This is a genomic window from Streptomyces sp. NPDC001594 (assembly GCF_042893675.1).
Classification (GTDB): domain Bacteria; phylum Actinomycetota; class Actinomycetes; order Streptomycetales; family Streptomycetaceae; genus Streptomyces.
Map to the genome: position 1 here is coordinate 1 of NZ_JBIAVB010000001.1, position 55,273 is coordinate 55,273.

The 55,273-nt window shown below is 70.6% G+C and carries 48 protein-coding genes and 10 pseudogenes (1 of these 58 cut by a window edge); 29 read left to right on the forward strand and 29 right to left on the reverse strand.

Going from position 1 to position 55,273, the window contains the following annotated elements; genetic code table 11:
• Nucleotides 1-253, reverse strand: a 253-nt coding sequence (locus ACFY0O_RS00005) for a helix-turn-helix domain-containing protein (protein ID WP_388940687.1), incomplete at its 3' end; no start/stop codon positions are given.
• On the opposite strand from ACFY0O_RS00005, the gene ACFY0O_RS00010 reads away from it, so the two are divergent.
• A complete protein-coding gene (locus tag ACFY0O_RS00010) occupies nt 165-593 on the forward strand; it encodes a winged helix-turn-helix domain-containing protein (protein WP_388940690.1) in 429 nt (142 codons plus the stop codon). The two genes, ACFY0O_RS00005 and ACFY0O_RS00010, sit on opposite strands and share 89 nt — an antisense overlap.
• Complete coding sequence (locus tag ACFY0O_RS00015) at nt 590-1,138, forward strand: transposase (RefSeq protein WP_388942190.1); 549 nt, start codon at nt 590-592, stop codon at nt 1,136-1,138. The genes ACFY0O_RS00010 and ACFY0O_RS00015 overlap by 4 nt, the downstream gene beginning before the upstream one ends.
• Nucleotides 1,139-1,467: 329 nt before the next feature.
• On the opposite strand, the gene ACFY0O_RS00020 is transcribed toward ACFY0O_RS00015, so the two are convergent.
• Entirely contained in the window at nt 1,468-1,638 is a 171-nt protein-coding gene (locus tag ACFY0O_RS00020; RefSeq protein ID WP_388940693.1) for a hypothetical protein, read from the reverse strand.
• A 172-nt stretch (nt 1,639-1,810) separates the two neighbouring features.
• Between ACFY0O_RS00020 and ACFY0O_RS00025 the strand changes: the two genes are divergently transcribed.
• Nucleotides 1,811-4,876, forward strand: coding sequence for a hypothetical protein (locus ACFY0O_RS00025; RefSeq protein WP_388940696.1), 3,066 nt, complete (start codon nt 1,811-1,813; stop codon nt 4,874-4,876).
• A 1,318-nt stretch (nt 4,877-6,194) separates the two neighbouring features.
• Here ACFY0O_RS00025 and ACFY0O_RS00030 read toward each other — a convergent pair.
• On the reverse strand, nt 6,195-6,722 hold the full coding sequence (locus ACFY0O_RS00030; RefSeq protein ID WP_388940699.1) for a hypothetical protein: 528 nt from the start codon (nt 6,720-6,722) through the stop codon (nt 6,195-6,197).
• Here ACFY0O_RS00030 and ACFY0O_RS00035 point away from each other — a divergent pair.
• The 3 genes from ACFY0O_RS00035 to ACFY0O_RS00045 all read left to right on the forward strand — a co-directional run bounded on the left by ACFY0O_RS00035 (nt 6,715) and on the right by ACFY0O_RS00045 (nt 8,924).
• Nucleotides 6,715-7,032: a hypothetical protein gene (locus ACFY0O_RS00035; RefSeq protein WP_388940701.1), complete on the forward strand. Its 318-nt coding sequence runs from the start codon at nt 6,715-6,717 to the stop codon at nt 7,030-7,032. The two genes, ACFY0O_RS00030 and ACFY0O_RS00035, sit on opposite strands and share 8 nt — an antisense overlap.
• Before the next feature lie 466 nt (nt 7,033-7,498).
• Nucleotides 7,499-8,275 (forward strand): molybdopterin-dependent oxidoreductase, encoded by a 777-nt coding sequence (locus ACFY0O_RS00040; RefSeq protein WP_388940703.1) that lies wholly within the window; start codon nt 7,499-7,501, stop codon nt 8,273-8,275.
• Nucleotides 8,259-8,924: a cytochrome b/b6 domain-containing protein gene (locus ACFY0O_RS00045; protein ID WP_388940706.1), complete on the forward strand. Its 666-nt coding sequence runs from the start codon at nt 8,259-8,261 to the stop codon at nt 8,922-8,924. Before ACFY0O_RS00040 ends, ACFY0O_RS00045 begins: the two co-directional genes overlap by 17 nt.
• A 42-nt stretch (nt 8,925-8,966) precedes the next feature.
• Here the strand turns inward: ACFY0O_RS00045 and ACFY0O_RS00050 are convergent, their stop codons facing one another.
• The 4 genes from ACFY0O_RS00050 to ACFY0O_RS00065 all read right to left on the reverse strand — a co-directional run bounded on the left by ACFY0O_RS00050 (nt 8,967) and on the right by ACFY0O_RS00065 (nt 12,042).
• A complete protein-coding gene (locus ACFY0O_RS00050; RefSeq protein WP_388942272.1) occupies nt 8,967-9,119 on the reverse strand; it encodes a hypothetical protein in 153 nt (50 codons plus the stop codon).
• A 257-nt stretch (nt 9,120-9,376) separates the two neighbouring features.
• A complete protein-coding gene (locus tag ACFY0O_RS00055) occupies nt 9,377-9,742 on the reverse strand; it encodes a hypothetical protein (protein WP_388940709.1) in 366 nt (121 codons plus the stop codon).
• Between the two features lie 42 nt (nt 9,743-9,784).
• The gene (locus ACFY0O_RS00060) at nt 9,785-10,438 is read right to left on the reverse strand and encodes a hypothetical protein (RefSeq protein ID WP_388940712.1); all 654 of its coding nucleotides are present in this window, start codon (nt 10,436-10,438) and stop codon (nt 9,785-9,787) included.
• Nucleotides 10,439-10,879: 441 nt separating this feature from the next.
• Nucleotides 10,880-12,042 (reverse strand): IS3 family transposase gene (locus ACFY0O_RS00065; protein WP_388940715.1). Its coding sequence is split into 2 segments (ribosomal slippage): nt 10,880-11,755 and nt 11,758-12,042, totalling 1,161 coding nucleotides; the frame shifts between segments, so codons are not numbered across the junction.
• A 56-nt stretch (nt 12,043-12,098) separates the two neighbouring features.
• On the opposite strand from ACFY0O_RS00065, the gene ACFY0O_RS00070 reads away from it, so the two are divergent.
• Both ACFY0O_RS00070 and ACFY0O_RS00075 read left to right on the forward strand, forming a co-directional pair.
• A complete protein-coding gene (locus ACFY0O_RS00070; RefSeq protein WP_388940718.1) occupies nt 12,099-12,239 on the forward strand; it encodes a hypothetical protein in 141 nt (46 codons plus the stop codon).
• A 497-nt stretch (nt 12,240-12,736) separates the two neighbouring features.
• Nucleotides 12,737-13,501: an NAD(P)-binding domain-containing protein gene (locus ACFY0O_RS00075; protein WP_388940721.1), complete on the forward strand. Its 765-nt coding sequence runs from the start codon at nt 12,737-12,739 to the stop codon at nt 13,499-13,501.
• 401 nt (nt 13,502-13,902) lie between these two features.
• Here ACFY0O_RS00075 and ACFY0O_RS00080 read toward each other — a convergent pair.
• The 3 genes and pseudogenes from ACFY0O_RS00080 to ACFY0O_RS00090 all read right to left on the reverse strand — a co-directional run.
• Nucleotides 13,903-14,377 (reverse strand): annotated as a pseudogene (locus tag ACFY0O_RS00080) (transposase); the annotation flags it as partial.
• Nucleotides 14,378-14,516: 139 nt separating this feature from the next.
• Nucleotides 14,517-17,525 (reverse strand): BTAD domain-containing putative transcriptional regulator, encoded by a 3,009-nt coding sequence (locus ACFY0O_RS00085; RefSeq protein WP_388940724.1) that lies wholly within the window; start codon nt 17,523-17,525, stop codon nt 14,517-14,519.
• 435 nt (nt 17,526-17,960) lie between these two features.
• Nucleotides 17,961-18,272, reverse strand: coding sequence for a hypothetical protein (locus ACFY0O_RS00090; protein WP_388940726.1), 312 nt, complete (start codon nt 18,270-18,272; stop codon nt 17,961-17,963).
• Nucleotides 18,273-18,646: 374 nt separating this feature from the next.
• Between ACFY0O_RS00090 and ACFY0O_RS00095 the strand changes: the two are divergent.
• The 4 genes and pseudogenes from ACFY0O_RS00095 to ACFY0O_RS00110 form a co-directional block, all read left to right on the forward strand.
• Nucleotides 18,647-18,844 (forward strand): annotated as a pseudogene (locus ACFY0O_RS00095) (sensor histidine kinase); the annotation flags it as partial.
• Nucleotides 18,845-18,983: 139 nt separating this feature from the next.
• Nucleotides 18,984-19,448: a hypothetical protein gene (locus ACFY0O_RS00100; protein WP_388940729.1), complete on the forward strand. Its 465-nt coding sequence runs from the start codon at nt 18,984-18,986 to the stop codon at nt 19,446-19,448.
• Nucleotides 19,449-19,452: 4 nt separating this feature from the next.
• Nucleotides 19,453-19,803 carry a hypothetical protein gene (locus tag ACFY0O_RS00105; protein ID WP_388940731.1) on the forward strand — a complete coding sequence of 117 codons (351 nt, stop codon included), beginning with the start codon at nt 19,453-19,455 and terminating at the stop codon, nt 19,801-19,803.
• An 8-nt stretch (nt 19,804-19,811) separates the two neighbouring features.
• The gene (locus tag ACFY0O_RS00110) at nt 19,812-20,138 is read left to right on the forward strand and encodes a DUF4288 domain-containing protein (protein ID WP_388940734.1); all 327 of its coding nucleotides are present in this window, start codon (nt 19,812-19,814) and stop codon (nt 20,136-20,138) included.
• A 110-nt stretch (nt 20,139-20,248) separates the two neighbouring features.
• Here ACFY0O_RS00110 and ACFY0O_RS00115 read toward each other — a convergent pair whose 3' ends face one another.
• Nucleotides 20,249-20,746, reverse strand: a complete 498-nt coding sequence (locus ACFY0O_RS00115; RefSeq protein WP_388940736.1) for a cupin domain-containing protein — start codon at nt 20,744-20,746, stop codon at nt 20,249-20,251.
• A 59-nt stretch (nt 20,747-20,805) separates the two neighbouring features.
• Between ACFY0O_RS00115 and ACFY0O_RS00120 the strand changes: the two genes are divergently transcribed.
• Entirely contained in the window at nt 20,806-21,474 is a 669-nt protein-coding gene (locus ACFY0O_RS00120; RefSeq protein ID WP_388940738.1) for a TetR/AcrR family transcriptional regulator, read from the forward strand.
• 154 nt (nt 21,475-21,628) lie between these two features.
• Here the strand turns inward: ACFY0O_RS00120 and ACFY0O_RS00125 are convergent, their stop codons facing one another.
• Together ACFY0O_RS00125 and thrS are read right to left on the reverse strand one after the other, a co-directional pair.
• Nucleotides 21,629-22,657 (reverse strand): DUF1266 domain-containing protein, encoded by a 1,029-nt coding sequence (locus ACFY0O_RS00125; RefSeq protein WP_388940741.1) that lies wholly within the window; start codon nt 22,655-22,657, stop codon nt 21,629-21,631.
• A gap of 509 nt (nt 22,658-23,166) precedes the next feature.
• On the reverse strand, nt 23,167-24,393 hold the full coding sequence (gene thrS, locus ACFY0O_RS00130) for a threonine--tRNA ligase (protein WP_388942193.1): 1,227 nt from the start codon (nt 24,391-24,393) through the stop codon (nt 23,167-23,169).
• A 1,501-nt stretch (nt 24,394-25,894) separates the two neighbouring features.
• On the opposite strand from thrS, the gene ACFY0O_RS00135 reads away from it, so the two are divergent.
• Together ACFY0O_RS00135 and ACFY0O_RS00140 are read left to right on the forward strand one after the other, a co-directional pair.
• Nucleotides 25,895-26,401 carry an EF-hand domain-containing protein gene (locus tag ACFY0O_RS00135; protein ID WP_388940744.1) on the forward strand — a complete coding sequence of 169 codons (507 nt, stop codon included), beginning with the start codon at nt 25,895-25,897 and terminating at the stop codon, nt 26,399-26,401.
• A gap of 299 nt (nt 26,402-26,700) precedes the next feature.
• Nucleotides 26,701-27,012, forward strand: a pseudogene (locus tag ACFY0O_RS00140) (pyridoxamine 5'-phosphate oxidase family protein); the annotation flags it as partial.
• Between the two features lie 96 nt (nt 27,013-27,108).
• Here ACFY0O_RS00140 and ACFY0O_RS00145 read toward each other — a convergent pair.
• The 3 genes from ACFY0O_RS00145 to ACFY0O_RS00155 form a co-directional block, all read right to left on the reverse strand.
• Complete coding sequence (locus ACFY0O_RS00145) at nt 27,109-27,465, reverse strand: hypothetical protein (protein WP_388940747.1); 357 nt, start codon at nt 27,463-27,465, stop codon at nt 27,109-27,111.
• A 226-nt stretch (nt 27,466-27,691) separates the two neighbouring features.
• Nucleotides 27,692-29,164, reverse strand: a complete 1,473-nt coding sequence (locus ACFY0O_RS00150; RefSeq protein WP_388940748.1) for a hypothetical protein — start codon at nt 29,162-29,164, stop codon at nt 27,692-27,694.
• Nucleotides 29,165-29,483: 319 nt separating this feature from the next.
• Nucleotides 29,484-29,927 (reverse strand): hypothetical protein, encoded by a 444-nt coding sequence (locus ACFY0O_RS00155; protein WP_388940750.1) that lies wholly within the window; start codon nt 29,925-29,927, stop codon nt 29,484-29,486.
• 441 nt (nt 29,928-30,368) lie between these two features.
• On the opposite strand from ACFY0O_RS00155, the pseudogene ACFY0O_RS00160 reads away from it, so the two are divergent.
• Nucleotides 30,369-31,369 (forward strand): annotated as a pseudogene (locus ACFY0O_RS00160) (transposase).
• Here the strand turns inward: ACFY0O_RS00160 and ACFY0O_RS00165 are convergent.
• A pseudogene (locus ACFY0O_RS00165) lies at nt 31,323-31,577 on the reverse strand (hypothetical protein); the annotation flags it as partial. The pseudogenes ACFY0O_RS00160 and ACFY0O_RS00165 overlap by 47 nt on opposite strands.
• A gap of 73 nt (nt 31,578-31,650) precedes the next feature.
• Between ACFY0O_RS00165 and ACFY0O_RS00170 the strand changes: the two are divergent.
• Nucleotides 31,651-31,860 (forward strand): annotated as a pseudogene (locus ACFY0O_RS00170) (alkaline phosphatase family protein); the annotation flags it as partial.
• A gap of 54 nt (nt 31,861-31,914) precedes the next feature.
• Here the strand turns inward: ACFY0O_RS00170 and ACFY0O_RS00175 are convergent.
• Both ACFY0O_RS00175 and ACFY0O_RS00180 read right to left on the reverse strand, forming a co-directional pair.
• Nucleotides 31,915-33,498, reverse strand: coding sequence for a serine/threonine-protein kinase (locus tag ACFY0O_RS00175; protein ID WP_388940752.1), 1,584 nt, complete (start codon nt 33,496-33,498; stop codon nt 31,915-31,917).
• The gene (locus ACFY0O_RS00180) at nt 33,495-35,207 is read right to left on the reverse strand and encodes a serine/threonine-protein kinase (protein ID WP_388940754.1); all 1,713 of its coding nucleotides are present in this window, start codon (nt 35,205-35,207) and stop codon (nt 33,495-33,497) included. Before ACFY0O_RS00180 ends, ACFY0O_RS00175 begins: the two co-directional genes overlap by 4 nt.
• A 1,218-nt stretch (nt 35,208-36,425) precedes the next feature.
• On the opposite strand from ACFY0O_RS00180, the gene ACFY0O_RS00185 reads away from it, so the two are divergent.
• A complete protein-coding gene (locus ACFY0O_RS00185) occupies nt 36,426-36,692 on the forward strand; it encodes a GlsB/YeaQ/YmgE family stress response membrane protein (RefSeq protein ID WP_388940757.1) in 267 nt (88 codons plus the stop codon).
• Nucleotides 36,693-36,942: 250 nt separating this feature from the next.
• Nucleotides 36,943-37,116 (forward strand): hypothetical protein, encoded by a 174-nt coding sequence (locus ACFY0O_RS00190; RefSeq protein ID WP_388940760.1) that lies wholly within the window; start codon nt 36,943-36,945, stop codon nt 37,114-37,116.
• A gap of 279 nt (nt 37,117-37,395) precedes the next feature.
• On the opposite strand, the gene ACFY0O_RS00195 is transcribed toward ACFY0O_RS00190, so the two are convergent.
• The 3 genes from ACFY0O_RS00195 to ACFY0O_RS00205 are packed head-to-tail and all read right to left on the reverse strand — an operon-like array spanning nt 37,396 to nt 40,088.
• Nucleotides 37,396-37,962, reverse strand: coding sequence for a putative immunity protein (locus ACFY0O_RS00195; protein ID WP_388940763.1), 567 nt, complete (start codon nt 37,960-37,962; stop codon nt 37,396-37,398).
• Between the two features lie 44 nt (nt 37,963-38,006).
• Nucleotides 38,007-39,227, reverse strand: a complete 1,221-nt coding sequence (locus ACFY0O_RS00200) for an FAD-dependent monooxygenase (protein ID WP_388940765.1) — start codon at nt 39,225-39,227, stop codon at nt 38,007-38,009.
• Nucleotides 39,228-40,088, reverse strand: a complete 861-nt coding sequence (locus tag ACFY0O_RS00205; protein ID WP_388940768.1) for an alpha/beta fold hydrolase — start codon at nt 40,086-40,088, stop codon at nt 39,228-39,230.
• 74 nt (nt 40,089-40,162) lie between these two features.
• On the opposite strand from ACFY0O_RS00205, the gene ACFY0O_RS00210 reads away from it, so the two are divergent.
• The 7 genes and pseudogenes from ACFY0O_RS00210 (at nt 40,163) to ACFY0O_RS00240 (ending at nt 45,775) form a co-directional block, all read left to right on the forward strand.
• On the forward strand, nt 40,163-41,095 hold the full coding sequence (locus tag ACFY0O_RS00210) for a helix-turn-helix domain-containing protein (protein ID WP_388940770.1): 933 nt from the start codon (nt 40,163-40,165) through the stop codon (nt 41,093-41,095).
• 11 nt (nt 41,096-41,106) lie between these two features.
• Nucleotides 41,107-41,301, forward strand: a pseudogene (locus tag ACFY0O_RS00215) (transposase); the annotation flags it as partial.
• 298 nt (nt 41,302-41,599) lie between these two features.
• Nucleotides 41,600-42,268, forward strand: coding sequence for a hypothetical protein (locus ACFY0O_RS00220; protein WP_388940772.1), 669 nt, complete (start codon nt 41,600-41,602; stop codon nt 42,266-42,268).
• A gap of 164 nt (nt 42,269-42,432) precedes the next feature.
• Nucleotides 42,433-43,572: a hypothetical protein gene (locus ACFY0O_RS00225; protein ID WP_388940774.1), complete on the forward strand. Its 1,140-nt coding sequence runs from the start codon at nt 42,433-42,435 to the stop codon at nt 43,570-43,572.
• Nucleotides 43,573-43,612: 40 nt separating this feature from the next.
• Nucleotides 43,613-44,227, forward strand: a pseudogene (locus ACFY0O_RS00230) (AMP-binding protein); the annotation flags it as partial.
• A 115-nt stretch (nt 44,228-44,342) separates the two neighbouring features.
• Nucleotides 44,343-45,434: an AMP-binding protein gene (locus ACFY0O_RS00235; protein ID WP_388940777.1), complete on the forward strand. Its 1,092-nt coding sequence runs from the start codon at nt 44,343-44,345 to the stop codon at nt 45,432-45,434.
• Between the two features lie 17 nt (nt 45,435-45,451).
• Nucleotides 45,452-45,775 (forward strand): hypothetical protein, encoded by a 324-nt coding sequence (locus ACFY0O_RS00240; protein ID WP_388940780.1) that lies wholly within the window; start codon nt 45,452-45,454, stop codon nt 45,773-45,775.
• 471 nt (nt 45,776-46,246) lie between these two features.
• Here the strand turns inward: ACFY0O_RS00240 and ACFY0O_RS00245 are convergent, their stop codons facing one another.
• Complete coding sequence (locus tag ACFY0O_RS00245) at nt 46,247-47,518, reverse strand: MFS transporter (RefSeq protein WP_388940783.1); 1,272 nt, start codon at nt 47,516-47,518, stop codon at nt 46,247-46,249.
• Nucleotides 47,519-47,544: 26 nt separating this feature from the next.
• Between ACFY0O_RS00245 and ACFY0O_RS00250 the strand changes: the two genes are divergently transcribed.
• Nucleotides 47,545-48,069 carry a CGNR zinc finger domain-containing protein gene (locus tag ACFY0O_RS00250; protein WP_388940784.1) on the forward strand — a complete coding sequence of 175 codons (525 nt, stop codon included), beginning with the start codon at nt 47,545-47,547 and terminating at the stop codon, nt 48,067-48,069.
• 78 nt (nt 48,070-48,147) lie between these two features.
• Here ACFY0O_RS00250 and ACFY0O_RS00255 read toward each other — a convergent pair.
• Nucleotides 48,148-48,342 (reverse strand): annotated as a pseudogene (locus tag ACFY0O_RS00255) (hypothetical protein); the annotation flags it as partial.
• An 898-nt stretch (nt 48,343-49,240) separates the two neighbouring features.
• Between ACFY0O_RS00255 and ACFY0O_RS00260 the strand changes: the two are divergent.
• Complete coding sequence (locus ACFY0O_RS00260; protein ID WP_388940786.1) at nt 49,241-49,855, forward strand: hypothetical protein; 615 nt, start codon at nt 49,241-49,243, stop codon at nt 49,853-49,855.
• Here ACFY0O_RS00260 and ACFY0O_RS00265 read toward each other — a convergent pair.
• The 3 genes from ACFY0O_RS00265 to ACFY0O_RS00275 form a co-directional block, all read right to left on the reverse strand.
• Nucleotides 49,848-50,774 (reverse strand): hypothetical protein, encoded by a 927-nt coding sequence (locus tag ACFY0O_RS00265; protein WP_388940789.1) that lies wholly within the window; start codon nt 50,772-50,774, stop codon nt 49,848-49,850. The genes ACFY0O_RS00260 and ACFY0O_RS00265 overlap by 8 nt on opposite strands.
• Nucleotides 50,775-51,222: 448 nt before the next feature.
• Nucleotides 51,223-52,140, reverse strand: a complete 918-nt coding sequence (locus ACFY0O_RS00270) for a DUF5829 family protein (RefSeq protein WP_388942195.1) — start codon at nt 52,138-52,140, stop codon at nt 51,223-51,225.
• A gap of 523 nt (nt 52,141-52,663) precedes the next feature.
• Nucleotides 52,664-53,716 (reverse strand): cytochrome D1 domain-containing protein, encoded by a 1,053-nt coding sequence (locus ACFY0O_RS00275; RefSeq protein ID WP_388940792.1) that lies wholly within the window; start codon nt 53,714-53,716, stop codon nt 52,664-52,666.
• Here ACFY0O_RS00275 and ACFY0O_RS00280 point away from each other — a divergent pair.
• The gene (locus ACFY0O_RS00280; protein ID WP_388940794.1) at nt 53,614-54,198 is read left to right on the forward strand and encodes a YncE family protein; all 585 of its coding nucleotides are present in this window, start codon (nt 53,614-53,616) and stop codon (nt 54,196-54,198) included. The two genes, ACFY0O_RS00275 and ACFY0O_RS00280, sit on opposite strands and share 103 nt — an antisense overlap.
• On the opposite strand, the pseudogene ACFY0O_RS00285 reads toward ACFY0O_RS00280, so the two are convergent.
• Nucleotides 54,179-54,529: pseudogene (locus ACFY0O_RS00285) on the reverse strand (transposase); the annotation flags it as partial. The gene ACFY0O_RS00280 and the pseudogene ACFY0O_RS00285 overlap by 20 nt on opposite strands.
• A gap of 84 nt (nt 54,530-54,613) precedes the next feature.
• Nucleotides 54,614-55,273 carry the 3' portion of an SDR family oxidoreductase gene (locus ACFY0O_RS00290; RefSeq protein ID WP_388940796.1) on the reverse strand. It continues 180 nt past the right edge of the window, so the window shows 660 of its 840 coding nt (coding positions 181-840); the start codon falls outside the window, past its right edge — the gene reads right to left on this strand; the stop codon is at nt 54,614-54,616.

Genomic DNA, 55,273 nt, shown 5'->3' on the forward strand with positions numbered 1-55,273 from the left:
GACGCGGCATGTCACCCAAGCCGGCGATCCGATACTGCACGAACCGTGCCCGCCAGCGGCCCACCGCATGGGCTGTGGACCCGAGCCGGGCAGCCGCGTCCTTGTTCGACGCGCCTTCAGCACAGGCCAGGATGATCCGGCACCGCAAGGCCCACGCCTGCGGCGTGGATCGACGCCGCACCCACCCCTCGAGTGCGGCCCGCTCCTCGTCCGACAACGTCAATTCGGCCTTCGGCCGTCCCGTCCGTACCACAGGGCAAGCTTATACATCTGAACAGAATTCCCGACTCAGAAGACTAGAGGAGGAGCTGGCCAAGGGCCCGGTCGCGCACGGCTGGCCCGATCAACGGTGGACGTTGTCCAGGATCAAAACGCTGATCGGCCGACGGTTCCACAAGAGCATGACGTTGTCGGGCATCTCCCAGATGCTGCGGAGGCACGGCTGGAGTCATCAGGTTCCGGCCCGTCGTGCCGTGGAGCGCGACGAGGTGGCGGTGGCCGGCTGGGTGAAGGAGGTATGGCCGCACCTGGAACCATCGCGGCGGCACTCGGGGCCTGGCTCGTCTTCGAGGACGAGGCCGGATTCTCGATGACGCCGCCGACCTCCCGCACCTGGGGCAAGCGCGGGACCACCCCGGTCATCCGGGTCCGGGGCCGTTCCCAGCGCCGCTTCTCCATCGCAGCCCTGTGCTGCTACAAACCCGGGATGCGATCCCGTCTGATCTACCGGCCCAAGCGGCACGCCGATCACAAGAGCGGCGGCCGCAAGAGCTTCGCCTGGACCGAGTACCGCGACCTCCTCATCGCCGCCCACCAGCAGCTCGGAGGGCCGATCGTCCTCGTCTGGGACAATCTGAACGTCCACAAGGACCGGCGGATGCGCGAGTTCATCGACACCCACGACTGGATCACCGCCTACCATCTGCCGCCCTACGCACCTGATCTCAACCCGGTTGAGGGCATCTGGTCGGTGCTTCGCCGGACCAGCCAGGCCAACACCGCCTTCGCCGACCCCGATCAACTCATCCGCCGACTACGAATCGGTCTCCGCCAGATCCAATACCGAAGCGACGTCATTGACGGCTGCCTCGCCGCGACCGGCCTCACCCTCACTACATCACGCCTACAGCCTCAGTAGCGGCGGTGCGGCCGCGAAATGCCAGTGGGGGCCGCCCCTGTTCGGGGCGGCCCGCACTGGCGTCGGGGGGCTCGGCTACTGGTCGCGCTGGTTCGGGATCTTCTTCTCCGTGGTGGGCTCGGAGGGCTTGCGCTGGCCGCGGATGGGGGGACGGCTCACTGGTTTTCGTGGGTTTTGTCGTGCGCGTTTGAGTCCATGCTGGAGTCCTTCCGATGGGTTGTGCTGACGGGTGCCGGGGCGGGTACCGATCGCTTTCCGACATGAAAACATTGCGGCAAGAAAGGACATGGGTGGAGGGTTTCGCGCGGTGTGTTGGCCAGGGGCGGAGGTCAACGCCGGTTGGAGAAGGCGCGACGGATGGTGCTGCGGAGTTCGGCGATGGCTTCGACGAGCACGGCACACGCGCGTAGGACCTCGGCGGCGGCTGCTGGAAGACGCGCGGCCGCCCCGAGGAGGAAGACGAAGGTGCCAATGGCGGCGAGCATGGTGGTGGCGTCCACGAAGTGGCTCCTTGGAGTCTGTATCGGTGGGTCGGACTCTCCAAGTGGGCCTCTGTGGGAACGGTTTCGTCCCTCGGCCTCCTTCGCTGCGGCAGGTCGTGGCGGGTGGGGGCGATAAATTGGGTTTGGGGTCCTGTTTCGGCAGGGCCGCCGGAAGAGGAGGGGGTTCGTCTTGGGTCAGGTGGCTGATCCGTGGGACTTCTTCGCGGCACGGCTCAAGGAGTTGCTGCGGGCATCCGGGCTGACGCAGAAGCAAGCTGCCGAGCTGGCCAGCCGCCAGTCAGCCGGCGCGGGTGCCCCGCCGGTCGCGATCACGAACGGGCAGATCAGCGCCTGGGTCAGGCGCGCGAACCGGCCTCCGCAGGCGGCCTTGAAACAGTTGGCGCGCGTCCTGATCAGACACGCGCGTCGGATCGACGAGCGCCTGGTGAGCGAGGGCGGGGCCGCACGTACGTATGCCAAGGGGCTGCTGGACGAGCAGAGCTGGCCCAAGTGGCTCCAGGCCGCCCACGGCCCGGCCGCACCCGCTGGCCTGTCGACCATACGCGAGGCCGACCCGACGGCCCTGGGGGTGCACCGCGCTGCCGCAGTCGGACCCCAACCGGGGTCCGCCGCAGAGGAGCACCTCCGCGGCGGTCGGCTGACTCCGTACCTAATACGTGAGCACGACCGCCTGCTGCGGCAGTACCTGGCCGCCGCCGCCCAGGGTGGATCGTCGGCGTTCGCCGTCCTGCTCGGCGAGTCGACCACCGGCAAGACCCGAGCCCTGTACGAGGCGCTCTTGGAGCAGGCACCTGACCACAGGTTGCTGCACCCCACAGACGCCGAAGACCTGCAACAGCTCTTCACGGACGGCGTCGTCGTACCAGGCACCGTGCTCTGGCTGAACGAGACCCAGCGTTACCTCCAGGGCAAAGCCGGAGCGGTCATCGCCAAGCAGCTCATCCGCTGTCTCACACAGGTGACAGGCGTCGTGATGGTCGGCGCGATGTGGCGTACCCCGTACTTCACCGACCTCACCGCCCAAGGCCGCACTTTCGACCCTGGGGCCATCCGGGACCTGCTCCACGCACACGCACTCGTTCTGGACGTCCCCCACACCCTCACCCCCGAGCAGTGTGAAGACCTTCGTACACAGGCCGGCGAGGGGTCGGCCGGCCGGGGAGTCCTTGAAGCAGTCGAGGCCGGGATCAGGGACGGCGGAAAGGTGATCCAACATCTCAGCGGCGGTCCGGAACTCCTCGCCGCGTACAGCAACCGCACCCTCTTCACTCCCGTTGAGCACGCCTTGATCACCGCCGCACTGGACCTGCGCCGTCTGGGCCACAACCAGCCGCTCCCCACACAGCTGCTGGCCGAGGCCGCCGACGGCTACTTGACCGCTCGCATCCGCCCGAGCGAAGCCGACTGGGCCTCCACGGCGCTGGACGATCTGACCCGTGGCTACCGCGGCGCCGACCCCGGCGACCGAAATGACGTCCGCCACACTCTCACCGCCTTGACCCGGCACGTCGCCCGGTCCGGCACACCTCCCAACTTCGAGCCGGCCGACTACCTCGACCAACACACCCGGGGTGACCGAGGCAACCAACTTGGTCCGCCCGCTCTCTGGGACGCTCTGATCTCCCACACCACCGATCCGGGAGATCTCCGTCGTCTCGCTGTGTCCGCCCAGGAACGCGGCCTCTTCAAAGCAGCAGTCGCCCTCTTCCGCCAAGCCTCTTTGGCAGGCGAGGCTTTCGCCCCAGCACTCCTCACCGACCTCCTCGCCAGGCGCCGCCTTGACCCCGACCATCACGCCGCGGACTGGGTCGCCCTGCATGCCGCCCTGCTCAACCCGCACGCCGTTGCCTACCTACTCCCGGCGCTAACGAAGGCCGGGGCGCAGGGAGCAGCACAACGGCTGCTGGGACGGCAACCCGCCGCCCACGCCGAATTGACCGACCCATCCGGCGTCCAAGGCCTTGTGCTGGCCCTCGCGGGGGTCGATGCGGAGGAGGCGGTGCAGCAACTGCTGGCACGGCAACCCGCCGCCCGCGTCGAATTGACCGACCTGTACGAGGTCGCCGACCTCCTGCTGGCGCTGGAAGCGGTCGGGGCGTCAGAAGCTGTGCAACACCTGTCGGCGCGAGCTGCCGCCCACGCCGTTGCAGCCAACCCGTTCGGCCTCCCACCCCTGCTGCAAGCTCTGAAGAAGGTCGGGGCGGACAAGGCGGTACAACAACTGGCGGCACGAGCCGCCACGGAGGCGGAACTGACCGACCCGTCCGATAGTGGTCGCCTGCTCTTGGCGCTGAAGGAGGTGGGGGTCGAGGATGCGGCACGACACCTGTCGGCACGGGCCGCCGCTCAGGCCGACCTGACGGTCCCGTGGGGCACCGTCAGCCTGCTGTTAGCGTTGCAGGAGGTGGGGGCGGGGGATGCGGCACAACAACTGGCGGCACGAGCCGTAGCCCACGCCGGCCTCGCCTCTGTTTCCGGAGTCGGTGTCCTGCTGGTGGGTCTGAGGAAGGCTGGGCAGGAGGAGTTGCTGCAACAGCTATCAACGCAGGTCGCTGCCCACGCCGACCTGACCGACCTGATCGACGTGGCCGAGCTACTGTCAGCACTGAAGAAGGTCGGGGCAGAGAAGGAACTAAGACAAGTGGCCGGGCGAGCGGCCGCGCAGGGAGACCTTGCCAATCCGCTCGGCGTCGCCCGTCTGCTGTCGGCCCTCAGGGAAGCACAGGCCGAAGAAGCTGTGCACCAGCTGCTGGCACGACGACCCGCCGCATATGTTGACCTGACGCACCCTACGGGGGTCGCCAGCCTGCTTTCGGCTCTCGCGCAGGTTGGGGCAGAAGAGGCTGTGCAGCAGGTGCTGGCACGGCAACCCGCCGCCTATGCCGACCTGACCTACTCGTCCTGGGTTGCCCGTCTCCTGTCGGCGTTAGCGGGGGTGGGGGCCGAGGAGGCCGTACAACAGCTCCTGGCACGGCAGCCTGCCACCCACGTTCTGCCGGGTGGCCGGGCGGAGCACTCCCGCCTGCTGTCGGCCCTTGAGACGGTTGGCACGAAAGAATCAGCGGCGAGGGACGAGCAACTTCTCATGCGCCGCGCTATGGACGCGGGCGTGGGAGACGAAGATGCCATTCCACAGTTCGGCAGAGAGACGGACGGCACCACCGCAGCGCCGTGGACATGGCATGACCTGTACAACGACCCCCCGGTCGAGGTGGACCCAGAGGCCGGAATGTGACCTTGATGCCAGGGCAGGGGTCTCTACCCCGCCGACGACTTCCGAGCAGGGTGGGCAGCCTGCACTTCCGCGCAGGCAGTCCGCTCGCCATCGCCGGCAGGGTTGGTGGCCTGCCCGGGGAGTTGCCACTGTTGAGCTTCGTCGGTGGTCCCGGGCTTGAGCACCGAAGTGCCCGGCCCGGGAACGGCCCTCAATCAGGCGCCGCCCAGAAGTTGCTAACGCACGGCCAGGAGGAGCCGCTAGGCGGTGCGTTCACCGACGGCGTAGCGCTTGGCGATCTCAGCAGTGGTGAGCGGCATGGCCTCTCCTCTGGCAGCTAGCGCAAGGGCGTCGGCGATCTCCGCCACGCGGGGATCCGGTCGGCGGCGGGGACCCGGTCCTTGCGCCCTTCGGGCGGCCGGCTCCCGTCAGGTGGGGATTCTGGCGTTGATCGCCTGCGCCGCGCCTGGCATCCAGGTCGGCGCGGCGGAACCACGTGCGGCCGTGCCGCTGGACAACGGGCAGGTACCCGTTCGCTGCGTAGTCCCGGACGGTGGAGGCTCGCGTCTCCAGGACGAACGCAGCCTCCTGGTCGGTGAGGAGGTCGTCCGGGTGCTCCTCGCCCGGCGGCACTGCGGCCGGGCGCGAAGTGCCACCGTCCGCCCCCTCGCCCGTCGCCACGGCACCGGATCCCGGCGGCCGCGGGGCGCCGCGGAGGTGGGCGTGGACCTGCTCTTCGTCGTAAAGGCGGGGGCAACCGCCCAGGTTGACCAGCGGCACCCGTGCCGGCAGCGCATCACCCTCGGTGCGCTGCCAGGCCTTAAGCGTCTTCGTCCGCAGCGCGGCGATGTCGGCTTCGGTCAGGGCGGGTCGGCCGCGCGGGATCATGGCGCGCTCCTTGCTCGTCCGGGGCCGCGCACGGCCGGGGGAAGGGGTGGTGATGTGGATAGACTGCCGTACAGGTCGCTCTCCTTCGGGATTGCTGACGGGTGGGGGCCAGTGGGTACCGCCGTCTCCGTACGGAGTCGGACCGCTGGCCCCCGACAGGTTTCCGGGCGGGTGCCGTCGTGTAGACACAGGAGGGTGAGGCCCCGGTGAAGGCCCCGCCGCTGCCGCAGGGGCCGACCGCGCCGACGGGATCGGCGGTCGCGGTGACGGGGGCGGCCAGGGCCGCGAGGAGACCGCACCGAGGGCCGCCAGGGTCCTTCTCGACGTCTCCTGGCGCACGGCTCAGATCCCGTCGTTGGCGCAGAGGGCCCACACGTCGGTGTAGGTGCCCGGGGAACTGCCGCCGCCGGTGTGGGCCCAGGCGCTCCAGTACGCCGCCGTGGTGGTTCCGTCAGCGACCGGGCTGCCGCTGGAGTCGCTGGGCCGTTGAGGTGGTCTCCGCCCGCCCCCGGATCGGTGAAGTCGGTGGTGGTGGCGCTGCCCCCGCTGACGGCGGCGCCGCCGCACTGATCAGCTTGCCGTCGTTGCCCGAGCAGCCGGCCGTCGCGGTCTGCCCGGAGGTGGCCGAGGTGGGGCCGCTCACCTCGGTGTACTGAACCGTCACGGTCGCACCGCCGACGTTGATGCCGCTCCCGCTGCAGACCGCGTAGGCGTAGGTCTCGTTGTTCGTGCCGCCGCCGCCACCGTTCCAGCCCACCGCCGTCCAGGAGTCCGGGGTGGTCTCGCCGTTCGCCGCGGCCTTCCGTCCGTGGTCGTGGGCGGCGTCGTCGAAGGTGGGGAAGCTCGCGATCGGCTTGAGGCTGCCGACGTCAGCGGGCGTGGTCCGGGCGCCTCCGCCCAGCAGGCGCGTGTTCGCCGGGCAGGTGGGGGTGACCAGGCCGACGGTCGAGGGGGAGGTCGGGCCGGCCACCTTGTTCATCAACACCTGGGTGTGGTTGATCATATTGCTGGTGAAGCACATGGCGTACGGGGTGGAGGAGAACGAGGCGTTGACGGCGCCGCCGCTGCCGAGCCAATGCGTGACCTCCGTCCCGACGACCCCGGTCGAGCCGGTGTACTCGGTGGAGCCGTCGGGGCTCGGCGAAGTGCCGTTGATCTTGTTGCCGTTGGACGATGTGCCGGTGCCGATGGCCTCGTTGACGCCGCCGCCGGCGACGAGGCCGCCGGAACAGTCCGCGTGGGCGAGATCTCGGCGAAGGCGGCGGCCGGTCCCGACGTGGGCGTCCTGACCGTCACGCTCACGGTGTTGGCGTACGCGGTCGCCGGTATGGCCAGGGCCAGTGCGGCGCCGATGACGAGCGCCTTCCCGGTTGCACGGCGGAGCAGAAGCCCCTTGTTCATGGAGTCTCCCTTGGGGGTGCGCGGCGGGGAACGCGGTACGGACGGCGGGTGCGGCGACTCCGTGCCCGCGGAGGTGCCGAGCGCGGTCGGTGAGGGCGGGCGAGCCGGTGTGTCGACCCGCGGGGAAGGGCCCCGGGGCGGTGGAGTCGGATACGGAACGGCCGGTTCGCCGCCCTCATCCGCATTGCGCCTGCGGACTCTCACAGGCCTACGGCAACGCATCTACGACGTGAATCGACACTCTCGGGTAGCACTTGCGGGATCTCGCACCGGCGTCGGATCAGGATGTGACGGAAGTCTGACGTCGCCGCGTCGCCCCTGGTGGCGGGCACACTTCGGTGGTCCAATCGGCGCGTGAGCGAAGAGCAGATCGGGCCGCCCCCGCCCGGAACCAACCCCGACCCGGACCTGGGCCCCGACCCCGACGGGACCGGCAGCCCGATCGGCCGACGGCTGATCCTCGGCATGGTCGGGCTCGGCGCCGCCGGCCTGTTGGCGGCGCCCTTCCTGCCGCGCGGTGTCGAGACCGCGCTCGGAGCGGCCGCCGACAAGGACCCGACGGGGCTCACGGGACTGCTGCCGAACGGCGGCGGCTTCCGGTACTACTCGGTCGCTTCCTCCGTGCCCGAACGCGGCCCGGAGAACTACCGGTTGACCGTCGACGGGCTCGTCGAGCGACCGGCCGCGTACGACCTGGACGCCCTGCGCAGGCTCCCGCAGACCCGCGTGGTCCGGGACGTCCAGTGCGTCACCGGCTGGCGCGTCCCCGGTACGTCCTTCGAGGGCGTTCCGGTGTCCATGCTTCTCGACGCGGCAGGGGTGCGCCCGCAGGCGCGGGCCATCCGTTTCAGCTGCTTCGACGGCGCCTACACGGAGAGCCTCACCCTTCCGCAGGCCCGCCGGGACGACGTGATGGTGGCCCTGCGGATGCGGGACGAACCGCTGGGCCACTCCCACGGCGGGCCGGCGCGGCTCTACGTGGCCCCCATGTACTTCTACAAGTCCGCGAAGTGGCTCTCCGGGATCACCGTCACCGACAAGGTGGAACCGGGCTACTGGGAGCGGCTCGGCTACGACGTCGACGCGTGGGTCGGCAGATCGAACGGACGCGACGATGCCCCCACCGTCTGAACGACCACGAGCCGGCGCGCTGCCGGCCGAAGCGGCCCGACGCGTACACCGGTTCGGCCCGTCCCAGAGGTGGGTCCACCGGGCCACGGCCGCCCTGATGGGCGTGTGCGTGGGCTCGGCGGGGTGCCTGTACCTGCCGCCGCTCGCGGAGTTGGTGGGGCGCCGGCACCTGGTGGTCACCGTGCACGAGTGGTCGGGTCTCCTGCTGGTGGTCCCGGTCCTGCTGGGCCTCGTCTCCCGCGCGCTGCGCGCCGACCTCGGCCGCCTGGGGCGGTTCGGGCCACACGACCGGGTCTGGCTGTGTGGCGCGCTGCGGCGGGTGCGCGGGCGGGGACGGGGATCGGAGGACCGGCGGCCGGCCGGGAAGTTCAACGCCGGGCAGAAGCTGTACGCGGGCTGGCTGGCCGGGGCCGCCCTGGTGATGTCGGGTACCGGATTGCTGATGTGGCAGACAGGCCTGGCCCCGCTGGTCCTGCGGACCGGCGCCACCTTCCTGCACGACTGGCTGGCCCTGACCCTGGGCATCGTCCTGGCCGGGCACATCGGCATGGCCATGCGGGATCCGGAGGCCCGGCGCGGCCTGCGCACGGGCTCCGTCGACCGCGCGTGGGCTGAGCGCGAACACCCGCTGTGGCGGCACGGCGGGTGACGGGCGCGGCGCTCCCACGGCGTCGCCCGCCGCCCGGGCCCGTCAGCTCCCGTCGCGTGCCGCGACGATGCTGTTGAACACGCCGACGTAGGCCGTGCCGTCGGGAGCGAGCGTGATCGGCGCCCAACTGTTGTCGTACAGGGGCCCCGTACCGGTCGGTTGCCGCCAGCGGCGCTCACCGGTGCGGAAGTCCACGGCGGTCAGGAGTCGTCCCAAACGAAACCAGCGGTCGACAGACCAGCGAAACGGCCCAGGTCAGCCCCTGCCCCCGCCCTGCCCCGCCATCTCAAATGCACCGCCCGACAGATCCAGTGCTCATTGAACAGACTCGGTGCTCAGTGTCCTGTGCCATCGAAGTTTGAGCCTGTGCCATCGAAGTTTGATCGATGCGGCTAGCGCGGCGGTGCCTCTTCGTGCTCGACCGTGACCAACGGGTGATGTTGGTCAGGAGGTCAGGCGCTGGTCCTGGGGGTCGAAGCAGACGAGACCGAGAGTTCGGGCGAGATCTGCAGCAATGACGCGGCCTCCTGGCACTTGCTGAAGACCATGCCGAAGTAGAACAGCGGGCCGCTGGCGTTGTTGATCAACGGGCCGTCGGACCAGGGGCTGGCGTCCTCGTCCTCTTCGTCGTCATCGGGGCTCAGGTCGGGCCAGCGCGCCACCAGCGCCTCGACGTACTGCCTGATCAAGGGGGTCGGCGGAGTCTTCTGGCCTCCCATGTGCCTCATGTGCTTGCGGTAGAGGTCCTCGAAGGTCGCCGTCGCCGCCGCATCGCCGGCGGGGCGGACACCTTCCCAAACAGCCAAGTCGTAGCTCATGGCCGCATTGTGCGTCGGGTGACTGACAGCCACACCGGCGGCTCACTCCTCCGGCGCGAGCCGGGCTTTGCCCCGGGCGCGGTCGAACAGAGCGAAGTGGGCTTGGACGCAGGACTGAGTGATCCACGTGTCCTGGTTGTCGATGAGGTCGTGCCAAGCCTGCGCGGCCGTCATGCCCTGCTCGTAGCAGGCAGTGAGTTTGGCGTGTTGGTCTTCCGAAAGAAGCTGTTTGCCCACCGGAGTGCGGTTCGGGAAGCCAGGGCTGAGGACCTTCCGGATGAGCCAGTGCGGCATCGTCCACATGTCGGCGATCTGACGCAGGGTGCCCTTGTTTCTTCGAGCGTGCTGCTTGATCTGACCGATGATGTTGAAGCTTCGGCGGTGGGCCATCTCGGAGGCGACGCGTTCCAGCCGGAGAGTGGAAGCGGTCGGCTGAGCAGGGAATGAGGGCGGGGCAGCGTCCACGAGGGTGATCTTCAGTATGTCTGCGGAGCGTCCGCTGAGAGCGGCGAGCCGATCGAGCCGCGGCTTGAGGGTCCTTGTGGGGGAGGGCCGGATGAGGATCCAGAGAAGGTAGCTGGGCTTGAGGTGGTTGGCATGGGCGAGTCGCTGGACGTAGTGGATGGTGGTTTCGCCGAGCCGGGGCCGAACGTTGACCGGAAGCGGAGCAAGCGGCCCGGACAGGTCGTCGTTCACCGGCGTGCTCCGGTGGCGGTGTGGGACAGGGACTGCGCGAGGTGGTCCAGGGGGATCGCGGCGATGGACTCTTTGGTGATGGTGGCTTTGTTGGTGAGTTTCGGCTCTGGTCCACTTCTTGTGGTGCGACCACTCTGAGTGATCGATGGAGGTTTCAGAGGGCCGTGGGTCTTGAGTCAGAACGGCGGGTCGTCGCTGTAGCTGCCGCCCGTCCAATTTCCGTCCCAGGCACGGGCGGCTCTGAGCCGGGTGTAGTGCTCGCGGGCCACGATGTCGGACTCGTTCTCCAGCCCGCTGATGTCGTGGCCCCATGTCGTCAGCGCGTCCAGGACGCAGTCTCGGTGCTGCCGGTCGGTGCAGGTGGCCAGGAGGCGGCGGGCGTGGTCGGCCAGCTCGGCCTGGTGCTGGGGGGTCTGGTGCAGGTTCGGGTGACAGGTTGAGTCACGCGGCTTGGAGGGCCGGTGTGGTCATGACGATCTCGAATTCGATGGGGGTCAGTCGGCCGAGTGCGGCTTGCCGGCGACGGCGGTGGTAGGTCCGCTCGATCCAGGTCACGATGGCGATCCGTAGTTCGTCGCGGGTGGCCCACTTCCGGCGGTCGAGAACGTTCTTCTGCAGGAGGCTGAAGAAGGACTCCATGGCCGCGTTGTCACCGGCTGCCCCGACTCTCCCTATCGACCCGGCCATCCGGTGGCGGTTGAGCGCCCGGACGAATTTCCGGGATCGAAATTGCGATCCGCGATCGGTGTGCAGGATGCATCCGTCGACGTTTTCACGCCGGGCCACGGCGTTGTCCAAGGCGGTCACGGCCAGGCGGGACTTCATCCGCGTGTCGATGGAGTAGCCCACGATCCTGTTGCTGAAGACATCCTTGATTGCGCAGACATAGAGCTTGCCGTCGCCGGTGGCGTGTTCGGTGATGTCGGCGAGCCAGAGCCGGTTCGGGCCGGCCGCGGTGAAGTAACGACGGACGAGATCGTCGTGCACCGGCGGGCCGGCCTTCTTACCCCGGCCGCGCTTCTTGCCGAACACGCTCCACCAGCGGTTGTCCCGGCAGATCCGCCACGCGGTCCGGTCCGCCATGACGGCGCCGACGCTGCGGGCCTCATCGGCCAGGAAGCGGTATCCGAACTCCGGGTCCTCACAGTGGGCACCGAACAACGCGTTCGCGCGATACGCCTCCTCGAAAACGGCTTCGGGCACCGGCTTGTCGAGCCAGCGGTAGTAGGGCTGTCTGGCGAGCTTGAGCACCCGGCACGTCACCGTGACGGGCACCCCGTCCCCGGCCAGCTCCTTCACGAGCGGGTAGATCCTTTTCCCGGCAGATGCGCCTGCGACAGATAGGCCGCGGCCCGGCGAAGGACCTCGTTCTCCTGCTCCAACAGCTTGATCCGCCGACGTGCCTCGCGCAGTTCCGCGCTCTCCTGGCTAGAGGTTCCGGGCTTGGAGCCGTCGTCGATGTCCGCCCGGCGCATCCATTTCCACAACGTCATCGGGTGGACCCCGAAGTCGGTGGCCACCTGCTCGACCGTCACACCTTGGCCGCGGTTCCTCGCGACCCGCACGACGTCCTGGCGAAACTCTTCCGGATAGGGCTTGGGCACAGCGACATCCTTCCCACCTGCCCCACAGGGCAAGCCAGTTCAGATGTCACCCGATCGTGCGGCAGACCCTCGCCCACCGCGTCCAAGAGCACTTCGACGCCGGGGCCGACCACGTCAGCCTCCACCTCGTGACCACCACCCCTCACTCCCCGCCCGTAGGGCAGTGGGAGCAACTCGCCGTGCACCTACCCGTCTAACCCGGCACACCCGCATGGGAACACGGCACAAGCCCGGCGCCTTGAAATCGGCCGGCTCAAGGTCACTCGCATCACCGATAGCGCCACACCTGTCGCACCGGCTAGCGTTCACCACACCATCGCTGAGCTGTACCAACCACCATCACCGCGGCTCACACCACAGAGCCTCCCCCAGAGAACCCCCCATGCCCGGCATGCCAGCAGGCCCGGCAGGAGCAGCAGAACCGCCCCAGACCGTGACCGAACCCCCACCCCCACCCGTCCCGATCACGCTGCTGCCTCTGCACCCGCTAAGAACTCCTGACGAACGACCTTCGAGCTTGTTGGGGCCCCTGGGACCAAAAGAATCCAGGGTGCCGTGGAGTGGCACGGACAAGGCCGCGGAAGCAGCCCCGCACATCCGTCGCCGGGACATCAGGCAGGATCTGTCACATCTACATTCGGCGGCCCGCGTATCGGAGCGAGGTCATCACTTGGCAAGACGACGGGAAGGCACAGTGCGACGCATCGGAATCATAGGCGTAGGTGAGATCGGCCGGGCCCTCGTGGACGGCCTGTGTGATGGCGTCGAGGAGCCACCGGAGCTCTACCTCTCGCCCCGGGGCGCCGGTACAGCCGCCGAACTGTCGCAGCGGTATCCGACCGTGCATGCGTGCGCCGACAACCAGGACGTGCTGAACCGCTCAGAGTTGGTGATCCTCGCCGTCCGCCCCCAGGACCGTGTCAAGGCCCTCTCCGAGCTCCGCGTCGGCGAGGACAGGGTCGTGGTCAGCGTCATGACCGGTGTCGCCATCAGCGAGGTGCGCCGCCTGCTGGGCACCGATGCCCCCGTGGTGCGCGCCATCCCATTGCCATCCGCGCGCGAGCGGCGGTCCGTCACCGTGACATGTCCCTTCCACCCGGCCGTGGACGACCTCTTCGATGGTCTCGGTGGGACACTCCCTGTCGCGGACGAGGCGACCCTCAACGTCTTCCAAATGCTGACGGGCACGCTGACCACCCATTATTGGTACCTGGCCACGCTCGCCGATTGGGCCGTGCGGCAGGGCATTTCCCCCGAGGGGGCGGACCGCTACCTCCGTGGCCTCTTTCAGGGCGTCGGACGCGCGCTGGGCGACCACACGCGCTCCTTGCAGCAGCTCGCGGGCGACCACGAGACACCGAAGGGACTCAACGAGAGCCTTCGCACCACGTGGTTCGACCCGGCCAATGCCGAGGCCCTGACCAAGGCGCTCGACGCGCTCCTCGCAGACCTCAAGTAGTCGCGTCGACACAGGCCCCACACCCCCTCCCCCACCCACCCGACCAGTCAGAAGAGTGAGCCCAGGCACCCCCAGCAGACCAGCGCCCACACGAGGGTGAGGAATGCCTAGTGGATGTCGTCCCGTAACTCCCAGGGGACCTGCAAGCAGCGGACCCCGGGGGGCGAAGTCCTTCATCGTGTCTCCGTGGCCGATCGGTCAGCGGCGTCCGCTGGGGTGCGGGGACGGCGCACCGCTCGCCCCAGGTCGAGGCGTTTGTCCATGTCCAGGCGAAAGCACGCGGCCGGGGCCCGGAAGTGGGGTGACCTGCAGAAGGAACCGCCGGGTGGCGTGTTCACCGAGCTGGCGCCGCATGAAGCGCCATGCTTGGGCGGGCGCCCGCCCTGCGGCGGCCAGATTCACGGCACCGGGACCGGCTTGCGCATCACGCGGTCGGACCGGAGCTGGACCAGCACCTCGATCGGCAGGTCAGCCCGGGGTGAGCGATGCGAGGCACGTCGTATCCCGCGTCCAGCATGACCAGGACGTCCGGATCGCCGTTCCGCCACTGGCCTGCCCCGACCGCCTACAGCGCGGCGACGATCGAGTACGGCCAGCCGGGCACCATCTGGTGCTTGCCCAGGCCACGGCCGAAGGTGTGACAGAACGAGCGGTCTGAACACGTGTCGGCGTCCGGCCGCAGCCAAGGGGAGACATCCACCTGTGTTGGCGCAGGGCCCCGCCAGGAGCCACATCGATCCGGCCCCGGTTCAGCCCGGAGTACAAGGCACCGTGGCCAGGCCGGTGCTCGGGCGCGAGAGCCAGGTCCACAAGGGTACGGACGGGGCCGCCGGTGCACAGCAAGGCGTCGCACAGCTCGAACAGCACGTCGCTCCGGTTCCCGGAGGCGGACGGGCAGGGCGCTGCTCGCGGACATGGGGGTGGCAGTGCATTTCGAGGAGACTTGGTCTGGGGGTATAGGGGGGCGGCGAATCGTGTCGGGGTGGCCGTCACCGTAGGTAGGGGGCGGCGGGGGTCATCGGCGGTCGGCCGGCCGCGGCGCCGCAGCCGTTCCCAGGGCGTAGTGGAGGGCCGCCTCAGGGGCGAGGGCCACACCGGCCTTCTCCGCGCAGGCGTAGAGTTCTGGGGTCGTCACCTGTCGCAACCCTTGTTCCAGCTGTCGGAGTGCGGGCTGCTCCATCGGGGTGGATTCTCTTCCGGTGGACGTGCGCAGCGAGTTCGCGGCGGCCAGGAGGGTGACGGCCCGCTCAGCGTCCCCTGCGTCCGCCTCGATCCGTGCCGCCGTGGTGAGGGCGTCGACCGCCGGCATCCACAACCCTTCGTCCAGGCAGTGCCGAAGCGCGAGGTGCAGGTGTTTCCGGCCGCCGGGGCGGTCCTCGGCCGCGTGCAGATTGCGAGCGTGCTGGGCGTGACGGTACGCGGTGGCGAAGAGGTCCTCGCCCTCGGCGGTGTCACTCAGGGCCGCGGCGGACAGCAGCACGGCCTGGGCGGGCCGGCCCGAGTAGTAGGCGACCTCCGCCTGCGCCCACCGGGTCGTGGCCAGGTCGTCGCGGGCGCTCAGGCGTACGAAGACCTCCTCCGCGCGCAGCAGGTGCCGGGTCGCGGCCGTGACGTCACCCGCACCGCACCGGGCCAGGCCGGCAACCATCCGGGTCCGCGCGGCCTCGCACTCGTTGCCGTACCGCAGGACCGCCGTGAGTACTTCTTCGGCGATGCCGACGGCTTCGGCGCAACGGCCCTGCAGACAGCGGGCGACGGACAGCTGGGCGAGCGCCTGGAGCTGGGTGCGCCGGTCCCCGGCTTCCCCGGCGAGGGACGCCGCCCGGCCGAGCAGCGCGGCGGACTCCGCCAGGTCGGTGCTGTGGAGGATCAGCCCGGACGCGAGGAGGGCGCGCGGGCGCACCGCCGGGGGTGCTTCCTGAAGTCCGGCGAGCGCCCGGCCCGCCCACTGTCTGCCTTCGCCGGGCAGTCCGACCCAGAGCCACGACATCGCCGCGAGCAGGTTCACACCCGACTCCGGGTCCCCCGCCGGGCCCAGAGACCAGTCCAGTGCCGAGCGGAGATTGGCCAGTTCCCGCCGGACCCGCTGCTTCGCTTCCGCTCCCGCGCCGGCCGTGCGGGCCGTGGTGTCCTGCTCGACGCCGGCAGCCATGGCGCCGTAGTGGGCGGCGTGCCGGGCGCGGACGGTCCGCTCCTCGCCCAGGGCGCGCAGGCGCTGCGCCGCGTACTCCCGGACCGGCTCCAGCAGCCGGAACCGGCCGGAGCGCCCGGCTGTGGGCTCGGACACCACCAGGGACCGGTCCACCAGGTCCCGTAGGACGGCTTCCGCCGCGCCGGGCGGTCGCATGCCGGCCCGCCCGTCGTCGGTGGTGTCAGCGGCCACGGCCGTCACGGCGTACGAGGTGAACCCCCCGGCGAAGACGGACAGCCGGGCCAGGACCCGCTGTTCGGGCCCGCTCAGCAGCCGGTGGCTCCAGTCGATGGCCGCTTCCAGGGAACGGTGGCGCGACGGGGTCGAGCGGCGCCGGGCGAGCACGTCCAGCTGCCGGTCCATGCGTGCGGCCAGTTCGGTGACGGGCAGCAGACGCAGCTGCGCGGCGACGAGTTCGAGTGCGAGGGGCAGCCCTTCGACCGTCCGGGCGATGCGGGCGACAGCCGGCGCGTTCTCGGGGGTGAGGACGAGGCCGGGCGCCTGGGCGGCGGCCCTGTCGAGGAACATCCGCCCAGCCGACGACTCGCGTACGGCCTCGGCGGTGTCCGCGTCGGGAACGGTCAACGGTTCGACGGGGCGGACGACTTCGCCAGCGACGACGAGGGGCTCCCGGCTGGTCGCCAGCACGTGCAGGTCGCCGGAGCCGGCCGTGAGCCGGCCGGCGAGTTCGGCGCACGCGTCCAGGACGTGCTCGCAGTTGTCCAGGACCAGTAGGGCATGCCGGCCGGTTAGGGCGGCCGTCAGCGTCTCGACCACCGGCCGGTCGGGTCCGGCGTGCACTCCGAGAGCCGCGGCCACGGCCGCCGGCACCAGCTCGGGGCGGGTGACCGCGTCGAGCTCGACCATCCAGCCACCGTCCGGCATACCGGTGTCCATCGCGCGGCGGGCCACGGCGCGGGCCAGCTGCGTCTTGCCGACGCCCGGCGGGCCGACGAGCGTGACGAGCCGCCGGGCGGCCACCAGCGCCGTCGTCTGCGCCACGTCGGCGTCCCGGCCGAACAGGGCGACCAGGACGGCCTCTCCCGCGTCCGGCGGGGCTGGGTCCCCGCACGGTTCGGCCGCCGGGAGCGCCGGGTCGCGGGTGAGGATCTGCTGGCGCAATGAGGCGAGGGCCGGCCCCGGGTCCACGCCGAGCTCGGACACCAGGATCCTGCGGGCCTCGTCGAAGGCGGTCAGCGCCTCCGCGGGCCGTCCGGCCCGGTAGAGGCCGAACATCAGCAGCCGGTGAGCCGGCTCGCGCAGCGGGTGCGCGGCTGCGTGGGCCCGCAGTTCGGCGACCAGATCGGGACGGGGAGCCAGGCGCAGCTCGGCGTCCAGGCACTCTTCGAGCACGCCGAGCCGGGTCTCCTCCCACCGGGCCGCCTCGGCGTCCAGGAGGGCGGAGGGCAGTCCCTCGAAGGCCGGCCCCCGCCACAGGGCCAGTGCGGCGCGCAGCCGGCGCGCCTGCTCTGCCGGATGCCGTGCGGCCGCTCCGCGTCCCTGCCGCACCTGCTCGGTGAACTGCCACAGGTCACATCGCAGCGTCGTTTGCGACAGCAGGTATCCGGAGCCCTGGGTCTCGAGTGGCTGCGGTTCGGCACCAGCACGGGCCAGGGCGCGACGGAGCGCCGACACCAGGGCCTGAACCTGGGCGCGCGCGGTGGCGGGCGGGGAGTCGCCCCACGCCGCCTCGGCGAGCCGCTCGGCGGAGACCGTCACCCCTGAGTGCATGGCCAGGGTGGCGAGCACGATCCGGGCTCTCCCGCCGGGAAGCGCGACGGGCTGCCGGTCGTCATCCAGCAGGGCCAGCGGCCCCAGCAGCTGCAACTCCATACTCCCCCGCCCCCCTGCCCTCCCCGGCGCATGCACTGTGCCAGAAGGCCTGCCGGCCGGTGACCACACCGACCGCATCCGGCCATGGGCATGCCATAGGGATCCCGGGGCGGAACCATGGCGCCGTGCGCCACCGTGGGGGGCAGCAGGACGAGCCGAGGTGGCAGGGGCGGCGTCCTGGTGGTCCCGACAGGCAGGGCCGTTCACGGGGGAGCGGCCCTGCCTGTGGGAACCGCCAGGACGCCGGCGAGGCGGTCACCCGTCCTTGCCGACGGAGAGGGAGCACCACGGCCGGCGCACCCGGGCGGGAGGCGGGGCTTGCCGGCCTGTCCGGCGGCCTCCGCCCCGTTCGCCATCCGCCGGCGACCGCGACGACCAGGAGTCCCGCCCGGATCCCGGCTCGACGGAGGCGGCTGCGGGGTGCTGTGCCACAGCTCACGGCCGGTGGTGAGCGTGGGTCGCGGTACTCGAACAGGGCCGGCGCTGGTCGGCGGTCGGACTGGTGGCGCAGATGTCGGCCCGGTCGGGCACGTGCTCCCCGCGCCGCTCGCCCGACCTGGCATCGAACGCCGTGAACGCGTCGAAGCGGCTGCGGACCACGGTGTCGCCGACGAGCCATGCCCGGTTGCCTTCGGCGTTGGCCTTACGGTCGCGCGGGGCTTCCCAGGCGATCGTCATCGACGAACCCGGCCAGTAGCCCGACTCGTTGAGGAATGCCCAGGCGGCGCCAACGAGCAAGGCCGGCACGTCGGCCAGTGCCGTCAGGCAACCCGAACAACTCACAGGGCAGAGGTGCCGATCATCACGTCCGCCCCTTGAGTTGCCCGGCTTACCCGCCCGCCGGCTTGGACGCCGAGCACGACCTATCGAGTGCGCGTTGGACAGATCCAGTCGTGAGCCACGTCGGCTGTCACCGAGCGCCGCGGCCGGCGTAGCTGCTGTGAAGGCGTCACGGTCTTCGAACTGGCTGGCGAGTCAGGCCCCGCGTCTGGCAGGGTCGGCCGCATGGACTGCATCTTCTGCGGGCTCATCCACGAAGGCACCGCGAGCTGGGTGCACCGGGGTCCGGTGGCCTGTGCCTTCACTCCGCTGAACCCGCTGGAGCCCGGTCACACTCTGGTGGTTCCGACCTGAGCCTCATCGCCCTGTCCTCGGGGGCACTGAAGCTGGCCCCGGGTCTGTCCGAGGACCACCGGGCCACCGCGCGGGACATCCGCGCCAGGGCGGGAGCCGCCGTCGACCGGCTCGCCGAGGTGATCGGTGTCCTGCGCGAGCCGTCGGATCCGGCACCGGGGTCCGGGCCTGGCGCCGCGCCCATCGAAGCTGAACAGGGGTCGAAGCCCTCGCCGCAGCCTATGCCCTTTCGGGTGAGAGTTCGTCCCATTCTGGCGACTCTTAGTGTCGCTGTCGATACGTTCTGTGATCACAGGTGAAGATCACTCACGAAAGGCTGCTTGCATGAGGAACGTCTCCCGGATGTGCGTACTTGCCGCGGTCAACCTGATGACCGCCCTCGCGGCAGTGGCGGGGCAGGCCACGGCCGCGCCCGTCGAGGCCGCTCACAGCGTCGGCCGGGTACTCGACCAGTGCCGGAGTGACGGCACCTCCTTCAGCGACCGGCTCATCCCCGGCCACTGTCTCCGGAACGGCGGCTACCGCCTGGAGATGCAGTACGACGGCAACCTGGTGCTCTACTCCGGCTCCCGCCCCTGTTGGGCGAGCGGCACTGACGGGACGAACGAGGTCTACGCGAAGTTCTCCGGGGACTGGAAGCCCGACTCCCCCTACATGACGCTGGAATCACCCGTCGGGGAACTGCGGAAGTACCGCGGAAAGTACACCGGGCTCCACAAGTCCGGGAACGTCAGCCTCAACAACAAGGGTGAGGTCTGGATCGCCTACGCGAAGATGGTGGGCTGCTGATCCGATGAGCACCCATTGCAACGGCGGCCTGGGCCACGTGCGACAGCTCGCGATCCGCTGCGTGCTGGCCACTGTCCTGGCGGGCGGCGCGCTGACGGGGTTCCCTCTGGACGCGGAGGCGGCCACCGGTCCCGCACACCTGACCACCGCGCGCCATCCCGATGACGCCTGCGTGGCGAACGAGAGCCTGGGCGAGGTCGCCACCAACTTCATCTCCCGCTGTCGGCGGGGTTCCATCCGGCAGGTGTTCCCCGGGCAGCACTACGGCGACACGCTCGGCTATCTCAAGGGCTGCAGGGCGAGCTCGTGCAACACCGCCTGGAAGCTCCTGAACGACAACCGCTTCAAGAAATAGCCGGGACCATGACCACTTACATCGCCGTCCTGCTGTGTGAGACCTCGGCCGACACCCACGATCACGCTCCGCTCTACCAGGAAAGCTTCGTCCTGCTGACCGCGGCCGACGAGGCACGGGCCCGCGAGAAGGCCGAAGCGCACGGGAGGAGCCTGGAGACGAGTTACGAGAACGAAGCCGGCGAGCTGATCACCTGGCGGCTGCGGCATGTCGTCGACGTCGGTGAGGTGCTCGACGACCGCCTCACCGACGGCTCGGAGCTGTACGCCCGGCACTTCAGGAACTACGCCGCCTACCGCTCCTTCGAGCCGCTCCTCTCGGGGGAGCGGACCTGACGTACCCGGTGGCTGACGGGCTCGGCGTTCCCGGCCGCCGGTCCCGACAGCGCGTACCGCCGCCGCCGGCTCCCCGGATGCCCCAGGTCCTCTGAACGACCGAGCAGCCGCTATGGGCCCGTGTGAATGCTGGGCGGAGGGCCGAGGATTTCGATGTGGTGGCGGGCTGCGGTGTGGCCGAGCGCCGCAGGGTCGATCGGTCCCGGGGCGGGGAGACGGCGCTCGCGGGCCGGGGCACCGGCATCCATGGCGAAATCCTCGAATCCGGCCGGTGTGGTGATCTGCAGACAGCGCAGGGGTTCCTCGGAGCCGACGACGAACGTGTGGGGCAGGCCCACCGGCAGGAGGACGAAGTCGCCCGGGCCTGCGGCCAGCTCTTCCCCGTCGCACCGGAAGCGGACCGTACCCGACAGGACGTAGAACATCTCGTCCTCGTCCAGGTGCCGGTGGAGGGGCGGGGCGAAGCCGGCCGGGTTGAGGAATTCGGCCACGGTGAGCCGGCCCCGGGTCTGCGTGCCCGCGGCCTTGACCGAGACGAGGTTACCGAGGAACCAGAATGCCCGGCCCTCGTCGCTTGTCAGGACGTAGGGACGGTTGACGGACGTCATGGCCGCCTCCAGGTTGGATAGACCATCGTCTAGCGAATATGACGCTAGTATGCCGTTTCGTGGGCGTCAACAGCAGACCAGCCGACGGCGGGCGACGACGGTACGACTCTCCGCTGCGTGACCAGCGGGCTCGCCAGACCAGGCAGGCGATCGTCGCGGCGGCGACCCGGCTCTTCGTCCTCCACGGCTACGCGGCCACCTCCCATGCCGACATCGCTGCGGAGGCAGGGGTGGCACGGCCGACGGTCTTCGCCGCCTTCGGATCCAAGGCCGCGCTGCTTCGCGAGGTGGTGGACCAGGCGCTGGCGGGGGACGACGATCCCGTGCCGGTGGCCGATCGCCCCTGGTTCCGGCCCGTGCGGGAAGGGAGGACACCGCGGGCGGTCCTGAACGCCTATGCCGAGGTCTGCCGCCTCATCGGCGGGCGTGCCGCAGAGGTCTTCGAGGTGGCGCGCCGGGCCGCTGACGAAGGTGCCGAGATGGCGGAGCTGTGGGAGACGATGCAGCGCAACCGGCGCACGGGAGCCACCATGGTGATCGATCTCATCAGCGCGCTCGGAGCCGGGCCGCACGACCTCGATCGCCGGCGCGCCGTGGACCTCGTGTGGGTCTACAACGACCCTTCCCACTACCGGTCCCTGGTCGGGGCGTGCGGCTGGAGCGAGCAGGAGTACACCCTCTGGATCGCCGACCAGATGGCACATGGCCTCGGCCTCGGCGAGTCGTAGCACGGCGCGTGGCCCCCGAGGCGCCGCCGGCTCGCCGCCCTGCGGCCGGACCGGCGGGCCCACCGGGCACCTGGCCCGGGAAGGCCCTGCGGCCGGACCGGCGGGCCCACCGGGCACCTGGCCCGGGAAGAGAGGCGGGTGGATGTACCTGATTCTAGGCCCAGGGCAGGGTGCGCCAGGGGCTGGTGGGGTCGGTGGTGATGAGGCGGTGGACGGCGAGGACCGACTCGTACCACTCGCCGAACTCCTCGTCGTCGAAGTGGAGGCAGCGGCCGAGGATGTAGCCGGCGGAGAAGTCCTCCCAGGAGCGGTAGTTGTCGTGGACGAGGCGTCGGGCACGGACCACCGCCGCCTCGGCCTCTCCTGGGGCGCACAGCCGGGCCCCGAGGCCCCAGCGGGCCATGCCGGAGGCCCGGCCGTAGTCCCAGGCCTCGACGCTGCGGACGTATCCGCCGTCGGGCAGGAGGCCGTCGGCGCGGAAACGGGCCTCGTAGCGCTGATCCGGCCGATCAACCGCTGCACCCCCGCCACTTGGCCCTCCAGCTCGGCCGGGGCCACGGGGATGCCCTCGGTGATGCCGTCCGGGGTCAGCCGGGGCTGTGCCGCCGCCTCGGCGCGCCGGCGCAGCACGTTCGCCGCGGCCTGGAACCAGTGGTCGGCTTCGACAAGGCCGGCGAAGTCCAGCACCATGCCGCAGCGCAGCCGCAGGACGAACTCCCAGACCCCGCTGACCATGTCTGCGGCGAGCAGCTGCTGCAGGCTGCTCTGCCACTGCTCGCGGGTGGTGACTCCCCACCACCGCTCCAGCGACCGCTTCTCGACGGCGTAGCCGCCGCCGTGGTAGGCCATGGCGTTCCAGAACGGCCGTTGGCCACGGCGATGTGCGCACCGGCCGCCAGACAGAAGGCGACGCACCCCGTGCGGGGACCGCCCTGCTCCAGGGTGTGGACGGTATCCGCGGCCGGCTCCTGGGCCTGGAGGGCGTCGCGGTGGTGCCGCCACAGCGCCCGGCCCTCGGGCCCGGCGGGCAGCACTCCCTTGCAGGGACTGCCGGGTTGACGACGAGGTACGGCGGGTCCCGCGTGGTCCACACCTCGGCGAACCAGTCCAGGTCGTAGGCGTTGTAGACGGGGTCGGACAGCGGCTGCGGCAGCATGCCGGCCGTGCAGACGGCCAGGCACATCGTCTCTGTCCGCGGGTTCAGTACGGTGCAAGAGGCTGCTTCCGGGGTTGGCGTCGACGTGGGCCCTGGACTGCAGCATGTACAGGTCCGCGCGGACGAGGAGGTCGTAGTAGGCGGGCCAGTCCCCGCGCTCCTTCGCCTCGTACAGTCTGCGCTCGATGACGCTCGGCGCCTGCCAGCCCGGCGGACCGAACTGGCCCAGCGGACCGAACTGCCCCGGCGGACCGAACTGGCCCAGCGGACCGAACTGGCCCAGCGGACCGAATTGCCCCATCGGGCCCTGCGCCGGCAGGGCGCCTCCCTCGTGACTCGTCATCAACCCCAAAGCAAGACCTTAACCGGCGGTCCGTGGGCCGACGGACGTGAGGACCCGAGACGGTTCGCGACCGCCTGGGCGGCAGCGACGCCCAGGCCCTCGCGGCGGAACCGTGCCTCCGGTGTGTACGCGTACACACCCGAGGCCGCCCTATCGCCCCGCGCCCGGCGGCAAGGGATGATCGCGGCGCCTGTTATGAGGCGGGGTCGGCCCACAGGTCGGTGCTGTGGTCCCCGACGAGTGCGCTGATGTGGGTGAGTGCGTCACCGACCGGCTGCGGGCCGAGTCTGCGTCCGTCACGCAAGCGCAGTGCGACGTGATCGTCAGCGGCTTCCTTGGCGCCGATGACGGCTTGGTAGGGAACCAGGCGGGCCTCTCGGATCCGGGCGCCCAGGCTGCCGCGGTCCGGTCCCACGATCCGGGCACGCAGTCCCAGCCGGGTGCAGCGTTGGGCGAAGGCTGCGGCGTTCGGCAGCTCGGTGTCGGAGATCGGGAGTACGACCAGCTGAGTGGGGGCGAGCCAGGCAGGGAAGGCACCGCCGTGCTGTTCGATGAGATGGGCGACGGCTCGCTCCACGCTGCCGATGATGCTGCGGTGGACCATGACCGGGCGGTGTTTCGCGCCGTCCGCGCCGATGTAGTGCAGGTCGAACCGCTCGGGCTGGTGGAAGTCGACCTGGACGGTGGACAGAGTGGACTCCCGGCCCGCGCCGTCGGTGACCTGGACGTCGATCTTGGGGCCGTAGAACGCGGCCTCGCCCTGGGCCGCCTCGTAGGGCAGACCGGAGCGGTCGAGGACGTCGGTCAGCAGGGCGGTGGACCGCTGCCACTTCTCCGGTGCGGCAATGTACTTGCCACCGGTCCCTGGGAGGGAGAGCCGGTAACGAGTGGGGGTGATGCCGAGCGCCTCGTACGCCTGGCGGATCATTTCGAGCGCCGCCTGTGCCTCGTCGGCGACCTGGTCCAGGGTACAGAAGATGTGTGCGTCGTTGAGCTGAATGGCCCGAACCCGGGTCAGTCCGCCGAGCACGCCCGAGAGCTCGGAGCGGTACATGCCGCCCAGTTCGGCCATGCGCAACGGGAGTTCGCGGTAGCTGTGGGAGCGGGAGCGATAGATCACCGCGTGATGGGGGCACAGACTCGGCCTCAGGACGACCTGCTCCGCGCCAAGGTCCATCGGCGGGAACATGTCGTCGCTGTAGTGCGCCCAGTGTCCCGAGATCTCGTACAGCTCCCGCTTGCCGAGTACGGGTGAGTACACGTGCTGGTAGCCAGCCCGCCGTTCGGCGGCACGCATGTACTCCTCCAGGGTGTGCCTCACTACCGCACCGTCGGGCAGCCAGTACGGCAGGCCGGCCCCGATCAGCGGATCGGTGTCGAACAGGCCCAGTTCACGGCCGAGCTTGCGGTGGTCGTGCACGGTGGTCATCACGGTCTCCTCGCTGGTTTGCGGAGCAAGTGACCGGGCCGACGACGAAGCCCCGGGGCACTCGCCCCGGGGCTTCGCATCAGATCATCTGTCAGCGCGCCGGGACACTCTCCGGCGTCGTCGTCATGGCAGCGCGCTTCATGCCGCAGACCCTAGCAGGGTGTGCTGCGGTCCACACGGTCATTCCTCGGTCGGGGAACCCCGGCCAGACGACCCCCGCAAAGGCGACCGCACGTGATCCAGCGATGGGACATGGACACCGGCCACGCCATCGCCCGCATCCGCGCCACCACATCCACACCTCCATACGGTCGCGTCGGCTGGCCGACGGCTGCCACCTGAGAGTGACCTGCCGCGGTGCTCGCCGCACCGCGGGTCGCAGCCAGCAGAGTGCGACGTGGTCGAGGCCGTGCCCGGACCGCCTTTTGAGCCTGTCCGCGAGGCCCCGCCGCCCACCCCCATTTCCCTCCCCACCCACACCGGTAAGACACGGTGTGTGCCGCCGGGTCAGGGGGTAAGGGCTACCGGCAGGCGCTCAGTTGGGAGCGCCGACGCCGCGGTGCCGGACCGCCTGGAGGGGGAGCCATGGGGCGTGTGGCGGCTGCCGTCCGGGCGGCGGCTGTGGCCGTCGCCACCTGGCCGGCCCTGCTCGTACTGCTGGTGCTGCTGGTACCGCTTCTGCCGGGCCCCCGGCCCCACGGCACCCTCTGGTCCACGGTCCTCACGCTGTGGCTGCTCGCCCTGTCCCTCGGACCGCTGATCGCCTGCGTCGCGTTGCGTCGGTGGATTGCCGGAAAGCGAGCCGGGAGTCCGGGCGATCCGCTTCCTCCCGGGCCGTACACGCGAGCCCAGCAAGAGATGCCGCCTTCCGGCGGGCAGGCCTGGCGGGCGGACGCGTCGCCTCCTCCGCCCGACGAGGAGACCCGCTCCCAGGCCCCGCCCGCCGCGGAGCACCCGGACAGCGAGGCCCAGCGCAGAGCCCGAGCGCAAGCCCAGCGCAATCACGCAGTGGCTGAGCAGGCCCGCGCACAAGCCGAGCGGGCGCGCAGGGAGGAAGCCCGACGGCGAGCGGCCCGCAATCGCCGAATACGCGCACGGGGCCGACGGTACTGATACCCCGCAAACCAAGGTCGGCTCCGTCACACCGATCGGCCCTCGCAGCCGATGGCCGGCCCCGCGAGGTGACGGTGGGCTTGCTGTTGTTCGCAAGGTGGGCTTCGCGTTGCTCGTGGGCGACGCGGTCGCGGATGACGTCGGCGTAGGACTGGGAGCTGGAGCCGCGGACGATGAGCACGGGTATGCCCGGGGCGAGTAGGTGAAGAGGGTGAGCCACACCCAGCCACACCCCCTACGGCTTCGACCCTGCTCGCCTCCGCGCCGCCCGCACCGGCGCGAAAGGGTGATCTATGGCTCCGCTGCGGTTGGTGCTGCGGCGGGGCGGACAACGGAGAGACGGAGAGATGCACTCACCCCCTCACCGAAGGAGCAGTCCATGGACATCACCGCTGCCAGGGAGCACGTCTTCCGCATGCTCGATGTGGACGGTGACGGCGTCATCTCCCGCCAGGAATACCTCACCCGGCCCGACCGGGCGGCGGCCACGCTCCGCCGCGACCCCAACGACCCGCTCGTCTCCACCGCCCGCGCTCTGCACGAACGCGTCTTCGCCGCCATGGACGCCAACGGCGACGGACAGGTCACCTTCGACGAGTACGCCGCGTGGGCGGGCGCCGAGACCTTCGACACCGTCTGCCGCGAAGCCCTCGGCTCACTCTTCGACCTCGCCGACACCGACGGCGACGGCACCCTGGACCGGGCCGAGTTCTCCCGACTGCGCGAAGTCCTCGGCAACACGGCCGACAACGCCGCCACAGCGTTCGACGCCCTGGACACCGACGGCAACGGACGCATCGGCCGCGACGAGTACCTCGCCGCGATCCGCGACTACGTCAGCAACGGCACCTCACCCATGTACGACGCACTCGTCACCACCGCCTGAACCCTCCCCCGCAGACCCCTGGATGGTCCGGGCGTGCAGGCGCCCGGGCCACCCAGGCGAGCCACGAGGGACGACGGCCTTCCACCGCATCACGGGCACGGTCCGCGCACCGCAGGCTGCCCGGACACCGTGGTAAGGGCCACGAGGCCGAGAGAACGCGCCATCGCATCCGATCGCTGAGACCGCCCCGCCGGGACCCGTTAGCGCCCGGTCCCGGCTCGGTGCCCAGACGCGGCTAGGCAAGCTGCCGGGCCCGACCCGCAGGACAGGGATGTCGTTAGACAGGCGAATGATTTCCTTACGGCCGAGGCGAGCCCGTGTTCCGGGACGACCCGCGTTTCAAGGAGCTCCTCGCGCACTTCCCCGACATCGACCCGACCCTCCACGGGCTGCGCGCCATCATCGTGGTGACGGCCGACCTCGTCCGGGACTCCTGCGGTTACGGGGTGCCCTTCATGTCGTACGACGATGACCGCGATCTGCACGGCAAGCGCTTCGCGCGCGAGGACGATGCCTCGCTCAGCGCCTACTTCGCCAAGAAGGACCACATCGCGCAGAGCCTGGACGGCCTCCCCGGGCTGCCGCTGCCGCTGCCGCCCACCGATTTCTGAGCGACCGGCCCCTCGCTCCCCACCCCTCCGGCCCGCCAGGCGCTCAGCAGGTCCAGGTCCTGGCGGTGCCGGGCGACGGGTGGCGGATGGCGTGGTTCAGCGCAGGGTCGTCTTCTTGTCCGTGCGGTACATGGCCACCAGCGCGAGGCACATCGCGGCGATGGCGACGCGGCCCGAGGCCTGCAGGAGCGGCCCGCGCAGCAGGATGAACGAGTACCCCGCCACGAGCGGCACCGCCACCGAGATCAGGCTCAGAGGGTCCGTGCTGCCCCAGGACGCCGCGAACCGCACCCCCTCGCAAACGTGGCCTGCGCCACCAGGGCGTAGAAGCGGTGCGACCTGGGCCCGGTGGCCGGTGTGCCGCGGGGTCATGCGGGCGGCGAGCATCACGCCCCCGTCCTCGGCGTACCGGTCGAGTAGCATCGACGTCGGCCGCAGCATGGTTCCCGTCACGCCACCGCCACCCACCAGGGCCTCTGCGATGTCCGACGCGCACTGGTGAAGTTGCGGTATTGCGTACCTGCGCAATACCTCCTACTTGTGGTCGAGCACAGCTTGCCCTGCCTGCAGCAAGAGCGTGTCCTTGGAGGGCTTCGGTGCACCTCGCGGGTACGTTCACGCGCGGCCACTCGACGGCCCTCAGCGTCCCGATCCGGTACCGGCCGCGCACAATCGAGCGTCACAAGCCTGCAAGGGCGAGCAGCTGTTGCATCCCTGTGGTTGGCAGGGTCGGGTTTGCGGCTGCAGCGGCCGCGACGGATTCCGCCGGGTCAGCCAGCAGCCGCGTCAGGTCCTCGGCCGGAAGTCGGGGATGGGTCGCGATGGTGCGGCGCACCATGTGGTCGGGGTCAGCCGCCAGCCGGCGCGCGAGTTGCACGGGCAGGTCGGGGTCGCGCGGGGCCAGCTGCCTCATTCTCGGGTCGGGGTCTGTGGCCAGGCGTCGAAGTACGTCTGTCGGAAGGGGGAAATCGTCGGCCGGACGCCATCGGACCCTCTTGTCCGGGCGGTAGGTTCGGTCGATGCGCTCGGCGGTTTCGGGATCGATCTGGTCTCGGGCGTGAAGAGCCATCGTGGTACGGACGCTGCTCTCCTCGTCGTCGAGCAGTTGGGCGACGAGCGGCGGGGGAAGGTGGTCGGACATCGCGGCCGAGGCGCGGAAGCAGACGTATGGCGAGTCCACGTACGGCACGGGGTCGGCCGTCACCCACGGCAGGCGCAGTGTCCGGAGCTCCGCGCGGGCTATCTCGCCCGTGAGTTCTCGGTCGAGTGCGTCGTCGTCCAGGGCTTGATGGTTTGCGAGCCAGTCCAGTGGAGGTACGTCGGACACGATCTGTGCGTGGATCGCAGCACGGATCGGCTCCGGTGTGTCCTGACGTGCGAAGACACGGAGTGCAACGCGCAGGTTGGGATCCTGGGCGAGCTTGTCGCGCAGTGCCGGCGGCAGGTCGGGGTGTTCCGCGAGTTCCTCGCGCACCTCATCGTTCGGATCTTCGGCCAGCCGGAGGGCGGTGGCGGTGTCCAGCGTGCAGTGGCGAACCGCCCCGGCGCGCGTGACCGGGTCGGCCAACAGGTCCGGAACGAGGTCTGCCGGGGGAACGGGATGGGGAAGCCGACGAAAGTAGGTGGCGCAGGCCCCTGCTCGTACTGAGTCGTCGGGGTCTGTCAGCAGCAGTCGGCGCACCGGTTCCGGGGCCGTCGTCCACCATTGGGCAAGCGTCGCCCGGACCTTCGGGTTCGGGTCCGCCGCCAGCCGGGTGCGCAGGTCTGCCGGCACGTGATTGCTCTCCGCCAAGTGTTCGCGGACCTGCGGGTCGCCGTCGTCGAGCAGCAGCTCGAACAGCTCTCGCGGTGCACCGTCCGCCGCAACGACCAGAGCCCTGCGTATCGCGGGATCCGGGTGCTCCGCGAGCATCATCCGGAAGGCCTGTGGGAGGCTGCGGTTGAGGGCGAGAGAGTGTGTGAGCCAGTGATCGTCTGTGGCAATGATCTCGGCGATCACGTCATCACTCAGGTCCGGCCGCTTGGCCACCCTGCCAAGGCCCTTGCGGTATCCGAGGAGCCGGTGGACCAGCTCCGACGGTAGTGCAGGGTTTCCCGCCAGCCCGTCCACCACCGTGTCGAGATGCACCGGCGACGGTATGGCGTCCGACATGGCAAGCGGCCCTTCTGCCTCGGCGATCCACGCCCACTCACATTGCATGATCGACAAATCCGGCCCGCGGCCGAGGCGACGGTGGGCAGCGGCTCGGTGCGGCCGCAGTCCGCGCACACCACCTTCGTCACCCGGTCTGTGTGACCAGCCACTCCCCCTTCCACACCCCGCGGTCCGCCCGGACCGCGCCGGAGACCGGGAACCCGACAGGGAGCGGAGGCCGCCCACACATCACACAAGAAGCCGTACGCATATCCGTCACGCTACCGCGCCCCCCGGGGGGGCGGCGGCTACCGGCCGCCGGGGTGCGCGAGTGCCTTCAGGCCGCCGTCAGGGCTTCTGTGAACTGCCGGCCCTCGGTGCGGCATGGTGTGGGAAAGGCCAGTTTGAGCCCCTGATCCTGACCGGCCAAAACCAGTTCGGTAACGAGCGTGAGCCCCAACATGCCCTTCCTGGGCACGCCCGCCGAGACATAGGGCCGTGGGAGATCCATGAGGAGCCGGCCCGGCCTGCCTGTGCTGGTGGAGGCATCGAAGAACAGCAGGCGCCGGTCGGTGAGGACGATGTACATCTGCCGGGGTCGAACAGACGCCGTCATGGTGCCGGCGGAGAACACGCCGACCACCACGGCGGTTGCAACCTGCCTGCGCACGGAGACACTGCCGACGTTGGCACAGGTTACGAGCTCGACGGACTCCCCATGAGCCAACAGCGGCGTAACGGCATCGAGGGTCTGCCTCCGGCGCTTGACGTTGAGTGGCACTGAAACTCCTTGAGAGGGTGGGGCAGGAGGGGAAGGCTATGACATGCACTTTCCAAGCCTGCGCCTGGGTCTCCCGTCCCGAGGGAGGGCCGGGATGCTGCCGGCGTGCAGCGCGCGGAGGAGGCGGTCAGGGCCGGGCGACGCGGTCGGCCAGGGCGGCAGGTGTCTGGCCCACCAGCGCGGTGGGCGGGGCGTCACCCCCCGTTACCGTTTTCGTGGCTCCGCAATGGGGCCTCCGGCCTTCGGGTCCAGCATGACTTTCCCCCTGGTTGTTGATGATCCGGGGCGGTGTCACCGGGCCCGGAGGCATCGACGGACCGCCGATGGGGGGCTTGGGCACCGGCTTCACCCGAGCCGGAAGAGCTCTCCGTAACGTGGATGTGGCAGCTCGGTGCCGAGGCAGGGCCGGACGAAAGCGTGAGGGAGAGGAGAGGCCTGCACGTGATCGACACCAGCACCATCGACGTCTTCCTCGGCCTGGACGTCGGCAGGGGCGAACACCACGCCACCGCCGTCACCCCGGCAGGCGAGAAGGCCTTCGACAAGCGCCTGCCCAACACCGAACCCGAGCTCCGCGAGCTGTTCGCGAAACTGAAGGCCAAGAACGGAACGGTGCTGGTCGTGGTCGACCAGCCGACCTCTATCGGGCGAGGCGAAGACCGACGCGAGGGACGCTTTCATCATCACGGACGCGTCCAGGGCAATGCCTCACACGCTGCGGGTGATCGACGGCGAGGACGAGACGATCGCCGAGCTGGAGATGTTTCGTCGGGTTTGATGACGACTTGGCCGGCGAGGCGACCAGCGTCGCGAACCGGCTCCACGGCCTGCTGACCCAGATCCATCCGTCGCTGGAGCGTGTGCTGGGGCCTCGGTTGCAGCACCCGGCCGTCCTCACGCTGCTGGAACGTTTTGGGTCACCGGCTCAGCTTCACGGCCTTGGACGAACAGACCATAATGGTGCCCGGCACCGAGGCGGCCGCACTGATCGTCCCCAGCCTGGCCGGATCCCTGGCCGCCGTCCTTGACCAGCGGAGACTGCTGGCCGGACGGATCGAAGAACTCCGGGAGGCCCACCCTCTTTCCAAGGTCCTGACATCGATGCCGGCAATCGGCGTCAGGACCAGAGCCCGCATCCTGATCGAGGTCGGCGACGGCGGCGCCTTCCCCACCGCCGGTCTCCTCGCCGCCTTCGCCGGTCTCGCCCCAGCGACCCGCAGTTCGGGGATCCGTGGCCTTCTTCCTCTCCGCGTTTCGCCGCGCTGGGCGACCCGGCATCGCGGGCCTACTACGACAAGAAGATCAGTCAGGGCAAGCACCACACCCAGGCCCTGCTCTGCCTCGCCCGACGCCGGGCTGACATCCTCTTCGCGATGCTCCCCGACGGCACCTTCTTCGTTCCTGACCCTGCAACTCCCGCAGGTCAACGTCGAAGTCGATGACCGCGTCGTCAAGGAAACGGAAGATCGCCAGCACCTCGGCGGCCGGCCAGATCCGCAGCTTCGGGCACTCAGCGTCCGCCGGGCGGGAGAGCACGGTCTCCGCGCGGGGCACCGGCAGCACCGTCTCGCCTTCGGAGTACTGGCACTTCCAGCCCCTCGCCTCGGCGAGATCGAGGACCGCCTGCCAGTTCTCCACCGAGCGATCCGGGAAGGGCCCCCGCACAGCCCCGCGCTCGGGGCAAGTCGACCGTCAGCATCGAAGACGAGATCTACGGCGGCCAGGACGGGGGGCCCGGCCCCTAAGGTCTCGCGCCCAGGTACCCACGTTCGTCCCCCCCTGGAGCCGCGGCGGCTTCGTGTGCTCGGAAGTGCTCGACCGCACCTCCCTCATCCAGTTCATCGAACACCGATTCGGGGTGCAGGAACCGCAGATCAACGACTGGCGGCGCACCGTCTGCGGTGACCTGAACTCCGCCCGAACACGGCCCTGAGACGAAGCGGCGGACACCGTGGCGATTGATTGGCGCCGGGCCCGGCCCGGCACCTTAGCGAGGCATGGCCGCGATGGCGGCGCGGGCGATCTTCATGGCCTCCGACTTGCAGGTTGATGCGGGGTGTTCCTCGCCGCCCAGAGCTACGCGGACCACGAGGTTGCCGTCGCGGACGTTCAGGCTGCAGTGTTCGCCGGGATCAGGGTATGTGACATACGGGGCGCTCCAGTACGCCTCCTCACCGAATCCGAGGTCTGTCGCCCGGGTTTCCTTGGCGGCTTTCTCCCGGAATCCCTTGCGCTGCTCCTCGGCTCCGTTGTCTTCGCGCTTCAGTTCCCAGCCGACGAACGCGTGGACCTTGTCGGTCAGGCCGGCGATCCTGACCTTCGTCGGGTCGCCGAATATCTTTCCCCAAGCGCAGCTGGTCTCGGCGCCTGTGCCGCTCTCTCCGTAGTAGTCAAGCTCCTCCGCTCGTGCAGGTAGCGGCAGTTGGGCGGCCGTCTCAGAGCAGATCGGTGCCTTCGCATAACGCAGCGGGACCGGTTCGTCGTCGCTCTTCAGCGCGTACACCCCGGCCGCGATGCCGACGACGGCGAGTACACAGCCCGTGACCAGAGCGGTGATCTTTCCGGACCGCCGACGGGGTGGAGGCAGGGGTGCCGTCAGGGCGACCGTCCCTCTCGACGCGGTCGTTCCCGTGTCCGCCGGAAGGGCCGGGGCCAGGGCCGGTACAAGCGTGCGGTCCGTGTCGCCGAGCAGCCGGTCGATGTCGGTCCGCTGGGCGGTGATCGTCCGGTGCACGGCAGGTGGCCACGGTCGGTCGGCGGGCGCGACCGGTCCGAGGAGCGTGAGGAGTTGCTCCGGGGTGGGACGGGCCGCCGGGTCCTTGGCCAGGCACGGCCTGACGACCATGCTCAGCCCCGGCGTAAGGGCGGACAGGTCGGGCTCGCGGTGCACGACGTTGTAGAGGGTCCCCGCCATCGACGTACTCGTGAAGGGGCTGTCACCCGTCGCGGCCATCGCCAGGACCGCGCCGAGCGAGAACATGTCGCTGGCCGTGGTCAGTTCGCGGCCTTCGGCCTGTTCCGGTGACATGAACGCGGGCGAGCCGACCACCCAGCCGGTCTGCGTCAGCTCAGTCGCCTCCGTGGCCTCGGCGACGCGCGCGATGCCGAAGTCGATGACACGTACGCCGTCTTCGGCGAGCAGGACGTTCTCGGGCTTGAGGTCGCGGTGGATCAGCCCCGCCCGGTGGATCTCGGCCAGTGCGCCGGCCAGCCCTGCGGCGAGGCGGCGTACGGACTCCTCGGGAAGCAGGCCCGCCTTCTCCACGGCCGCGCCCAGCGAGGGCCCGTTGACGAAGACCGAGGCGAGCCACGGTGTGGGGGCATCCGCGTCGGCATCCATCACAGCTGCCGTGTACGCGCTGGACACCCCTCGCGAGGCGGTGACCTCCCGCCGGAAGCGGGCCCTGAACCCGGGGTCGGCGGCGAACCGTGCGTGTACCTGTTTGACGGCGACGAGCCGTCCGTCCGGTGCGGCGCCGAGCAGCACCCGTCCCATCCCGCCCCTGCCCAGCTCGGCAAGGAGACGGTAGGGCCCTGCGGTGGCCGGGTCGACCGTTCCCAGCGGCCTCATCGGGCGGCCTCCGCCAGCTTCAGGGCCGACTTCCCTGCGACCTTGGCGATGTCCCTGGCCTCGTCATCGGAGTAGCGCCTGCTCTCCACGATGACGTTGAGCTGCATGTTGACGTCCCGGGCAAACAGATTGGCCATGTTCCGCTGCCAGTACGCCTCCTCACCGACGCCGACGTCAACGCGCTCGTACGAATCGCGGGCGGAGGCGAAGCCGCTTTCGTGCTTTTCCTTGGCCAGCTCCGCTCCGGTCTTGCCGCCTTCCGAGAGGTGCCGGGTCCAAGAGACGAAGACCCTGTCTCCGTACCGGTTGCTCCAGAAGCACTGGTTCGATCCCTGTGGCACTTCACCGACGGCCTCGATGTTGCCGTTCGGATCTCCGTAGTCCGCCGGCACCTCGACCTTGCCCTTGGCCTCCTTGCACGAGGGCACCAGCTGGGTGTACTTGTCGGGGACCTTCGACAGGGGCGTCGTCCCGGGGGTCGGGACGGCTTCGCTGTCGCTCGGCGCCTTGGCGTCCGGCCTCCCCGGGGGTGTGCTCGTCCGGCCTCCGGCCCCTCCTCCGCCGTTTCCGTCCGGGGGCACGAAGTTCAGGGCCGTCACCGTGGCCACCGCCACCACCGCGGCCGCCCCGGCAAGCCACCAGGTGCGCTTGCGACGGGCTGCGGCGGCAAGCGGTGCGGGCGGGAACAGTGGCGGGGAGGCGACGGGCGGGGACAGGAGCGTGCCGGGCGCGGTGTCGGCGGGAACAGCGGAGATGGCGGGTCCGGCGGACTTGGCGACCAACTGGTCCATATTCGCCTGCTGTTCGGCTGCAAGCCGGTGTACCGCCTCGGGCCACGGCCGGGACGTTGGCGTCATCGTGCCGAGCGCTGTGAGAAGTTCCCGCGGCGACGGACGTTCCGCCGGTTCCTTGGCCAGACACGACTCGATGAACGATCGCAGCGCCTGCGGCACCGCGTCGAGGTCCGGTGCGCAGTGCGCAACGTTGTAGAGCACGCTCGGCACCGACGGACCCGCGAACGGCGGCCTGCCGGTGCTTGCCATGACGAGGGTCGAGCCGAGCGAGAAGACGTCGGCGGCGCTGGTCAGCGGGAGACCTCGTACCTGTTCCGGCGCCATGAAGGGCGGCGATCCCACCATGGCGCCGGTATGGGTGAGCTTCGTGTACCCCTCGGCGGCGCGCGCGATGCCGAAGTCGATGACGCGTACCCCGTCCTCGGCGAGCAGCACGTTGGACGGCTTCAGGTCGCGGTGGACCAGGCCCGCCCGGTGCACGTCGGTCAGCGCCTGTACGAGGCCCGCCGCGAGAAGCCTCACCGCTTCCGCAGGTAACGGGCCTGCGGCGTCGAGGGCCTGGCTCAGCGTGGGGCCAGGTATGAAAACCGAGGCCAGCCAGGGCTCTTCGGCCTCCGTGTCGGCGTCCATCACGGCGGCGGTGTAAGCACCGGACACCTTGCGCGAGGCCGCCACCTCGCGCCGGAACCGGGCCCGGAACCCGGCGTCCTCGGCCAGTTCGGGGTGCACCTGCTTGACCGCGACGAGACGGCCGTCGCGGGCGACGGCGAGCAGAACACGCCCCATGCCGCCCTGCCCGAGTTCCGCCAGCACCCGGAACGGACCTATGTGCGCCGGCCCGGACAGCCCTGTTGCACGCATGACGCCCTGCCCCTCCCCCTGGAGGACCTTCCGGTCCCGAAGCGAAAGGATCATACAGACAAACGCTCCGCCTTCCGATGGGAACCCCTCGAACCCCGCAGCGCCTCCTCAGCCTTGGGGAGTCTGATCTGCTGGAAGCGCCTCGAGTCCCGGAGCGCAGGCCAGGCCGTGGGGGGCGGTAAGGGGAGACAGCCCCGATCCCCGTCGGGCGGGGCCGCCTACGGGCGGGCGAGGACGAACCCGACGCCCCTCGCCTTCGTCCTGACCGGGCAGCCGGCGGCACACGTCCCTGCGGGCTGCCGCGAGATCGCCGACTGCGGCAGTCCACTCGCCGCAGCCATCGACCGGATGGACCAGTGTGACGGCGTCCATCACAGGTGAAAGCGATCTGATGGGGTGCCCCGGCCTCGCACCGGGAGGCGGCCCAATGTCACGGCGCGCAAGGGGGCCAGGGCGTTCCGCCCGTACCACCATCCCTCGCAGCGACCCGGGACTGACGGGACCGAAGTCGGGGGCGCGTCATCGCACCCTGCCATGCCCCGGCAGACGACCCGGGCGAGCCCCGGGGCCTCCCGGCGCCCGACGCTCGGCCGCCTCCAGGCAGCCGTCTTCCACATCCCTCCGCCAGCACCAACAGCACCGTTCCGGCACCCGGCCGCCCGGCACGTGTCGGGAGCCGGGGGTGCGGATGGGTGGGCGTCGTTGATCGTGTAGTCGGTGTTCGGCTCCCCCCTGCTGTGGAGGGGGAAGCGGGTGTCACGATGTGTGGTCGCGTCCATCCCGTGGAGCGAAGGCTGAGAGGCCGTCGGCGTCGGTCGCGCGAGCATGCAGGGAGTAGTCGGCCCACTCGGCGATGTCGGGGTAGGACGAGTCCTGGCTGAGCCCGGGTGACCGGGCGGCGGTTGTCGAAGTCCTGCCCCGGGCGCAGCGGGACCGTGCGGCCGCCGGGGCGCAGTCGGCCGGCGGTGTCGTGGCGGCGCTCGGCCACCACGGTTCAGTGCGCCGCCCGCGCGACGGCCCGGGTAACCATCCACCACGCCGGCTCGTGTACCTGCCGTGAGCCTGGTCCCTACCAGACCACATCACCCTGCCGTTGCCGGGCACGGGCGTGCCGGCCGCGTCATCGTGCCAACCGGTGCTCAGCAAGCCCTGCACCGGGTTCGACAGTGTCGGGACCGGCCCGGTAGAAGCCCTGTAGCCGCCGATGTTTGGAATCGGACAGGCGGTGTATATGCACTTAAAAGTCGTGTTTAATGTGGCTAAGGGGAAATCATGGGCATCATCGGCTGGGTGGTGCTTGGCCTTCTCGCCGGAATCATTGCGAAGATGCTGATGCCGGGCCGCGACCCTGGCGGCTTCATCCTCACGATCCTCATCGGCATCGCCGGCGCTCTCCTGGGCGGATGGCTCGGCAAGGTCATTTTCGGGGTCGACTCCGTCGACGGCTTCTTCCAGCTCTCGACCTGGATCGCCGCCATCGTCGGTTCTCTCATTCTGCTGATCGTCTACCGGCTCGTCGTCGGTCGGAGACACTCGTGAAGGCCGGCTCGCGTGGACACAGACACAAGCGGGGCGGCCGCCGCTCCCCCACCCGTCGACCCCTCGGCGCCCTCAGGCGCCTGATCCTGCTGCGGCTCACGGTGTGGGGCGTGCGGCTGCTGGCATGGGGTGCGGGACTGGCTCTGCGGCGCGCGCTGCGGATCGCGTTCCGTGCCGCGCTGCCCCGGCGGCTCCGGCTGACGGTGTAGCCCTATTCCGTTTGTCGCCCCCAGTGAGAGAGGGGTCGGTCATGAGCGCCGGCGAGAAGATCAAGGCCCGGGCCGAGCAGGTGATCGGCAAGGCCGTGAGAAAAGTGGCGCACGCCGTGGGCAACAGGACCACCGAGGCCAAGGGGGCCGGCCTGGAGGCCCGGGGAAAGGCCCGGCAGGTGAAGGAACGGGGCAAGGACGCCTTCAAGGGCTGACCCGCCCGATGAGGCCGGCAGCGGCAGCGGCGCTGTGAACGCCGCCTGAGGGGCGGTCGTCGTCCCGTCGGCGGACCCGGGAGACGCTGTGTGGTCAGCGGTCGGCGGGGACACTGCTGGGCCAGGTGCGGGGGGAGGCGTGGACCGGCCGGGGGCGGGTCGCGGCGGGGCGACGGGGCGGTGCCGTGACGACGGCCCGCAGGCGGCTCCGGGGGGCGGTGTGCCACCTGTGGTCACCAGCCACGGTGCTCGGGCTCGGCTGAGTGTTCAGGTCCGTGATCACACCCTACGATCCGGGTGACCGGTGGGGGTTCGCGCCCGGAGGGCGGCGTCCAGCGCGCGGATCAGCTCGCCGACCCGGCCGCCGCCGCTCGGCGCCGCCGGAAACCGTCCGAGCACGTGGATGACCGCGGGGGTCGCACGGCACGCCGCCTGGGCAACGTGGTCGGCACCGGCGCTGGGGTCGTCGCCGGCGACGAGTTCCGCCACCCGGGCCGCGTGGGCGCCGGCTCCGAGGATGTGCTTGACCTGGGTGGCGTGGGCCAGCGGATGCAGGTAGGCGGAGCCCGCCGCGGACATCGCTGCCCGAGCCGCCTCACGTGCGGCCTCCGTCTCCGCGCCCTTGGCCGCCTTGAGTGCCGCCCACGCGCAGTCACGCAGTGCCCTTCCCCTCTTGCCGCCGCGGGCGAACTCGTGGGCGTCGGCGATGGCCTCGCGGGGGCGCGGGTCGTCGGGCTGATCGCCCTCGAACACCTCAAGCACCACCTCCGCGCACGCGGCAGCGAATGCGGTGACCTCACGAAGCTCTTGGATGCTCAGGGCGATCGCGCCCGCCTCCGCTGTCATGACTCCATCCTCGGCCATGCGCCCCGTCAGCCGGTTCAGCCGGTTCAGCCGGTCTGGGCGTAGTCGTCGACGGCCATAGAGTCGTGCACGCGCGCCGTCCCGGAGGCGAGGCGGAGCAGGGCGCGGGCTGGCCCCGGAGGCAAGGCCGATATCAGGCGGGCACCTTGGGCCAGGCCGCGTACGCCCATGCGCGAGGTGGGGATGAGGGTCCTGGCCGCGCCGAGCGCGGCCGCGTGGGCGGCGCGCACGTGCTCCGCCATCGCCCGCTCATAGGCGGGGAAGGCCTGTTCGTGGTCGCCGCCGGCCCGTGCCAGCTCTCCGGCCAGGACATAGGCGCCGACGATGGCCAGGCTGGTGCTGCCTCCGACGGCCGGGCCGGGGCTGTAGCCCGCGTCGCCGACGAGCGTCACCCTCCCTCGCGACCAAGTTTCCATGCGCAGCTGGGCGATCGAGTCGAAGTAGAACGCCGTTGTCTGGTCGAGCCCGTCCAGCCAGCGGTCGACGTCCGGGTGCATACCGGTGAACGCGGCGTGCAGCAGCTCCTTCTGCCGGGGCACGTCACGGGGGTGCTCGGACTCGGGCGCGCCTCGGAAGAGGAACAACACCCTGGCGTCGCCCATGTGGCGCACGCCGTAGATGCCGGCGGTGCGGCCGACGCCGACGTGCATGAGGAGCTCGCCGTCGAGTCCGCGGGTGTTCGGCAGCGTGAGCACCGCCAGGTGGGCGCCGAGGGGGGTGCTGAAGCGGGACTCGTCTCCGAAGACGAGGCTGCGCACGTTGGAGTGGAGGCCGTCCGCCCCGATGACGAGGTCGAAGCGGCGGGGGGCGGCGCTCTCGAACGACACCTCGCCGTCGGGCGCGATGGCGGTGATCGAGTCGCCGAAGACGTATGCGATGTCGTCGCGCGTGGCGTCGCGGTAGACCTCGGTCAAGTCGTCGCGCATGATCTCGACGTGCCGGTCTGTGGTGGCACGGAAGATCTTGGAGAGGTTCGCCCGGACTGGACGGCGTGCGCCTTCCTGGTGGACCGTCATCCGGCGGGTGCCCACGGCCCGCTCTTCGATCCTCCGCAGCAAACCCATCCTCTCCGAGATCTCCAGCGCGGGCCGGAACAGGTCGACCGCGTGGCCGCCCGTCCTGCGCGGGGTCGACGCGCGCTCGACGATGGTGACGGAAAAACCGTGCCGGGTGAGCCAGTAGCCCAGGACGGGCCCGGCCACGCCGGCACCGGAGAGGAGGATCCGCATGGCGTTCGCCCTTTCCATTCAGTCCCCCCGTACGGCGTGCAGTGCGGTGAAGGCCAGCAGAGGGGCGGCGGTCCGTGGTGGGTCTTCGAGGAGGGGCGAGTGGCCGAGGCCAGGCAGCAGCACGATCTCCGCGCCCGGTACGGCGCGGTAGTCGAATGCCGAGGAGGGACGCCATCGGCGGTCTTCCTCGCCGAAGACCACCAGGAGCGGCTTGCCCAGGTCCCTCAGCCGGTCCGGCAGCCGGCGCTGCTCCAGGTAGGTGCGGGTGGCCAGCATCGTCGTGGTGAGTGTGTGACGGGTCATGGCGCGTACGTCGTCCAGGAGCTCTTCCGGGATCCGGTAGCCGGCCCGGCTGACACTGGTGCTCGCGAACACGCGGAGCTGCTCATCGGTCAGCGGCCACTGCGACGGGTCGATCGCGGCGGTCTCCGCCGGGATGAAAGCGTCCAGCCCGGGCCCGGTGTTGATGAGTGCGAGCGCGGTGACGAGGCCGGGCCGGTCCTCGGCGAGGGCGACGGCGACCGTGCCGCCGCTGGAGTGGCCGATGGCCACGACGTGCTCGACGCCGAGCCGGTCGAGCACGAGGCCGACGCGGCGTGCCTGGTCCGGGAGCGCGTAGCTGCGGTCGGCGGGTTTGCCCGACCTGCCGTGCCCGAGCAGGTCGACGCGGATGAGACGGAGGGAGGGGCTCAGCAGCGGAATCATCTCATTCCACGAGCGGGTCGAGGACGCGGACCCGTGGATGAGCAGGAGGGCGGGGGCGTCACTTGGGCCGTCCTCGCACACGTGGATGTCGCCGTCGTCCAAGGGCAGCAGGAACGAGTGCTGCCCGGTGGCGTCGGCGCCGCTCGCTTTGGGGTCGTCGTCTGAAGAGGTCATGGGTCCACTGTCGGCGTCGCGCTCGCCCAAGGATTGGACGAATGTTCCCGGGCGCCGCGCCGTAGCATGGCACGATGCATGCGTTCGAACACGGTGCGGTCATGTGGGACGTGGCGCGTCCGCGCCGGACCAGCCGGCTGGCCGGTGTCGGCATGGCCGGGTTCCGGGTCCGTGACCTGGCCCCGCTCCGGATCGTCCCTCATCCCGCCGTGACGCTGTTCCTCGACTTCGGCGCCGGTTCACCCGTCCTTGACGACAACCGGGGGCAGCAGCGGGGAAGTCTCGTCACGGGGCCCGGGCTCGGGGCCGGAGGGGCGGTCCGGGCGTGGGGGCAGGACCTCGAGTGCATCCAGGTCCGGCTGTCGCCGGTGATCGCCCGCGCGGTCCTGGGTTCCTCCACCGCCGACCTCGACGGCGCGGCCGTGCCGCTGGACGACATGTGGGGGCGGGGGGAGGCGTCGCGGCTCTGCGAACGGCTCGCCGATCTCTCGTCATGGCAGGAGCGCTTCGCGCTGGTGGACGCCCTGCTCGCCCGCCGGAGGGAGGCGGGGCCGCCGGTGGAGCCGGAGGTCGCGCAGGCCTGGCACCGGATCGTCGTCAGCCACGGCGCGGTTCGTGTCGGCTCACTCGCGGCCGAAGTCGGATGGAGCCGTAAGCGTTTGTGGTCCCGCTTCTGCTCCCAGCTCGGTCTGCCACCGAAGCAGGCCGGGAAACTGGTCCGCTTCGACCGTGCGGTCCACCGGCTGGTCGCGGGCGAAGAAGCGGCCCGGGTGTCGGCCGACGCCGGCTACGCCGACCAGTCCCACCTCCACCGGGACGTGATGGCGTTCACGGGTTCAACCCCGGCGAAGATGGTCGAGGAGCCGTTCCTCACCGTGGACGACATCGCGTGGCCACCGCCCGGGCCGCCTACGTCCGCCGTGCCCCCCCATGCCGTCACCCCCGCCCCGCCCACCTGGCCTAAAGCCCGACTCCGTGCCAGCGGCGAAGCCTCCGGGCACCTCTAACGGTCCGCCGCTCCTCGCCGGTGGACCTGACGCTGGTGCCCGAGCATCGTCGTGGGCACGGACCGTTGTACGGAGCCCTCAACCACGGCCGGATCGACGTCGACAGGTTGCGGTCCGTGCTGGCCCACATGCCATTGGCGCGCTTTGATGGTGGTCGCCTGGTGCTGGCGGTGGATGTGTCGCCGTGGCTGAGGAACGACACGCCCAAGCCGTCCTCGCCCTCGCACGCCGCTGCGGGACGGACGACTCTACGAACTCACGCCACCGACGCCCCTCGCGGATTGACAGACCGCATGAGGAATCGATGACGCAGGACAACAAAGGACCAAGCTGGTGGGACCTCGGCGGGTATCCCGTCTCTGACGACCTGGCCCCTGTCTCAAATGAACTGGTCCGAATCGCTTTGGGTGCGGTTCTCTTGGGGGACAGGCTGAGTCCGCGGTTCGGAGCCGACACTGGTGTCGAGAGACAGGGGGAAGCAACGTGGGATTCGATGAAGGCGACATGGCTACGGACGACCTGTTCGCGAGAGCCTTGGACGAGATCGGTATGGACGAGGGTCCAGCCCCCTGTCTGGTTGCCCTGCACGGGAGGCCGACCCGGCACGTCTTCGAGGGTGCGGTAGGCCTGTTGGCGTGCGAGGAGCCGGCGAAACGGGAACTGGGGGCACGGATTCTGCGCGAGCTGGGCCCTTACGACACCGAGGGCCGACGGCCGTTCACCCCCGAGACGATCGAGGCCGTATTGAGGGAGATACCCGGTGAACCCGACCCGGGGGTCCTCAGTTGGCTGATCTCCGTCCTCGGCTATCACAACGCCCGCGAGACCCTCGACCTGGTGCTCGGTTATCAGGGCCACACCGCGCAACCGGTGCGCTTCGCGGTCGCCGCCGCACTTCCATCCCTGGCCGATCCCGAACGCACGCAGGACCGAGTCGTAGAGGCCCTCCTGAAGCTGTCCGAGGACGAGGACGAGGCCGTTCGCTGGTACGCCCTGTACGCGCTGTTCCAGGAAACGGTCGCCGTGACCGACGAGCAGAGGACCGAGTGGGCGAGAGCACTGATCAAACGCGGCGACGGGGACCGGCGTGCCCAACTGCACCACCTCGGCACGACCCTCGACAACGCCGATACCGCCCTCCGCGCAGTCCTCGAACTCGCTCCGGGTACCTGAGTCGCGCCCCCTGGGCGGGCAGTCCCTCCAGCTGATGAAGTACCTGCGGGAACCAGATCACCTGAGATGCGCGTCGGCTGCGTGTCTCGAGCGATCTGGTCGTTGCTGGTCAGGACCTCGGCGCGGGACCAGACTACCTTCCCTCCGGCCGGGAGCCGAGGATCGTGGCGGGCTCGCGCAGCGGGCTGCCCATCCCGGCCCGGGGCCGCAACGAGAAAGCCGCCGACCACACGCACCGGCCCCTCTTCCTCACCCCGGCGGCCCTGGCCGCGGCCCGTACCCGCCGCGCGGCCGCCACGGGCGACGACCGGCTGGACTTCCGCCGGGACGTGCTGCCGCTGCTGCTCCAGGAGGTGCACCACGTCTACTGGACCGCGCGGGTACGGGCCCGTTCGGGGGTCGCGGCGGCGCAGCGGTTCGCCGACCGGCACGCGGCCGCCCTGCACGCCGGCCGGGACCCGCGCCCCGTGCTGGCGGAGGCCGGGCTCGCGGGGGTGGCGCCACTGGACCTGACCGCGCTGGCCCGGCCGTTCGACGGTGAGCGGTTCGCCGGCCCGGAGGCCTTCCGCGAGCGGCTGCTCCAGGTCGTGGAGGCCGACCTGGCCGAGGCCGCGCTGGGCAACGCCGGCGGCCCGCTCAAGGCGGCGCTGGACGTCCTGCGGGACGTGCGGGGCGTGCTGCGGCACGCCGTCGACCACGGCGGGCTGCTGCCCCGGTCGCATGCCGAGGACTTCCACGGGCGCTTCCTGCCGGTCAACTCCCTGCTCTCGGCGGGTCCGCCCGCGAGCAGGGTGCGCCAGCTCGCCGCCCTGGTCCGGCAGGGCACCGTGGAGATCGCCGGTCCGGCGACGGAGTTCGCCGCGGACGTGCGCGGCGGGCGCTTCACCGTCTCCTCCGCGTCCGTCCCCGGCTCGGCGCGGAAGGTGGACGTGCTCGTGGACGCCCGTATCCCGTCGCCCGCGCTGCACCGCGACACCGCGCCGCTCACCCGGCAGTTGCTCGCGGAAGGCCTGGTGCGGGAGTACACGGCCGACGGTCCGGACGGCCTGCGGTACCCGACCGGGGGCCTCGACGTCACTCCGGACTCCTTCCACGTGGTGGACGCGGTGGGCGATCCGCTGCCCGGGGTGCTGGCGCTGGGCATCCCCACCGAGCACACCCGCTGGTTCACCCAGGTGGGCAGCGGACGGCCCGGCGTGGAGACGCTCTTCCACCGGGACGCCGACACGGTGGCGCGCGGCCTGCTGGAGACCGCCTACCCGGCCCCGGCCCCGGCCGGGACCGCCGCCGCAGCCGCCGCTTGAACACCCCTTCCCCTCCCCGCGAAAGACGACGGACCACACCATGCACCCGCACACCCCCTCCCCCACCGAGGCCTTCCGGGCCGCCCGGGACCTGCTCCTCGCCCACGGCGACGACCTCGACGCCGCCCACCGGGGCTTCCGCTGGCCCCGCCCGGCCACCTTCAACTGGGCGCTCGACTGGTTCGACGCCGTCGCCGCCCACCGGGCGGGGCCCGCCCTTCGACTGGCCCGCCCCGGGCACCCCGACGGCGACGTCACGGTCTCCTGGCAGACGCTCTCGCGCCGCTCGGCGCAGGTGGCCAACTGGCTGCGCGGCCAGGGGCTGCGACGCGGGGACCCGGTCATGCTGCTGCTCGACAACCGGGTGCCGGTGTGGGAGACCATGCTGGCCGCGATCAAGCTGGGCGCGGTACTGATCCCCACCTACACCACGGCCACCCCCGCCGAACTGGCCGACCGGGCAGCCCGGGGAGGCGTCCGGTTCGTCGTGGCCGAGGCCGCGCTCGCCGGGGGGTTCGGGCCGGGACCGCACCCCTGGCGGGGCGTCGCCGTCGGCGGTCCGACACCGCCGGGCTGGACCTCGTACGAGGACTCCCGCTCGACCCCGCAGGAGTTCGTCCCGGACGGGCCGACGGGCGCGGACGACCCCCTCTTCCGCTACTTCACCTCGGGCACCACCTCCGCGCCGAAGATGGTCGAGCACACCCACACCAGCTACCCGGTGGGCCTACCTGTCCGGGATGTACTGGAACGGGGTGCGCCCGGGGGACGTGCACCTGAACGTCTCGGCGCCGGGCTGGGCCAAGCACTCCTGGAGCTCGTTCTTCGTCCCCTGGAACGCGGAGGCCACGGTCCTCGCCCTGCACTCCACGACGGCCGCCGACGCCGGGGCGGTACTGGAGGTGCTGCGCACCCGCGGTGTGACCACCTTCTGCGCCCCGCCCACCACCTGGCGGGCGATGGTCTCGGCGGGGCTGGGGGCGCGCCCGGAGGGGCTGCGGGAGGCCGTGGCGGCGGGTGAGCCGATGGAGGCCGCGCTGGCGCGGGCGGTGCGCGAGGGCTGGGGCGTCGACGTCCGGGGCGGGTTCGGGCAGACCGAGACCACCGGCCTGATCGGCGCTCCCCCGGGCCGGCCTCCGGTGCCCGGCAGCATGGGGCGGGCGCTGCCCGGCTACCGGCTGGCGGTGGTCGACCCGGGGACGGGGCGGGAGGTTCCGGACGGGGAGGGCGGGGAGCTGTGCGTGGACCTGACGGAGCGGCCGGCGGGGCTGATGCGCGGCTACGCCGACGATCCCCGCAAGACCGCCCGGGCGTTCGCCGGGGGTTACTACCACACCGGTGACCTCGTGGTACGGGCGGCGGACGGCTCGTTCACGTACATGGCGCGGGCGGACGACATGTTCAAGTCCTTCGACCACCGGATCTCCCCGCTGGAGCTGGAGCGGGTCCTGCTTCGTCATCCGGCGGTGGCGGACGCGGCGGTGGTACCGGTGCCGGATCCGGTGGGGCTGTGGGCGGCGAAGGCGAGCCGGGCACGCGCCCCGGCCACCCACGGCGAGCCCGATCGCGTGAATCATGCTGGCCACAGCCAGAGTCCGACGGGCATCAGGCCAGAGTCGGCGGGCTGTGAACTCTGGTCCCGGCAGAGCCGCACCCCGGGCAGGGCCCAGCCAGCACTGACAGTGCCTCTTGGCATCATGCCCGCATGGATTTCCTTCTCGCACCACCGACCGGCATCGGCCCGCTCCGCATCGGTATGCCCCGGGACGAAGCCGATGCCGCGTTGGACTCGCTCCGCGACCCTTCCGCGCTCTCGGAATCAGACCGGCCAGGGCAGCACATCTTCCGCCCGAGCGGACTGATGGTCAGCATTCACTGCATGCAGGGCCAGCTCCAGGCGGTCGAGCTCGCACGCCCGACGGCCGCAACGGACCGCGTGCTCTTCCACGACGTGGACGTATTCGCCCTGCCAGCCCGCGAGGTGGTCACCCGCATGCGCGAACACACCACGATCGAGGCGGATCCGGAGGACCCCGCTTCGTTCATCGCCCCCGACCTCCTGCTGAGCTTCTGGCGCCCGTTCGAAGCCGACGATGACCCGGATGAGGAACAGGGCTACTACTTCACCACGGTCCTGCTGGCCCGCCCCGGCTACTACGACACACCTGCTGAAGCCGCGGAGAGACTCCGGCGCAACTCCTAGGTTCGGCCCCCGCCGCGTCGGCGCCGCGGCGGTGCCGTCAAAACTCGGGTTCTGGCTCAGGTGCTGTGGTGCGCCACGCTGAGTGAGTGGATCAGCCCGCGGTTGACCGATCCCGATGGCGAGAACGAGCCCCGGGTGAGTCCCCCGCCTCGGCTGCAGGCCTCTTGCCAAGGAACTGCTTCGCTGCCTCAACCGCTTCTCCGTTGAGTTCCTCTGGCCCGCACGTCCGTCGCTACCGTCGCCACCAGCAGGCCGGGCCAACTTCCATGGTCAGCACGCTGGTGGACGCCGTTGGCCGCGACGATCCGCGAACCGTCGCGAGTTCGCATCAGTTGCGATTGGCGGCGCTTGGAACATCGGTACAGCCATTAACGCCACGCACTTGATCACGGTCATGAGCTGAGCGCCGTGGCGTCCGGACGGGGTCGGGGAACCGGCCTTGGGGACCAACGGAACAGGGGTGCGGGTCGGTCAATGGCCTGAGATGCGTCGGCGGGTGCGGAGTTCCGCCTCAGCGGTGACCGCCAGTGCGACGACGGTCAGTAGGGACAGCACTGCCCAGGCCGGGGTGAAGCTGTTGGTGAGGTCGACCAGCAGGCCGAGCATGGGCGGCACGGTGACGATGGCGATCTGGTTGACGGACATGGCCAGCCCCAGGGCGAAGCCGGTTCTGCCCGGTGGGGCCGCTTCGGTGACGTAGGCGACCCACGGGCCGTACCAGCCGAATCCGAAGAAGCCGAGCCAGACAAAGACGCCGGAAGCGACGACCGGTGCCCGCCCGATCGGTGTCATCAGCACGACCAGCCCGGTGATCACAGCGACCATGCAGACCAGCACGATGGCATAGCGTCCGAAACTGGTCCGGTCGCTCCAGGCCGCCAGGCATATCCGGCCCGCAACGCCCGCACCCTGGGATGCCACCAGGATCAAGGCTGCCTGTCCGGTGCCGACTGATGACGCCTGGTGAAGGGAGAGCACCGTCAGGATGCCCACGCCGCACTGCACCGAGATCAGGCTGGTCCCCGACAACATGATCTTCACCATGGACGGTTCACGCAGCATTCGTAGCCGTGCGCGAAGCTGCGCCGCGAGCGCTTCTGACGGTTCCTTGCTCCGCGAGGCGGGCGAGGCGGGCGAGCCGGGCGGCCGACGGTAGCAGCCCACGAAGAGGCCGGCTCCCAGCAGCGCGACGAAGCCGCCGGTCAGCAGCGTCGCCCGCCAACCGAACCCCTCAGCGACGAGCGGGAGTACGGCCGAGGCGAGCGCCGCACCCAGCGGCAGACCGGCCTGCCGGATACCCATCGCGAAGCCGCGCTGTGACGCGTCGAACCAGGATGCCACCGACTTGCTCCCGCCCGGCTGGACGGTGCTGTACCCCGTACCGACCACCAGGAGCGCGACCAACAGGGCCGTGTATCCCGGCGCCAGACTCCCCGCACCTAGAGCCAGCGCGACCACGCCTGCCCCGATCCCGACCACCCAGCGCTCGCTGTAGCGGTCCAGCAGCTCGCCGGCCACCAACAACCCGGCCAGCGGCACGAGCTGGGCCGCCGAAACCAGCAGACCCAGCTGCGCCGTGCTCAAGTTCAGGGCGCTCTGGAGGTGGACGCCGAGCGCTCCGATGCCGCCCACGAAGAAGCCGGACGCAGCCTGGGTGAAGGTGGCAATGCCCAGCACGATCCAGCGATAGCGCCACGGGTCGCGGGCCTGGGATCCGGCGCACAAGGCGGTTTGTTGTGTCATGGCGACCACACTGTTGTAATAGTCTTATGCACCTCAACCCTTACGGCGAGGATGCGGTGAACCTGGCCGCGGACCTGGCCAACCGCCGGCCTGAGAGCGCGGATGAGCTGGCAGACCGCTGCCGCGCCGCCGGGCTCAGGCTGGAGCGCCGAGTGACAGCGGAAGATCTCGGCAGCGCCCAGGCCGCACTGGACGCCTGGGAGCGGATCGTCGACGCCGACGGAGAGCAGGAGCGCGCCGATCTGCTGAACCGGATGCTGGCCGAGGCCGCCGCCTACCCGCGGCTGACCTCCCATTCCGGTACCGGCTGGCATCTGCACTACCGGGACGCGGACCAGCCGCTCGGCTCCGTACTGCTCACGCTGTTCGCGGTCGGTACCGCACTCCATCTGGCGGGCCGGGGCATACACCGGCTGCGGCGCTGCGAGGTGATCGAGTGCGACAGGGCTTTCGCCGACACCTCGCGCACCGCACGACAGCGCTACTGCTCGCAGCGCTGCGCCAATCGCGACGCCGTGCGCAGGCACCGGGCGCGAGCCGCGGTCGCCTGACCAGTCGTCGAGGCGGAGGAAGCCCGTGCCCTCGCCGCTCAGCTGCGGGCCGAGGTCGAGGACACCGCGTAGCGCAGGTCAGTCCACGCCTTCGTCGTCGTCCAGCTCGGGCGTGTCCGGGTCGCGCAGTGGGCGCAAACCCTGGGGCGGGGTGGAGGGGTGAAGCTGTATCGGCCCAGGACGTTGAGGTTCTTGAACTTCAGCGGGGGCAGGCGGGGCGACATCCTCATAGCTGATCTCGTGGCCCTCGGCACACGGCTGGGCGACCGCTGAGATCGATCGCGTTCATCGCCCCGCATAGCGCGGGGCGACCGCTTTCACGAGAGCGCAAGTGATCGACGGCATAGCTTGGAGCCGTTACTCGCCCATCATGCGGGAAGCCAGATGGCCACAGCGGCGGCGGCGTGCCCTGATCACACGCTGCTCCGCAACCGCTCCTCGCATGCCCCGTCCCCCCACGGCAGCGCCAGCGCCTGCGGGTGTTCTGCAGCCCCGTTGTGCGCCCTCCGCTACACGCATCGACCGGGGGGCGGATGTGGTGCGGTAAGGCCGGTGCCAGCTGCTAGGGAGGGGCCGGCGCGACCATGTGGTAGCGGGCTGGTAGGCAGCCCTGTGCGGCCTGTCCGGGCGGGCGGTATGGCGTTGGCGGGAGGGCGTGCACTGAACGTGGTCGCGCGCCGACGACGACATCCCTTCCTGTCTCCCGACCTGCGGGATGGAAGACGGTGTGGCGGGAGCGGGGGCGGGTCCGGAGGCCCCGGAGCGTCCCCCGCGGGGGCGGGGCGTCAAGGGGGTCGTACGGTCGCCGGACGGCACCGGACCTGAGGCCGCCGCTCCCGTCCGAACGGGCGATCGCGCAGCTGAGCGGCGGCGCCTCCGCGGGGGCCGTGGGTCCTGCCGTGGTCTGCGCACCCACTCTTCCGGTCCGACCACGACGGGGCCTGGGCAACGAGGGGGCAGCAGGGTCGCTGGTTGGTCCACGATGCTGAAGCGTGTGCTGGCCGGCCGCGGCGGCGGCCCATTTCTGCGCCACCGCGTCGTTGTGATCGCCCAGGTGTTCCGCCGCCCGGGGCCCTGACGTGATGTCACCGCGCAGGGTCCGTGCTTACGGCGAGGGGCTGTGCCACCTTGGACACCGGCCCCAACCCGGAGCGGAGGGACGGACACCCTGATGCCGGACATCGGACGCGGCTGCGCCGCGGTGGCACTGCTGGCAGTCCTGATCACGACGGGGACAGCGTGCGGGGGGTCCGAGCCTGAGCCCGTCCCGACGCGCGACACCGCGACCACCGAAACGAACACGCGCGTCCCGCCGACTCCCCCCACGCCAGGGGGCGAGGACCTGGGGAAGGTCTTCCCCGGCACCGGCGGCGGCTCTGCCGAGGGCTCGACGCTCGCCGTGCCGCGGACACATCTCGACGAGCCCGCCGCAGGCACCATGGAGCTCGCCAACGACCAGCAGGTTCCCCTGACCGTCCAGCCGCTGAGGGCCACGACCGAGAGCGGGGAGCTCTCGATCGTCGAGGACGGCTGCACGGGCGTCACGCTGCAACCCCAGGAGACGTGCCGCGTCCGGGTCAGCCACACCGCTCAGGAACCCGGCCCGTGGACGGGGACGGTCACCGCTCCTACCGCCGAGGGGCCCACGTTCTCGGTCACCCTGACCGGGGAGGCCGTCGAGACCACGACGGGACCGGCCTCCGAATCCCCGACGCCGGAGCCCAGTGGGACCTCGGAATCGCCCGAGGTGACCGAGACCCCGACACCTGAGCCGGGGCTCACCTGACAGAGCCCTTCATCACGACCCGTACGGTGCCGTCGTCGTCCGGGAGCACGACCGTCACGCTGTCCTTGTATCCGCCGTAGTAGGGGACCAGGTAGAAGCGGGTCGGTGTCTTCAGCAGAAGGCGGAAGTTCCTGTACCGGTAACGGTAGGGCCCGGCCCCGGCTCCCAGGTCCTCGAAGTCGATGTCGGTGGCGTGGTGAACCAGTCGCAGGCGCGACAGTACCTCCACGGCCGGGTACCGCCTCATCCCGCTGTCCGCGTCCGACTCGGCTTGAGTGCCGCCCGCCATCGCCGCGTACCGGGACATGCCGTTGAACAGGCTCAGGATCAGTAGCCCCAAGAGCAGCGCGCCGGACACGAGCCACAGCCGGTCGGCATCACGGACCCGTCGGTTACGCCGCCCGGGATCGTGCTGCCCGAGGCGCACCTGGACGGCGAAGAAGGCCAGGCTGGCGCCCAGGGCCACGACGAGGGTCGGCAGCAGCCCGCGCGGCCAGCCCGCGGGGAGGAAGGTGAACAGGTCGTCCCGGAAGAACACGGGGTAGCCCCCCACGACCCCCAGGAGCAGGCCCACCGCCAGCAGCGCGCGGTACGCCGTGCGGCGGCGCCCCGCGTTCTCCGGGCGGGCCAGGGCGTGGCCGAGCCAGCCGAGGACGAGCAGGACGAGGAGGCCGCAGACGAGCAGGACCCAGACCGGGAAGAAGACGGCCTGAGGGCTGCGCGCGAGGACGGCCTGGATGGAGAGGGGAAGGTCGCTGAGCGGCACGCCGAACGCGCGGTAGTAGGCCTCGTTGTACTGGTTGCCGAAGTAGTAGAGCAGCCCGAGGACGACGGTCCCGGGCGCCGCGATCATCGCCGCCACGTCCAGGTACGACTTGTGGGGAGGAGGGGCCGGCGACCGGCGCGCCTTCACGGGCATGGGCCCAGTCTGGCCGCCCGCCTCATGGGCCGCACGCGATGGCCGCCCGCCCGGCTGACGCCCGCCGTGGGAGGGGGCGGCGGAGCGGATCCGTTACCCGGCGGGGTCGTCCGCACCGCTCGTCCGTACCGCGGCGTCCCTCCGGCCTGTCTTACCGCATCAGGGAGCACTGCAGGCCCCCGGATGCCGGACGACAGCCGCGGCCATGACCGGTCGGGACCGCCTGCCTCTGCGAGCACCGCTGATCCCGGTAGTACGGCTGGCCCTCGGCGCGGCGCCGGAGGCCCGGTCGCCGGGGGGAGCTGGGCGCGCCTGTGGTGGCCGAGGCCGGGCGGCAGAGAACGAGGCCCTGAGGGCGGCCGGGGCAAGTCCGCGGGGCCGGCCGAACCCGGTCCGACCGCCGGCGCCACCGCCCCGGCCGCAGAAGTCCGCTCAGGCGGGACGTGCCCTACGCCGCGGGAGCGAAGGTCCACACGGCGCGGTCGCCCGGTCCCACGACGAGGGTCGAGTGGCCGATCCGCTCCTCGTGGCGGTATGGAGCCGGGTGGTTGAGGGACATCTCCACCTGGCGCAGGCCGGCCTGCTCGCGGGGGACGGTGTCGAGGCGGATGGTGGTGCCGCCACCGTGCGCCAGAACGCTGCCGGCCGGGAGTTCCCGTACGGTGAAGCCACCTGCCCTGAGCAGGGGCAGGGTGTTGGCCAGGTCACGGGCGGTGACCGCGAGGCGGATCGAGGTCACGTCCCGCATCAGGTGGCCGCGGTAGCCGTCGGGCAGGTACCGCTCGCGGCTGACATCACCGGGGTACGAGGCCGGCTCGGTGTCGCTGCGCGGGTCGGCGAAGTATTCGGGGAGGTATTCCATGCCCCAGGCGCCGAAGCCGTCGTACTGGCCGCTGGTGAATACGGCGTCGAACCATGGAACCGGTACCCCGTCGCCGAAGTCGCGGGTCTGGCGGAAGGTCACCGGGTTCTGCACGCCCTGGTCGCGCAGGCGGCCGGTGACGGTGGCGAGGTCGCCGGCCCGTTCGGCGGAGATCCCCATTCCGCCGGCGCCGAGCGTTCCGTCCTGTCCGGGGACGTCACCGACCCCGAAGAGCTCGAGGTAAGTCTCGCGCCCCCTCAGATAGCGCCCGGTCCAAGTCTCGCCACCCGAGCCGGTCGTGGTGCGGACCTGGAAGTCCGCGAAGTCCCGCAGGTAGGCGGAGTGCTCGATGGCATCGGCGGTTTCCCGGTCGAGGACACCGTAGGCGTGGTTGAAGAAGAGCAGTTGACGACTCGTGGGTGGCGCACCTTCCTCTTGTGCCGACGCGGTCCCGCTGGTGGCGCCGGCCAACCCGGCCAGCGTCACGGCCAGGACCATGAACATGTGTATCGCACGTCGAAGGGACATGGGCGTGATCGTAGGCGGCTCGGCCCGCATCCACTGCCTGTTTTCGGTGCGCATGGTGCAGGGAGTCGTCCGAGCGGCGTGAGTGGTCGTCAGAAACACGATTCGAGGCGGAACTTGGGCGGCCGCGGCCGTGCTCTCGGGGCGGCCGTCGGCCGGATCCGGCGGGACCGGCCGGCGGCCCTGCGGGGGGTCAGGCGCCCGACCCCACGGCGGTCAGCCAGGTGTTCCAGTCGCTCTCGTAGTCCAGCCAGGTGAGGAAGGCAAGACCTGGCGGACGAAACGACGAACAAGAAGTAGTCCCGGTCGCGAACCCTCCGCGGCAGCGCCCCCGCTTTCGCACCGTCGGGCCGGCGCGGTGAACGACGACGACGCGGAGTGAAGCCCTTGCGCTCGCGCAGTCGCTGGCGGCGCGGGCCGAGGCCCGCCGTCGCGCGCGGACGGTGGGGCCATCGACGCCGTCACGACAGGTGCAGGAAGCCGGCCCGCTCCGCTGACCGGTTCACAGGTCGACCACCCACACCCGCCCACCCCAGTACTCCGTGATCCAGGCGTGGCGGCCGTCCCGCGTCAGCGCGATACGGGTCGGATGGTGGGCACTGATGGTCTCGGTCACCTTGTTCGTGCTCGTGTCGATCACGGACAGGCTGTCCGCGCCTTCGTTGGCGACGTAGGCGCGGCGGCCGTCAGCGCTCACCACGACGTCCTTCGGGTGCCACCCGACGGGGATGGGCCCGCCGGTCACCTTGCCGGTCGCCGTGTCGACGACGGACACCGTGCCCAACAGGTCCGTGACGTAGAGCCGGCGTCCGTCTGGTGTCACCGCAAGGCCGTACGTGAAGTCGCCGAGGCGACCGGGCCAGCCGACGACCTTGTCGGTGGCCGTGTCGATCACGGACAGGGAGGCGGGTGTCCCATAGCCGGAGTTGGCAACGTACACGTGGCGGCCGTCGGGGGACGCCACCACATGGACCGGGTCGCTGCCGACCTTGACCTCGTCGACAACCTTGCCGCTCGCCGTGTCCACCACGGACAGGGAATCGGATCCGGAATTGGCGACGTAGACGCGGCGGCCGTCGGGGGCAACCGCCAAGCCCACGGGATTGACGCCGACCTTGATGTAGTCGATCTCCGTGTTCGTGGCCGTGTCGAACACTTTCACCGACCCGGGGCGGAGCTGCCAATCATTGGCCGACCAGGCCGCCTGGACGGTGGTGTAGGCCCGGCGGCCGTCGGGGCTGATCCCGACATCCACTCCCCCGGTCCAGATGCGGGCGCTTTGCTGCTTGGTGTGCGTATCGGTCACCACCAGCGCTTCGGGCCACCCGGTGGTGGTGACGTACGCGTGGCCGCCGTCCGGAGATATCGCGACGCCGTACGGATGGCCGGGAACACTTATGTAAGGACGGGGCGGAGAGGGAGTCGGGGACGGCTCGGTCGACGCCGAGGCGCATGGTGACAGCACCAAGCCCATCAGAGCAAGGAGGGCTGCGGCGAGGCCGCACCGGATCTCTGAGCGGGTACTCATGGGCGCCTCCTGCCCCTCTTCCAGCATGCCGCGCCCGGCAGCACCCGCAACCGGGGCTGAGGGTGATCGATACGCACACGCTGCAGCGAACCGCCCACATCTACCTCGGTTCGGCGCAGGACGTCGCGCTCAGCCCGGACGGGCCCCGGGCCTACGTCACCAACCAGGGCTCGAACAGCGTGTCCGCGATCGACACGAGCACGAACAGGGCGACCGGCACCTTCGACGTCCAAGGGCCGACCCGTATCGCGCTGACGCCGGACGGCCGCCACGCCTGGATCACGCAGAACTGCTGCGGGACGGTGTGGGATCGGCTTCTGAGCGGACGGCCCGCTCAGGGCATTCAACCCGCTACCCTTCGCGCTCAGTCAACCCGTATCCGCTGCTCGCACCGGATCCGGACACCCATCTGGCGGGCGGGGACTGCCTCCCTGCAGCACCAGTCCCGCGGGAACTGGAGTGCCTGGGGACTGGCTTGCTGGCGCCCCACGCCGAAGGCATCCGGTTGATGACGCGGGTGCGGTCGGCGGCGAGGTCGTAGCGGGGGCCGGTGAGGATCTTCAGGTCCACCGCGATCTCGTCCCAGTCCTGCATAGGTTGCGAGTCCCGGCGCATCCGTGCCTGGCCGTCGCCGCGGTAGCCGCGCGAGGCGTGGTGGACGGTGCGGCCGGGGATGTAGTGGAGCCGCTGATGGTGGCTGGTCAGGAGGGCGATCAGCAAAGCGCCGCCGCCGGCGTTCAGGTCGACGGCCCAGGTCACCGGCCCGTCCTCGGCGAGTGCGAGAACGTCGCCTGTCAGCTCCGGGAGCTCGGGGTCGTTGTTGGGCACCCGGCGCGAGAGAGCACCGTACTTGGCCTCGATGGACGAATACGGTGCTTTGCGCCGGGTCACGACAAGCCGTGACCCGGCGCCTGCGGTCCGGCGTCAGCTGGTGGTGAAGTCGGCGGTGTGGTCGGCGGCCCAGGTGGTGAAGGGGCGCGCGGGGTGTCCGGTGAGTTCCTCGACGGTGCGGGTGGTGGGGGTGGGCTTGCCGTCGTTGGATTCCCACCAGTTCAGGAGGGCGTCGGCGTAGTGGCCGGGGAGGTGGTCGGCCATCTCCTGCTTCCACTCCTCGCGCGTGACGTGGTTGACCGTGATCGGGTTGCCGGTGACGGCGGCGATCTGGTCGATCTGCTGGGTGAAGGTCAGGGACTGGGGGCCGGTGAGGGTGAACTGGCCGCCGTGGTGGCGGGTGTCGGTGAGGACGGCGTGGGCGGCTTCGGCGACGTCCTTCTCGTGGATGGGGTCGTTGTGGGCGCCGGGAAAGGGGAGACTGACGGGCTCGCCGGCCTTGATGGGCCAGGCCCAGGCGCCGGCGTTGGAGGCGAAGGAACCCGGGCGCAGGATCGTGGTGGTGAGTGGCGAGGCGAGCAGGGCCTTCTCGACGTCGAGGTGGGAGGTGGCGAGTGGGTCGCTTTCCGGGTCGGGGCCGAGCACGGTGGAGGAGGACAGCAGCACGACGTGCTCGATGCCGGCCTTGTGGGCGTGGTTGGTGAAGTCGGTGATGTGGTCGGGGCTGGCGTAGAGGAAGACCGCGGTGATCCC

Excerpts from the sequence above, each read along its gene's own strand:
- ACFY0O_RS00115 (WP_388940736.1), bottom strand. The coding sequence starts at position 20,746 with ATGACGTCCGTCAACCGTCCCTACGTCCTGACAAGCGACGAGGGCCGG.
- ACFY0O_RS00245 (WP_388940783.1), bottom strand. The coding sequence starts at position 47,518 with ATGACACAACAAACCGCCTTGTGCGCCGGATCCCAGGCCCGCGACCCG.
- ACFY0O_RS00105 (WP_388940731.1), top strand. The coding sequence starts at position 19,453 with ATGAGCACCCATTGCAACGGCGGCCTGGGCCACGTGCGACAGCTCGCG.
- ACFY0O_RS00150 (WP_388940748.1), bottom strand. The coding sequence starts at position 29,164 with ATGTCGGACGCCATACCGTCGCCGGTGCATCTCGACACGGTGGTGGAC.
- ACFY0O_RS00275 (WP_388940792.1), bottom strand. The coding sequence starts at position 53,716 with ATGCTGGAAGAGGGGCAGGAGGCGCCCATGAGTACCCGCTCAGAGATC.
- ACFY0O_RS00220 (WP_388940772.1), top strand. The coding sequence starts at position 41,600 with ATGGCTACGGACGACCTGTTCGCGAGAGCCTTGGACGAGATCGGTATG.
- ACFY0O_RS00085 (WP_388940724.1), bottom strand. The coding sequence starts at position 17,525 with ATGGAGTTGCAGCTGCTGGGGCCGCTGGCCCTGCTGGATGACGACCGG.
- ACFY0O_RS00260 (WP_388940786.1), top strand. The coding sequence starts at position 49,241 with ATGCCGGACATCGGACGCGGCTGCGCCGCGGTGGCACTGCTGGCAGTC.
- ACFY0O_RS00200 (WP_388940765.1), bottom strand. The coding sequence starts at position 39,227 with ATGGAAAGGGCGAACGCCATGCGGATCCTCCTCTCCGGTGCCGGCGTG.
- ACFY0O_RS00195 (WP_388940763.1), bottom strand. The coding sequence starts at position 37,962 with ATGACAGCGGAGGCGGGCGCGATCGCCCTGAGCATCCAAGAGCTTCGT.
- ACFY0O_RS00125 (WP_388940741.1), bottom strand. The coding sequence starts at position 22,657 with ATGTGCCTGGCCGTCTGCACGGCCGGCATGCTGCCGCAGCCGCTGTCC.
- ACFY0O_RS00175 (WP_388940752.1), bottom strand. The coding sequence starts at position 33,498 with ATGAGGCCGCTGGGAACGGTCGACCCGGCCACCGCAGGGCCCTACCGT.
- ACFY0O_RS00180 (WP_388940754.1), bottom strand. The coding sequence starts at position 35,207 with ATGATCCTTTCGCTTCGGGACCGGAAGGTCCTCCAGGGGGAGGGGCAG.
- ACFY0O_RS00030 (WP_388940699.1), bottom strand. The coding sequence starts at position 6,722 with ATGAACAAGGTGGCCGGCCCGACCTCCCCCTCGACCGTCGGCCTGGTC.
- ACFY0O_RS00205 (WP_388940768.1), bottom strand. The coding sequence starts at position 40,088 with ATGACCTCTTCAGACGACGACCCCAAAGCGAGCGGCGCCGACGCCACC.
- ACFY0O_RS00250 (WP_388940784.1), top strand. The coding sequence starts at position 47,545 with ATGCACCTCAACCCTTACGGCGAGGATGCGGTGAACCTGGCCGCGGAC.
- ACFY0O_RS00045 (WP_388940706.1), top strand. The coding sequence starts at position 8,259 with ATGCCCCCACCGTCTGAACGACCACGAGCCGGCGCGCTGCCGGCCGAA.
- ACFY0O_RS00190 (WP_388940760.1), top strand. The coding sequence starts at position 36,943 with ATGAGCGCCGGCGAGAAGATCAAGGCCCGGGCCGAGCAGGTGATCGGC.
- ACFY0O_RS00210 (WP_388940770.1), top strand. The coding sequence starts at position 40,163 with ATGCATGCGTTCGAACACGGTGCGGTCATGTGGGACGTGGCGCGTCCG.
- ACFY0O_RS00100 (WP_388940729.1), top strand. The coding sequence starts at position 18,984 with ATGAGGAACGTCTCCCGGATGTGCGTACTTGCCGCGGTCAACCTGATG.
- ACFY0O_RS00135 (WP_388940744.1), top strand. The coding sequence starts at position 25,895 with ATGGACATCACCGCTGCCAGGGAGCACGTCTTCCGCATGCTCGATGTG.
- ACFY0O_RS00185 (WP_388940757.1), top strand. The coding sequence starts at position 36,426 with ATGGGCATCATCGGCTGGGTGGTGCTTGGCCTTCTCGCCGGAATCATT.
- ACFY0O_RS00015 (WP_388942190.1), top strand. The coding sequence starts at position 590 with ATGACGCCGCCGACCTCCCGCACCTGGGGCAAGCGCGGGACCACCCCG.
- ACFY0O_RS00240 (WP_388940780.1), top strand. The coding sequence starts at position 45,452 with ATGCAGGGCCAGCTCCAGGCGGTCGAGCTCGCACGCCCGACGGCCGCA.
- ACFY0O_RS00110 (WP_388940734.1), top strand. The coding sequence starts at position 19,812 with ATGACCACTTACATCGCCGTCCTGCTGTGTGAGACCTCGGCCGACACC.
- ACFY0O_RS00265 (WP_388940789.1), bottom strand. The coding sequence starts at position 50,774 with ATGCCCGTGAAGGCGCGCCGGTCGCCGGCCCCTCCTCCCCACAAGTCG.
- ACFY0O_RS00055 (WP_388940709.1), bottom strand. The coding sequence starts at position 9,742 with ATGAGCTACGACTTGGCTGTTTGGGAAGGTGTCCGCCCCGCCGGCGAT.
- ACFY0O_RS00270 (WP_388942195.1), bottom strand. The coding sequence starts at position 52,140 with ATGTTCATGGTCCTGGCCGTGACGCTGGCCGGGTTGGCCGGCGCCACC.
- ACFY0O_RS00280 (WP_388940794.1), top strand. The coding sequence starts at position 53,614 with ATGGTGACAGCACCAAGCCCATCAGAGCAAGGAGGGCTGCGGCGAGGC.